The following is a 57,671-nucleotide window of genomic DNA, read 5'->3' as shown; positions in this document are numbered from 1 at the left end:
TAGTCTTTTATATGTTTCTTTCAACCTTGCAGGCATTTTGCCAAATGCCTGCACTATTGCAATGCGAACGGCTAAAAATAGTCGATAAACGCAAATTTAATTACCTTGATAGAAAATTTACTTAGCCTAAGTGTATTTCAACGGTAAGCTTGATAGCTTATTTATTCGCTTGGCTATACATTAAGTGTTTGGCGAACTGTTGGTTTACTCTACCTCTAGATATAAGGTCGTACCTTTATGCAAAAACAACTTATCTGGGATATTCCCACACGCTTATTCCACTGGCTTTTAGTTATTTGTATTTTGGCCCAATACGCGACCGCAGAATGGCTTGATAGTGCAACCCAATGGCATTTCTATATTGGCTATTTCACTTTGGGCCTGCTGTGTTTTCGTCTTATCTGGGGATTTATTGGGCCTACGTATGCGCGCTTTTCGCAGTTTGTAAAAGGGCCAAAGGCTGTTATTCAATACCTAGGCACCTTATTTAACCGCGATAGTACGCCGGTAGCTGGGCACAATCCACTCGGAGGCTGGTTTGTTATCGTTATGTTGGCACTGCTTATAATACAAGGTGTTAGCGGGTTATTTATGACCGATGATATCTTTTTGGATGGCCCTTACCGCAGTGCTGTTAGTAGCGATGTTTTAGACTTGATGAATACCCTGCACCATCTTGCGTTTGATATTTTGCTTTATGTAATTGCGCTGCATATCGGCGCCATTATTTTTTATAGCGTTTATAAAAAACAGAAGCTCGTGCCACCTATGTTTCACGGGGTTAAAGAAAGCGCCAGTGCAGGCATCACTCACTCACGCATACTACGCGCGATTGTGGTGGCGCTCATTTCAGCGGCGCTTATCTACCTGGCCGTTGAAGTATTGCCCCCCGTGCCCGATGTAAGCGACATGTACTATTAACAGGCGCTAACGGGATGAAAGGACTTACTTGTGCTCGTCGCTTGCGACGAGCCCTTTTTCACGCATCAGCGAGGATACCTCATCGACACTGCTAGGATCGTCAATTGTTGAAGGCACGGTCACAGGCTCATTGCCAGCAATTTGCCTAAGCACCTTTCGAAGAATTTTACCCGAACGGGTTTTTGGCAGTCTATTCACCACAATACTGCGTTTAAAGCACGCCACCGGCCCTATCGCTTCTCTTACCCGTTCAATCAATTCTTTTTCAAGTACGCTTTCCTCTATCAATACATCGTCTTTAAGTAATACTAGCCCCACAGGTAACTGCCCTTTTACGTCATTGTGCACGCCTATCACACTACATTCAGCCACTGCAGGATGGCCCGCTAACACTTCTTCCATTTCCCCGGTGGAAAGTCGGTGTCCGGCCACATTAATAACATCATCGGTACGCCCCATAATAAAAACATAACCATCTTCATCAATGTAGCCGTTGTCGCCGGTACTATAATAACCGTCGAACTCGTTTAAGTAGCCACTAATAAAGCGCGGATGATCTTGCCATATTGTAGATAGGCATCCCGGTGGAAGCGGCAGTTTAATGGCAATAGCGCCTTTTGCGCCTATAGCCTGCTCTTCGTGTGCATTGACTAATACTTTTACATTAAAGCCTGGGGTGGGCACGCTTGATGATCCCGGCTTAGTTTTCATTGGTGCAATACCCATAGGATTAGCGCAAATGGGCCATCCTGTTTCTGTTTGCCACCAATGATCGACAACGGGAACCGCAAGTTTTTCGCTGGCCCAATAATACGTAGGCGGGTCTAATCGTTCTCCTGCCATAAAAAGGGTGCGAAGCGTTGTTATATCGTATTTTTCGAGCTTTGTGGCTTCTGGATCTTCTTTGCGAATGGCGCGAAATGCGGTGGGAGCTGCAAACAGCACATTCACCTTGTGCTTTTCGATTACATGCCAAAACGCGCCTGCGTCAGGCGTGCCTACAGGCTTTCCCTCGTACAATACTGTGGTGGCCCCTTTTATTAGTGGGCCGTAAACGATATAAGAATGCCCCACTACCCAGCCCACATCAGAAGCTGCCCAGAAGGTATCCTGCGCCTTTATGCCATATACAGCGCCCATAGAATAATTAAGGGCCACGGCGTGGCCGCCGGTGTCTCTTACTACCCCTTTCGGCTTGCCTGTTGTGCCGGAGGTATACAGTATATAGAGCGGATGGTTAGCCTCTACAGGAGTCGGCGCAACGGGCTCACTAGAGGCCATTAATAAGGCCCAATCATGGTCAAAACCGGCCTTTAATTTAGCGTTTAACTGTTCACGCTGAAATAATATGCACCCTTGGGGCTTATATTTCGCGAGGGTTATTGCTTCATCTACCAAAGGTTTATAGGGCAGCAGCTTACTACCTTCTATGCCACAGGAGGCGGTTACGATAAATGTGGGTTTAGCGTCATCTATACGTACCGCTAGTTCATTGGCGGCAAACCCGCCAAACACCACAGAATGAATTGCCCCTATGCGCGCACAAGCTAACATAGCAATAGCAGCCTGTGGGATCATAGGCATGTACACAATAATCCTATCGCCCTTTGTTACGCCAAGGCGTGAAAGCGCACCGGCAAATAACGCCACTTGCTCTAGCAGTTCGCGGTAGGTGAAGATCTGTGTGGTTTGAGTGACCGGCGACTCGTAAATAAGTGCTGCTTTATCGCCTACACCAGCATCTACATGATAATCCAGGGCAAGATAACTGGTGTTAAGCATCCCGTCTTCAAACCAGTTATAGTATCCGTTATTGGAAGGTGTGCACCCCATTGTTGGCCTACGGTACCAATCAATTTCTTTGGCTTGTTGCAGCCAAAATTCATCAGGGGATTGCGTTGATTGCGCATACTCGTTTTTGTAATTCATAGCCTTGTCCTAGGTAGGGTTTTAAAAAACACTAGGCTAGTTCGCCCCGGTTTACGTATAAGACTTCGGCATTAGATGGGCTAATACGCTGAAAAAACAAACAAAATTTTTTAACTATTTATTCACGCGTTTGCTTTATATTTTATTTTAATAAGGCCGTTTAGTTTTTTAGCGTGTAGAAATCACTTCAATGCATACGGAAACCCGGGTCATTAAAGTAATTAGGAGCAGTAATTATGAGGGTAGTTATAAGGGAAACAGCAAATAAGCAAAATAGGTGAGGCTATAGGCTGGTTTAGCGTTATTTCGAAGGGCCAACAAAGCGGCCGCCAATGAAGCACTGGCCACCGCTTTTAAGGTTTGATAACTAAAAGGTTTATTTAGTCTTTTTTATAATCGTCATGGCACGACTTACAGCTAGCACCAATCTCACCGATTGCACCGCGATAAGCGCTGCTGTCGCCGGCTTTAACTGCTGCTTGTAAGCCCTGCGCTGCCTTTTTAAGCGCCATGGCTTTGCTTTCAACGTCTGAGAAATTTTCCCATAGACCGTCTTTAGCAGCAGTTTCTACATCAAACTCACGGGTATCTACAGATAAGTAGTCGCCCATCATGTCAGCAAGCTGCTCTAAGCGTACAGCGTTGGTTTCCATTACGCTTTCATCAAAAGGTAATGCCCCTTTAGCCATACCACCAAGTGGGCCCATGTTACTGCGCACGAGTTGGAATAAAGCTTGACGATATTGGGTAGCCGCTTTTGCGTGCTTCGCAGAAGATGCTTCGGTGACGTCTGCAGCCAACGCTGCGGTTGATGACATCGCCCCTAGCGATAGCGCAATAATTAACGCTTTTTTCATTGTTTTCATGCCTGTTCCTTTAACGTGTTTTAATACTAAAACTATCCTGACCAATAGCCCTTAATTTAGCAAGGTTTATTACGTCAAACCTATCTGAATATACGACTAAACCTACAAAAAAGCCCTCAATGTGAGGGCTTTAAATGGGTATAAATAACTAAAATTAGTTGGTTAAGTCGTCAAAAAACTTCTTCACACCGTCGAAGAAGCCTTGCGCTTTAGGACTATGCTTGCTTGACGCTTTACCCATAGACTCTTCAAGTTCTTGAAGGAGTTCCTTCTGACGTGAAGACAGTTTCACCGGGGTTTCTACGACAACCTTACACATAAGATCACCAGTTGCACCACTTCGAACTGACTTCACACCCTTACCACGTAGGCGGAACATACGGCCTGTTTGGGTTTCAGGGCTTATTTTCAGTTTCACTTTGCCATCTAGGGTGGGCACTTCTAGCTCGCCGCCAAGCGCTGCTGTGGTAAAGCTAAGCGGAACCTCGCAATAGAGGTTGCTACCATCACGGGTAAATATCTTATGCTCGCGTACATGTACTTGAACATACAAGTCGCCTGGAGGAGCACCATTCTCTCCTGCTTCACCTTCGCCACTTAAGCGAATTCTATCGCCTGTATCAACCCCTGCAGGAATTTTCACATTAAGGGTTTTGGTCTTCTCTTTACGCCCATGCCCATGACAGCTATTACAAGGGTCTTCAATAATTTTACCCTTGCCAGAACACGTTGGACACGTTTGCTGCACGGCGAAAAAGCCTTGGCGCATTTGCACTTGGCCATTACCATGGCAAGTAGGACAGGTTTTAGGTGTTGAGCCCGACTTAGCACCAGTACCATCGCACACTTCACACTCGGCCAGTGCAGGCACACGGATATCTACACTTTTACCGCGTACCGCTTCTTCAAGTGAAAGTTCTAAGTTGTAGCGCAGATCTGAACCTTGACGTGCGCGTGATTGACGGCCGCCACGACCACCGCCACCAAAAATATCACCAAATACATCACCGAAGATATCACCGAAATCAGCACCACCACCGAAGCCTTGGCCACCGCGATTAGGATCGACACCAGCATGGCCGTATTGATCATACGCCGCACGCTTTTGCGAATCAGACAGTATTTCGTAGGCTTCCTGGATTTCTTTGAATTTATCTTCCAGTGCTTTATCGCCTTGTGTGCGGTCGGGGTGAAATTTCATCGCAAGCTTTTTATACGCTTTTTTAATTTCGCGTTCGCCAGCGCTTTTATCTACCCCTAGCACTTCGTAGTAGTCACGTTTCGACATATCGTTTACTTACCCTACTTATTGTCGACAGTTCTAACGCCTGTCGAAGCTACATCTGTATGTTATGAAAACACCACGATTATTGCCATGGTGTTTACATAACAAAGGCGCAACAAGAATATCCTGCTGCGCCTGAACTGCTTAATCAGCCCGGCGCACCGGGCTTATCGCAACAGCTTACTTCTTCTCGTCGTCTTTCACTTCTTCAAACTCAGCGTCAACAACATCGTCATCTGCTTTGGCAGAGGCGTCAGCTTCGCCGCCTTCTGCACCGCCAGCTGCCGCGCCCGCTTGGGCTTGCGCTGCTTCCATAAGTTTGCTTGACGCTTGAATAAGCTCTTGCGTTTTCGCTTCAATTTCAGCTTTATCTTCGCCTTTAGTTGCTGTTTCAAGCGCAGTAAGTGCTTCTTCGATAGGCGCTTTGTCTTCTGCACTTAGTGCATCACCTACTTCTTCTAGCTGCTTACGCGTAGCGTGGATCATGCCATCAGCTTGGTTGCGCGCTTGAATAAGTTCTTCAAACTTCGCATCAGACTCTTTGTTCGCTTCTGCGTCTGCTACCATTTTTTCTACTTCTTCATCAGTTAAGCCTGAAGAAGCTTTGATGGTGATCTTCTGCTCTTTACCAGTATCTTTATCTTTTGCAGATACGTGTAGGATACCATCAGCATCAAGGTCGAAGGTTACTTCGATTTGCGGTACACCACGTGCTGCTGGACGGATACCTTCTAGGTTAAACTGGCCAAGCGACTTGTTAGCACTAGCTTGCTTACGCTCACCTTGAATTACGTGAACCGTTACCGCTGACTGATTATCTTCAGCCGTTGAGAAGGTTTGCGACTTCTTCGTTGGGATCGTCGTGTTCTTCTCGATAACCGCTGTCATTACGCCGCCCATGGTTTCGATACCTAGCGATAATGGCGTAACGTCAAGAAGTAGTACGTCTTTAACGTCACCAGAAAGTACGCCACCTTGAATCGCTGCACCTACGGCAACCGCTTCATCGGGGTTCACGTCTTTACGTGGGTCTTTACCAAAGAACTCAGACACATACTTCTGAACAAGCGGCATACGTGTTTGACCACCTACAAGGATGATGTCTTGAATGTCGCCTACAGAGAGATCTGAGTCCGCAAGTGCCTGCTTAAGCGGTGTAAGCGAGTTCTTCACTAGGTCTTCAACCAAAGACTCTAGTTTAGCGCGCGTTAGTTTAATCGCTAAGTGCTTAGGACCTGAACCGTCAGCTGTGATGTACGGCAGGTTAACTTCAGTTTGCTGTGAAGAAGAAAGCTCAATTTTCGCCTTCTCACCCGCTTCTTTAAGACGCTGCATAGCAAGCGGATCTTTACGAAGGTCGATGCCTTGATCTTTCTTAAACTCTTCAACAAGGTAGTTGATTACACGGTTATCGAAGTCTTCACCACCTAGGTGAGTATCACCATTAGTTGCTAGTACTTCAAACGTGTGCTCGCCGTCTACTTCATCAATTTCGATGATAGAGATATCGAATGTACCACCACCTAAATCGTATACAGCTACAACGTTATCGCCTTGTTTTTTGTCCATGCCATAAGCAAGCGCGGCCGCAGTTGGCTCGTTGATAATACGCTTAACTTCAAGACCCGCGATACGACCTGCATCTTTTGTTGCTTGACGCTGAGAATCGTTAAAGTAAGCAGGTACAGTGATAACTGCGCCAGTTACTTCTTCGCCAAGATAGTCTTCGGCGGTTTTTTTCATTTTCTTAAGTACTTCGGCAGAAACCTGTGGAGGCGCCATTTTTTCGCCTTTCGCTTCTACCCACGCATCGCCATTGTCTGCGCCAACAATTTTGAAAGGCATGATGTCGATGTCGCGTTGTACTTCTTTATCTTGAAAACGACGACCAATAAGACGTTTAATCGCAAACAACGTGTTTTCAGGGTTAGTTACCGCCTGACGCTTTGCTGACTGACCTACTAAGGTTTCGCCGTCGTTAGTATATGCAATGATTGATGGTGTTGTACGATCGCCTTCAGCGTTTTCGATTACGCGAGGCTTGTCGCCGTCTAGCACAGCAACACATGAGTTAGTTGTACCTAAATCGATACCTATGATTCTACCCATTTTTGTATCTCCGAAATATTTTTAAAGTCTGTACTTTTAATAGGGTTATTCCCTACTTTTTCAATACTTGTCGGTAAAAAAACCGACTTTTTTGTGTCTGTTACACCTAAACGCTTAATTACGCCTTAGTATCGACACCTTCACTTGGTGCACGCGATACCATTACCATAGCAGGGCGCAACAAGCGGCCGTTTATTTGATACCCTTTTTGCATCACTGCCATTACTGTATTAGGTGCATGGTCAGCGCTCTCTTGCATCGACATAGCTTGATGCAAGTCTGGGTTAAAGGCTTCGCCTTGCGGATCAATAAGGCTTAATCCGAATTTCTCAATGGTGCTTAGGAAAGTTTTATGTGTCATTTCCACACCTTCAAGCAACGGCTTAACCGCTTCATTTTCGCCATCGGTCATTTCAATGGCACGCTCAAGGTTGTCAATTACCGGAAGGAGTTCACCGGCAAAGCGTTCTAGCGCAAATTTACGCGCTTTTTCCACTTCCCCTTCTGCGCGGCGACGGGCATTTTCAGCATCAGCACGTGCACGAAGAACACCTTCTTGTTGCTCTTTTATGGTTGACTGCGCTTCAGAAAGCGCGGTTTCCAACTCATAAATACGTTGCGCGTTGTCATCTTCAGGCGCATCGTTCTTTTCTGTTTCAGCCGCGTCAGCTGGTTGAGCCTGAGCGCCTTCTTCTACCTGTACAGTTTCATCTACTGTGTTTTCTTGATCTGCCTGCACGTCGCGGTTGTCGCTCATGCCTACCTCCAAACGTTTATATCTATTCTCTGCCCTCTAGCTATTAAAAATAGTGAGGAGTAAGTCTGTTGCGCTTATTTATGGGGTTGCTTTAGCGGCCTTCAAGGGTAACCACAATATTTTTATGGAATAGAGTAAAAATAGTCAGATTTGACGGCTATTTTTACTGCTTTGTGCAGCATGGTTAATATTATGTTAACGTTTGCTTGTGGGTGAAAGGCGCCTATAAAACGGAAAAAAACATGTTAAGTATATGGACTGTCGGCACAGTAGTTGGCCTTTATTTATTATTACTTTTTGGGCTTGCCTTTTGGGGCGAGAAACGCCTCAAAGATAATCGGCAACACCCTATTTTATATAGTTTGGGCTTAGGCGTTCACTGTACGTCGTGGGCATTTTTTGGCACCACTTCGCAGGCCAGTGAATACGGCTGGGCGATTGTGCCTACGTATATGGGTATTATGCTTACCATGGCATTTGCCTTTCCGGTGGTATTGCACATAAGTCGGTTATGCCAACAACATAATATTAGTTCGCTAGCCGATTTAATTGGGCTGAAGTACCAGCACTCCCATCTTATTGCTGCGTTAATAACCTTGTTGTGTTTTGTGGGCGTAATTCCTTATATTGCCTTGCAGTTAGACGCCATTACCAAAAGTATCGCCCTTATCACATCTGATACCGAATCAAGTGGCCAGAACGTTAGCTTGTACATGGCTGCACTAATGGCGCTCTTCGCTATTATTTTTGGTACCCGTTCGTTAAATCTTACTGAAAAGCACCCTGGTTTATTACTGTCTATCGCTGTTGAGTCTTTAGTTAAACTGTTAGCGTTATGGGTAGTGGGTATATTTGTATGCTTTTATATGTTTGACGGTTTTTTCGACCTAGTGGTACAGTCTTCTTTAAGCCCCGCGGCCCGTGACGTTATGCAAGCCGACAGTGCGCCTTGGGTGTATGTCTCGCACATTATGCTAGGTGTGTGTTCTATGTTTGTGCTGCCTCGCCAGTTTCACATGAACTTTGTAGAATTAAATGGCGAAGGCGAACTTCGCACAGCACGCTGGCTATTTCCGCTTTACTTATTGGGGATGACCGTATTTCTTATCCCATTGGCATTAGCAGGAAAAACGCTGCTTCCGGCCACCGTAAATTCCGATGAGTATGTATTGGCGTTACCATTATTTGCACAAAACCCGTCTATCTCTATTATTGCTTTTATTGGGGGCTTGTCGGCCACCACCAGCATGGTCATTGTGGCTACGCTGTCTTTAGGCATTATGATGTCGAACAACTTGATAACCCCGCTGTGGTTGAAACTGCGCCTACGCGCTGAGCCCACCCGCAATATAAAAGCCAGTAAAGAACTTGCAATAGGCAAGGTATTGGCAATTCGCCGGCTTACCGTATTGGTGGTGTTGTCTGTGGCCTTGTGGTATCACCTAAATGTTAGCCAAGCCGCGCCTTTGGTAACAAGCGGCATCATTGCTATTGCATTATTAGCGCAGTCATTTCCGGTGCTTATGTTTGGTTTGTATTGGTCACGCAGTAATAAAAAGGCGGCGGTTGCGGGGCTATTTGCTGGTTTCTCATCTTGGCTTTATTTCCTCCTCTACCCCAGCATAATGTCGAGCTATTATTTTAACTCGCCCCCCTCAGATAACCAATTAGCATTGGGGTTTGGCTATTCGCTATTGGCAAATGTAGAGGCTTTCTTACTGGTAAGTTGGCTTAGCCGTCAAAATGATCACCCCCTCCACGCTCCCACCACCTTCGAACAGCCGCCACCAGCGCTCGCCATTAAAATAGGCGACTTAACTGCTTTAACCGCACGGGTGCTTGATGCAAAGAGCCATCATGCGCTAATGAATAAACTATCATTACCAAGAAATAAGCACCTGCACCCCGCCCTAAATCCCCCATCCGATAACCAATACATAGCAGAGTCGGTAGGTGAAGGTTATGCAAGTCATGCGCTTTTGACTCAGGTAGAGACCCTACTTTCTGCGCAAGTAGGTGCACCAAGTGCGCGAATATTACTCGGCGCTATAGCCCATTCTCATCGCGAACATGTACCCGAACTGGTGGATTGGGTAGAAGAAGCATCGCAATCTTTTCAGTTTAATCACGAAGTATTGCAATCGTCGGTTCAGCATATAGAGCAAGGCATCAGTGTGTTAGATGAGAAACTTAAGCTTCTGGCGTGGAACGATAAATATATAGAGATGTTTAATTACCCCGAAGGGGTATTAAAGGCAGGCATGTCGATTGAACAAATATTATCTTATAACGCCGAACGGGGGCTATTTGGCGACAATGAAAATGCGAAGAACGAAATTACCAAGCGTGTGGCCTTTATGCGCCAAGGTAGCCGCTATAAATATGTTAGGAAACAGCAAGACGGCAAAGTAATCGAACTAAATGGTTCCCCCCTGCCCGGCGGCGGGTATGTGACCACCTATAGCGACATTACAGAATATATTGCCATTCAGCACGCCTTGGAAAACGCTAAATCTGAGTTAGAAGTACGGGTGGCTCGCAGAACCGAGCAATTGCAGCAAGCAAAAATTGAAGCCGACAAGGCCAACGAGAGTAAAACCAAATTTCTCGCCGCTGCGGGGCACGATTTGATGCAACCGTTCAATGCCGCTACGTTGTTCGCCGCTATGCTAAAACAAAAAACCCAAGACACCGAATTAGCTTCCCTCTCAGAAGGCGTGGTTAACTCGTTACACAGTGCTGAAAACCTTTTATCTTCGCTTCTTGATATGACTAAGCTGGAAAGCGGTGTATTGGAGACTCAGCCTACCCCATTTAAATTAGACGAAGTGATTGGGCCATTGGTGCAGGAATTTCGTGTTATCGCACAGCAGAAAAACCTACGACTTGATTACGTGAGAACCCATGTGTGGGTATATTCAGATAAAAATTTACTTCGTCGTGTGGCACAAAATTTATTGTCAAATGCCATTAGGTACACCGAACAAGGCAGGGTTTTGGTAGGCGTTCGTCGTAAGTCGACAAGCGCGACGACATTACGCGCAAAGGGTCAAAATGAGACTACAGCAGCACAGGTTAAGCAAGCTATTATATCACAGAACCAATGTGTACAGCTTTGCATTGTTGATACCGGCCTTGGTATTGCTGAACACCAACAACAAGAAATATTTGCAGAGTTTCATCAATTGGACAGTCGCCATAGTACTCAAGGATTAGGGCTGGGACTTACCATTGTAGAGCGCATTTGTAAGATGCTCGAGCATGCTCTTTATGTGTCCTCTGAATTAGAGCGCGGCAGTGCGTTTAGTGTAGAATTGCCAAGAGTAATACCTAATGTATGTAACGAACAAAGCAGCGCACAGGCTTATTCTACTGCCCCATGGCAACGGCCGGCAAAAGTAGGTACGGTGTCGGAGCAAACCCAGTTTTTACAAGGGCAACGTATACTGTTGCTTGAAAACGATGAGCAAGTAACCGCGGCCATGACTGCCTTATTAGCGGGTTGGGGCGCAACGGTTGTAGCCGCGCGCACCGAGCAAGAAGCGCGGGAAAAACTGCCCACCCCGCCTGATACCATGCTTATTGATTATCACCTTGATAATAATGAAACCGGCACGCGAGTAGTTGCGGCTCTTACTCGGTTTTGGCAACAGCCTGTGCCGGGTATTTTAATTACTGCGAATAGGGCAGAAAATATTAGGGAAAAAGCAGACGCACTAAACCTGCAATACCTACCCAAACCGGTAAAACCACCTGCGCTAAAACGTATACTTAAACGCCACGTTCGCTAGGTTGGCCTTGTTTGTGCGAAGCCGTAGTTTAGTGCATTCCCATGGCGTGTTTAAATGCCACGCCCGCTTTGGTGCGATTAATAACGTTTAACTTTTTAAGCACCGCGGAAACGTGCTGTTTAACTGTTGACTCTGAAATATCAAGCTCGTGGGCAATTTGCTTATTTAATAAGCCATCTGCAACCATTTTTAATACTTTAAATTGATGCGGGGTAAGCTGGGCCAAACGCTCGGTTACATCATCTTGTGGCGGTAAGTTTGCAATCGTCTCTGCCATATTATCGGGCAGCCATTGTTCGCCATCAAGTACCTGTGTAACGGCTTGACTAATACATGTAATTGACGCCGATTTAGGAATAAAACCACTGGCTCCAAGTGTTATTGCTTTTTGAATTATCGCAGGCTCCTCTTGTGCCGATACGATCACTACCAATACATCAGGAAACAGTGACTGAATTTCAGTTAACCCCGCCAGTCCTTCATTGCCCGGCATATTTAAGTCTAAAAAGACGAGTTCAATATCACGTTGACTATGTAGCTGTTCCAGCGTTTCACTAAAACTTGAGGCTTCAAATAGACGATTGCCCACCACTTCGGTAAGCGCTTGGCACATGGCAGATCTGAATAAAGGATGATCATCAGCAATCAATACGGGGGTGTGTACCACGATGCCACCTCTCTAGATAACTCATTAATTTTAGACAATATATCATGTCCTTACCAAATAAGGGTAGCGTTTCACTAAGGGCTAGAGAACACCTAAATTTACTAAAGATAAAACGAAAAAAAGCTCGACCACGAATAGCGCGGTCGAGCTTCGTTATTTACAGGTTAACTAGAAACGGTAACCTACGGTTAAATGTACTGTTCTCGGGTCGCCATAGTAGCCAATAAGAGTTGTATCGCCGCCAAGTCCAGGGCCGAATTCTCCATTCTCACCTCTGGTAACAAAGTCATAGCCTCCAACGAGATACTCTTCGTCAGTTAAGTTTTTAACATGGATACCCGCATACCAATCGCCTTCCATGCTTTCCCAACGGGCACTTAAATTCACCATGCCGTAGGCATCTTGTTCAATAAGATCGCTGGTTTCAAACAACAAGTAGTCGCCACGATAGTAATAGTTTGCGTTAAAGCTAATATCACCGAAGCTGGTTTCTAACATGTAATTGGCATTAAGGTTAAAGGTATTTTCCGGCGTGCTGGCGAGGCCAATAAGCGGAGGAACGGCATTGTTTTTCTCAATTTCAAAATCGATATAACCATAAGCCGCGTCAAATTGCAGGTTGTCTGAAGCAACCCAGGTCATCTCTACTTCTGCACCTGTTGCCGATGTTTCTGCTGCATTGCGTAAGCGTTGATCAAGGGCAGTAGGATCGCTTAAGTCACCTTCAATGCCAATGTATTGTCTGTCTTTGTGCTCATAAGTAAACAAAGTAACATTCATACGTAGCGAATCGTTAATATCGCTTTTCATACCAAGTTCAAAGCTATCTACAATTTCAGGTTCAACACCCGGTTCGTTCGTGGTAGCCCGAGGGTTAAATGTTCCTGACTTAAAGCCTTGCGAATAGCTGGCAAAAAACATGGTATCGCGATTCATCTGATACTCTAGGCCAACTCGAGGTGTAAATCTGGACCAGCTTTCTACGGCAGGCGCATCAAGCACGCCGTCACCATCTGTGTCGCTACCTAGCACCTGTGGAACTAAATCGCCATCAGGTCTCACATAGCCATCTATCCAGCCGCTATAAGGATATAGGTTGTCAAAATAGAGATCATTGTTTACCAGTGCACTTTTTTCTTCATCTGTGTATCTTGCGCCTACAGAAACGGAAAACTTCTCGTTAATGTCATAATTTACTTGCGCGTAGGCCGCCCAGCTTTCTGAATTGTTACATCCAGAGACTTCACGGGTAAGCCCTGGAGCCCCTAACGACTCGCCTAATACTCCTAATATAGCATCGAAATTACCGCATGATTCGCCATCATAAAGGTACACGCCGGACACCAGTGAATACGCTTCACCACTATAATTAAGCTGCACTTCGTGGGTATCGTTGCTGTCGTCATACTCTGCCGGAACATCAAAAATAGGGAGTGCTGTGTTGTCAAAGTCGATGTTGGTAGGCGAATAGCTTTCTCTATGTGAGCCAATGTACTTAAGCTCTAAATTTTCCGAAACATTATAGCGTGCTAACCAGTTGTACCCTTCTAGCTCAACTTTATTCCAGGTTGGTAAGCTGGTGTACGAGTCGTATTTCGAATCGGGAACAGGGGCGTCAGTTAGTATACTAGGCAGCAAACGATAACCGCCTTTGGCATTTGAGGTATCTTCGGTTTTATCCCAGCCTATACGGAAGAATAAATCCTCTGTGGGATGAATTTCTAACGTTACACGGGCGGCCCAGAGGTCTTTATTGTAGTTTTCTTTGTCCTGACCGGGTAACGCGCTAATTAAATATTCACCAAAACCATCTCGATTGAGGTTGGCATAGCCCACACCAAGATAAACCGTGTCTTCCACTAACGGGACTTGCCCGGTTAACTTAATATCTCGTTGACTGTAACTACCCACCGTGGCTTCAATATTAACCTGCGTGTCGCCGCTCATTTCTTTGGTGACATATTTTACTGCGCCACCAATCGTGTTTTTACCATACAGGGTACCTTGCGGACCACGTAACACTTCAATACGCTCTACATCCAGTAGATCTAAGACAGCCCCCTGAGGGCGAGCAATGTACATATCGTCAACATAAATACCTACCCCTGGCTCATAGCCCCATAGCGGATCTTGTTGACCTAAACCACGAATAAAAGCGGTAAGCGTTGAGTTAGTACCACGGCTCGTTTGTAACGTTGTATTTGGAGAGAATTGCTGCACTTCTGTGAGCACGCTAATGCCCTTTTCGCCGAGCTCTGCTGCGCCCACCGAAGTAATGGCGACGGGCGTTTCTTGCAATGATTCCACCGTTTTACGCGCAGTAACCTCAATACGCTCTAATTTGCCTTTTTCCACTTCTGCTTCATCGTTTGGTTGTTGCGCAAACGCGGGTGATATACATAACCCTGCCGCCACAGCAGCTGCACATAACGTACGGCCGGTGGTAAACATTCCAGGATACTGTTTGGTGTGTTGAGTAAGTGACATAGTGAGTCCTTTGTTTTTTTAAATTCTATTCACTGCCGGATGCATTTCCTACGGTCGAGAATCACTTTAGTTAATTATTTGTTAACAGTATGTAGTACCATCGTACTATGGGATTTTCATAAAAGTAACGTCAAACTCTTATTTCGAAATGAAGTAGGTTATTCGTTTAGCGGGCAGATACCCGCCAGGCAGTAGCTTTACGGGTTTAATTGTCGACTTAACTGTTCCGGATTATCTGCGGTCACAGATTCTTTAAGGAAACGAATATGTTAAGTATGATTGGCTTAGTTGGCGGGTTATTACTGCTTATTGTGTTAACAATACGTGGGATGAACCTGTTTATTGCCGCTCCATTGTGTGCCCTAGTAGTAGCACTTACCAACAATATTGCGGTATTTACCGGAGACGTAAATTTTGTCGAAACCTATATGAATGGGTTTGCAGGATTTGTCGCTTCGTGGTTTTTTATGTTCCTACTTGGCGCCCTGTTCGGCAAATTTATGGAAGATACGGGCGCGGCCGATTCGGTCTCGCGTTGGATCATAAGTAAAATTGGCTATAAACAAGCCGTATTGGCGGTAGTGTTAGCCTGTGCCATATTAACTTATGGCGGGGTAAGCGTGTTTGTTGTGGCCTTCTCTGTATACCCAATGGCGGTAAGCTTATTTAAAGATGCAAACTTACCTAGGCGTTTTATTCCTGCGGCTATGGCTTTTGGTTCGGTGACATTTACTATGACATCGGCCGGTTCACCAGAAATACAAAATTGGATCCCGATAAAATATTTAGGAACCTCACCCTTTGCAGCCTGGGAAGTTAGCCTCATTGTTGCCGTCTTTATGGCCCTGTTCGGCTATTGGTGGTTGGCAAGAATGATGCGAAAAGCCATTAATAACGGAGAAGTGTTTGAAGCAAGGGAGAGCGATCCTGTGGTTCGAGATAGAGAGTTGCCCCACCCTCTTACCGGTATCGTGCCCCTGATTGTGGTGTTAGTCATTTCTTTTTTATTCCATGAATCGCTAGCGCAACTAGCACTTATCCTCGCGCTGGGAGGAGGAGTACTCTGCTTGCTGGTTATCAACTTTAAACACTTCCATAGTGTTTCGTTAGCCATTAACGCGGGCACCACAGGGGCCCTAATTGCAATTGGTAATACAAGCGCAGTAGTAGGGTTTGGGGCTATAGCTAAAAATACCGACGCGTTCCAAAACACCGTGAATTTAATGACGCAAATCCCCGGTAACGAGCTTATCGGTGCAGCCATTGCAGTGAGCGTTATTGCTGGCTTAACTGGAAGTGCCTCTGGCGGACAAGCGATAGCGCTCCCCCTCGTTGGCCCTCATTACCTCGACCAAGGTGTGGAAGCGGAACAGTTGCATCGTATTGTGTCAATTTCCTCCGGTGCGTTAGACTCATTGCCTCACAACGGTTACGTGGTAACAACTATTCGTGCTATTTGCCACGAAACCCACCAGGCTGCTTATTGGGCGGTGGGCGCGCTTACTGTGGTGGTGCCGCTAATTGGTTTAGCCATGGCTATTGGCTTGTTTAGCATAATGTAAAAAAGGACGTGAATATGCAGTACCATTACCTGAAATTTCGCCCCGGTACCTGGCTTGGCTGGTTATCTGTGGCGTGTATATTGGTAACACTTCTAGCACAGCAATTAAAGGCAGAAACCGCCCCCGTTGCGGCACAAAAAAACGCCCCCTTGTTGGTGGAAAAACAAGTCTTTTCGTTACCTACCTTTACTACCTTTGGCGGCAAAACCATTGAAAATGTGAACGTGGGTTGGGAGGCCTACGGTAGCTTAACCCCAGAAAAAGACAATGTTGTGCTCATTACCCATTACTTTTCGGGAACGTCACATGCGGCAGGGAAATATCATTCAGACGACGCCGCACCTGGCTATTGGGACAATATTATTGGCCCGGGCAAAGCCATTGATACTGACCGTTTTTATGTTGTAAGCGTGGATAGTTTAGTGAACTTAAATGCCTATGATGAACATGTAGTAACAACAGGGCCTGCATCCATAAATCCTAAAACTGGCCAGCCTTACGGCCTTGATTTTCCGGTGGTGACCATTCGTGACTTTGTGAATGTGCAAAAGGCCCTACTTGAAAGTTTGGGCATTAATAAACTGCACGCAGTGGTAGGCCCTTCCATGGGCTCTATGCAAGCCATCGAATGGGCTAGCGCATACCCAAGCTGGGTTCCGCGTATGGTTTCGGTAATTGGCGCTGGAGAAAGCGATGCGTGGACCACGGCAGCGTTAGAACATTGGGCCATCCCGATTCGTCTTGATAGTCACTGGAATAATGGCGACTACACCCAAGATAACCCGCCTACTCAAGGCTTAGCCGCGGCGCTAATGTTAATTACCCAAGACGCGCTCACGCCAACGTTTTTTAACCAACAAGGGGAGCAATTAGGCTTCAAAAACCTTGAGCAAGGGCCGCTTGAGAGCATCAATCATTCTCACTCGATTGTAGGCTGGTTGAAACAACGGGCACTTGAGCGTAGTAAAAAGATGGATGCAAACCATTTGCTGTATTTAGTTCGCGCCTGCCAACTCTTTGTAGCTGGACATAAACAAAACCTAGAACAGGGCCTTACTGACGTAAAAGCTAAAACCTTATTTATTCCCGCCCAATCCGATTTACTTTTAATGCCCTATTTAGCGCAAGATGCCCACAAACGCTTGACCGACAATGGGGTAACAAGTCATTACCTTACTTTGCCTGGCGCCCTGGGGCACTTAGAAGGTGTGGTAAACGCATCGGCACACGCAGACGCCATCCGCGAATTTTTAAAAAGCGAATAAAGGACGATTTATGAAACTAACAACACTTATTGCAAGCGCAGTGGCCAGTGCGCTATGCCTTTCGCCCTTAGCGCAGGGACAGGAAAATCAGAAAGTAGTGCCTAAGCTGTCTCTCGATTTAAACGAAGTTACCGTCTCTGGACTCTCGTCTGGAGGCTATATGGCAACTCAATTTCACCTTGCCCATAGCGATTGGGTACGCGGCGTGGGTGTGCTTGCAGGCGGCCCCTACTATTGCGCTCAGGGTGATATCACCACCGCCCTCGCCCAATGCGTGAATAAGGTAGACGGCGAAATTGATGTAAACGGCCTTTCAGCACAAGCGGCCACCTACGCTTCTGAGGGTAAATTGGCGGATATGAGTAACCTAAAAGACGCTAAAGTTTGGCTGTTTCATGGTACCCGCGACAACCGCGTTATCCGTGAAGTAAGCGATTTACTATTTGAACAATACAAGAGTTGGACAGACACCCAAAACATAAAATACGTGAACGACAAACCAATCGCACATGTATTTCCTACTCAACATAATGGTACCGAGTGTACTAGCTCTCAAAGCCCTTATATTGGTAACTGCGGCTATGACGCTGCCGGTGACATGCTAACTCATTTGGTTAGCGATTTAACGCCCCCAGACGATACACTGTCGGGCCAACTTTACGTGTTAAATCAAACCGCTATTGCTGGCAGCAATGCTAAAACACTGGCCAGTGAAGGCTTTGTATACGTACCTAAAAGTTGCGCTGAAGGTGAACGCTGCCGCGCTCACATTAGCTTTCATGGATGCAACCAATACGCCGATGCGGTGGGTGATGCTTACACTACGCAGACAGGGCTAAATGCGTGGGCCGATGACAACAATATGGTGGTGTTGTACCCACAAACTAAAAAGTCGTTATTTATGCCGCTTAACCCTCAAGGTTGTTGGGATTGGTGGGGTTATTCATCACCGGACTATGCCAATAGAGAGGGCGATCAAATTAAGGCTGTTGAAGCCCTTCTTTCGTCTCTTAATACCGCTTCTACACAGAATACTGAGGAGACGACAGGTGAATAAACGAACCGTTTTTATTACTGGAGGCGCAAGCGGTATAGGCTTTGGCATTGCGCAAGTTATGGTAAAACAGGGCCACCACGTAATAATTGCAGACATTAACGAAGAAGCGGCGCAGCAAGCTGCTGTTGAACTAGCCCGTGATAAGGGCAGTGCCAGCGCTATTGCAGTAGATGTTTGTAATGCCCAGCAGGTTGCCAAATTACCCGAATTATTAAGCCCTCTTCGCGTAGATGTGCTTATCAATAACGCAGGTATTCAACATGTTTCCGCTATCGAAAACTTTCCGCCCGAGAAATGGCAGCAGCTTATTAATATTATGCTAGTGGGCCCAGCGCTGCTCACCCAAGCATTTTTACCTACTATGCGTAAACAAAATTTTGGGCGTATTATCAATGTAGGCTCAATTCATTCTGTTGTGGCATCGCCGTATAAGTCGGCCTATGTGGCCGCAAAACATGGCTTATTAGGGTTTGCTAAAACAATAGCCCTTGAAACCGGCGACTGTGATGTGACCATCAACACCCTATGCCCTGCATATGTGAAAACACCGCTAGTAGAGAAGCAAATTTCAGCACAAGCGAAAGAGAACAACTTAACCGAAGAGGACGTGATAAATAAAATAATGCTTGAGCCCATGCCAAAGAAACAGTTTATTAGTGTTGAAGAGCTTGCCGATTCAGCCTCATTTTTAATGTCTGCCAGTGCACGCAACATTACCGGGCAAACCATAATTTTAGACGGAGGATGGACCGCACGGTAAAGCTTTTCTTTTGGGAAACACCTGTGCTAATGTCCTGCCATTGGAAAGGAAAACACATTAGCACTACATGCCTTATCAAACCATTGCCTTAATTGGAAAGCCTCAGCACAAGGCCACACACGATAGCCTTAACATTCTCGCCCAATACCTAATCGCCAAGGGTTGTAAATTATTGGTGGAAGAAAGTATTGCCGTTGAACTTGAAACCGATAACTTTAGAACCTGCAATTTGGTCACCATTGGTAAAGAAGCCGATCTGGCTGTGGTGGTTGGTGGTGACGGAAGCATGTTAGGCGCAGCTCGGGTGCTGGCGCGCTTCGATATTCATGTGGTAGGCGTAAACAGGGGAAATTTAGGGTTTCTAACTGATATCCACCCCGATGAGATAACCCAGCAACTCGACCTTATATTTAATGGAGAGTGTGTAGTAGAAGAGCGCTTTTTACTTGAGGTTGGCGTGTATCGCCACGAAAAGCTTAAAAGCAATAATGCAGCCGTTAATGAAGTGGTACTCCATCACGGCAAAGTGGCGCATATGATGGAATTTGAAATATACATAGACGGGCAATTCGTGTTCAGTCAACGCAGCGACGGACTGATCGTGGCTACCCCCACAGGTTCGACAGCCTATTCTCTTTCTGCAGGCGGCCCCATTATTATGCCAAAGCTAGATGCGTTAACCTTAGTACCTATGTTTCCTCATACGCTTAGTAGCCGTCCAATCGTAGTTGATGCGGATTCTCAGGTATCAATGAAGGTTTCAAAGGTAAACAGTGACTCGTTACAGGTAAGCTGTGACAGCCATATCGTGCTACCTGTATTGCCTGGTGACGAAATACGAATAAATAAAGGCGCGGATAAACTCCACTTGGTTCACCCTAAAGGGTATAGCTATTTTAACGTACTGCGCAAAAAGTTAGGTTGGGGCAGCAAACTTTATTAGTTTTAGTGGCCACTGTGATGGCGAGGCGATGCCTTGCCCTTCCCGTCTTACCCTTACACCTTATTGTTAACCTATCTAGTAAAGTGCTCCGTGTGAGCACCACTGCTTTCCTCTGCATATTTTACACACCTCTGCATCTTTTTCTCTTATCTATCGCACTGAAAAATAAAGAAAATTTAATTCCATAGAAATTTGTATTTAAAATCTGATAGTTACCTTACCCTTATGGTTCGGCACGCGGGTTGCAACTTCTTATATTAACTTGGCTAGCTCGTGATTGAGCGACGCGAAGCCCTAAAATGATTTCAATGATAAGAAGGAGACATCATGAGTAATAACGATTTCAAATTTACGGCTCCTGGAATGGACAATGAATCTGCGGTACGCACCGTGAAGGTATTGAGCCAGCGTTTAGTAGCACTGCTTGATTTGCAGCTTACGCTTAAGCATATTCACTGGAATGTTGTTGGTCCTAATTTTATCGGTGTGCACGAAATGCTAGACCCTCAGGTTGATGCTGTACGCGATATGACAGACACAATAGCAGAACGCATCGCTACCCTAGGGGGCGTACCTAATGGAACACCAAAAGCTATTGTTGAGGGGCGTTCATGGGAAGATTACTCGTTAGGTAAAGGCCTTGTCGTTGACCATCTAGTGGCGCTTGACAAAGTATACGATGGGGTAAATAGCGACCACCGTAAAGCCATCGGCCTACTTGGCGAAATTGACCCTGTATCAGAAGATATGATCACGGGCCAGCTTGCCGACCTTGAGCAATTTCAATGGTTCGTTCGCGCACACTTAGAGTCGAGTAGCGGCGAACTGAAGCAATAAGCGAAATATTAAACATAAGCCGGGACCTACCTTAGGGTAGCTCCCGGCTTTTTTATGTATTTGATACGTAGCATGCCTATACACAGCATTACACGTTCACGCTTATCCTTTTGATTTAAAATGCCATTTAAGAAATGGCAGAAAATAGTGACGTAAAAAGAAGCACACTTCACTTTACAACAGAAAAATACTGTATATATTTACACACTGTACATATATCATGCTTATCTTTGGCGAGGGGAACTATGTTAGCGCACCTTACTATTTCGAACTTTGCAGTTGTAAAACAGTTGTCTGTTCATCTTGAAAATGGCCTTACCGCAATTACAGGTGAAACTGGGGCGGGTAAATCAATAGCCATTGATGCACTTAGCCTGTGTCTTGGCGAGCGCGCCGACGCCAACGCAGTGCGCGTAGGCGCTACCAAGGCAGAAATTATTGCGCATTTTTCTCTTAACGAAAATCCTCTCGCGAAAGCCTATCTAGACGAACATGAATTGACCTCTGATGAAGACGACAATAGTTGCTTTATTCGCCGTATTATTTCAAAAGAAGGCCGGTCTAAGGCCTTTATTAACGGCGTTCCAGCCTCGCTTCAGCAACTTAAAGGGTTAGGCCAATTTTTGCTTGCTATACATGGGCAAAACACCCACCTACAGTTATTAAAAGAAGACTATCAGCGCCAGCTAATTGATAGCTTTGGCGCCCATAACGAAGCTCTCATAAGCGTTAAAAATACGTTCACACTGTGGCGAGAGAAACAACGTACATTGGCCGAAATTAAAGCACAGGCACAGCAGCGTGAAGACCGCCTTAACTTGCTTACCTACCAAGTAAAAGAGCTCAACGAGTTTGCGTTAGAAGAGGGAGAATTTACTGAATTAGAAGTAGAGCATAAGCGATTGAGTAACGGGCAAAGTTTACTAGAGCAAGCCCAAACGAGTTTCTATCAATTATTTGAAAATGATGAAGGCAATGCACTCTCGGTGATTCAAAGCAGCGTAGATAGGTTGGGCGAACTAGAAGCGCACGATGCGAGCTTAACACCCATATTAACCATGCTAAACGATGCAGCCATTCAAGTTGAAGAAGCCGCCGGTGAATTACGCCAATATTGTGACGCACTTGAAATAGATCCCCTTAGGCTGCAGCAAGTAGAAGCCCGCTATAGCAAAGCCATGGATCTTGCCCGTAAACACAATGTTATGCCCGAGGCGCTGTATAGCCACCATCAAGCATTACTTGAAGAATTTGATTTACTTAGCGATCAAGAAACGCAACTTTGTTCGCTAGAAGAAGAAACGAATAAACTTAAAAAAGACTACCTCACAGCGACGCAGGTTTTATCTGATGCACGTGTCTTAGCTGGCAAAAAATTGTCCGCTGATATTGAAACGCAGATACGCCAGATGAACATGCCTCATGCGAAGGTGCAAATAAATGTGTCGTTTGACGAACTGCGTAAACCGAGTGCTTTTGGCCAAGACAGTGTGGAATTTCATGTTTCAACGAACCCAGGCCAACCCGCAGACAGACTGGATAAAGTCGTATCAGGTGGAGAGCTTTCTCGGATAGGGTTAGCCATTCAAGTGATTGCCAGTGATAGTCACGCTACACCCACTATGATCTTCGATGAAGTAGACACAGGTATTAGCGGACCTACAGCCTCTATCGTAGGTGGTCTGCTTCGCAGATTAGGCCAGCGAGCACAAGTAATGTGCGTTACCCATTTACCTCAAGTTGCTGCGCAAGCACACAATCAGTTATTTGTAACAAAACAAACCAATGGTGAGACAACCGAAACTCAGATGCTTCCTTTAACTAAGCAAGATAGAATAGATGAACTTGCACGGTTACTGGCTGGCGACAAAGTAACCAAATCGGCGTTAGCGAATGCAAAAGAGCTATTGAAAAGTGCATCATCGAACTAAAATGAAGTTGATTGGTCATAGTTGTCAAGGTAGCATGCCAACGCGCTTGCACGAAAACACCCCAGCCATCTATTTGTTGTTGGGGAATAAATAAAAAGCAATACTGGACTGATTTACGCATGAAGTTGCAACACTTATTAGTAATACTTGGCATAACACTAACCTCAACCGCTTGTTCAAACTGGATATATCGTATTGATGTTCCGCAAGGAAACTTTCTTGATCAACGGGACGTTAAGAAACTGCGGGTTGGGATGACCAAAGAACAGGTTATTTATGTTTTAGGTAACCCAGTGGTGCAGGACTCTTTTGACGATTCGACCTGGTACTATGTGTACGATATGAAACGTGGAATGAGAAAACGCGGCGAAGATTTTCAAAAGCAGTTAGTAATTAACTTTGTGGACGGTAAAGTTGCCACCGTAGAAGGTGACTTTGAATTATCTGAAGAATTCGATACTCCGTTAGACAGCTAACGTTCATTAAATACATTCATCGCGTTTTTAATATGTGGCTGTAGTTGCGTTTTATTTTATACAGCCTGCGTAGCCTATTCGTTGAACTGCCTAAACAGTGAGAATACATATGGAACATAGCTTTTGGCATAGTAAGTGGGAAAGCAACCAAATTGGCTTTCATGAACCACAGGGCAACGCGTTATTACTTGCACATGCAAGTACGCTATTGCAACCGGCTAACCCGCGAGTTTTCGTTCCCCTTTGTGGCAAAAGTAAAGACGTGGGCTGGTTGGCATCAAAAGGCTGTGAAGTAATAGGTGCCGAGCTTAGTGCGCTAGCTATCACGCAATTGTTCGACGAATTAAACATTACACCCAAAGTAACAGAGCTTAAGCATACCACCTTATATCAAGGGTTAAATATCACCGTGTTTCAGGGTGATATATTCTCACTTAGTGCTAATGATATCGGCAATATTACGGGAGTCTACGACCGCGCAGCCTTGGTGGCGTTACCGCAATCGCTACGCGAGCGTTACAGCGCACACATTCGCGCTATAACCGATAATGCGCCGCAACTGCTTATTACATTTGAGTATGACCAAACTCAACTGCCAGGCCCGCCTTTTTGCGTAAGTGAATCTATGGTTTCGTCTCTGTACAATGATTATTACGAAATCGCGTTATTATCAGCGACTACGCTAGAGGGCGGCTTAAAAGGCAAAGTTGATGCCACCAACCTTGCCTTTCATCTCATTCCTAGACTCTAGAAATAGTGGGCTAAGGTACCGAAAAGGCTACCCAGCACTAGCGAATATTGCCTGTTCAATTACAAATAGAATGGCGCCTATTAACCCGCCCACAATTGTGCCATTTATTCTTACCTTTTGTAGATCTCGCCCAATATTGAGTTCTATTTGGCTGGCCATTTCTGACTCATCCCAACTGTTTATTGTGTCGCGAATATGGCGCGTTAAAAACTCAGCTAATTCTGGCGCCATATATTTGCCCGCCTCACCGATGTGAGCGTCAAAAGTGCTCGCTAAGCTGTCATCATGTAGTAAGGTGTCACCTAGCCCTTTCAACCACCCCGCCACCTTCGTTTCAACCTTGCCTTCTTTATTTTTTAGCGAAGTCAGCATAGTGCGTTGAAGTGAATTCCAGGTGTGACTCAAATAACGTTTCAATGCAGGATCGTGAATTAGCTTTTGCTTAAATTGGGAAATTTTTTGTTCCATATCATCGCTGCTATTGACGGCTTCAATAAAACTGTCCACCTGTTCATCAAACGCGTATCGAAGGGGATGCTGTGCATCAGCATATACATCATCTAGCATATGCGATACTGCTCGCACAGCAATCAAAGCCCCTTGTTCGCTTAACCAGCTAGACGGCAATAACTTTTCAATACGCGAGTGTTCAGTTTTCAGCCACACCACTAAAGTTTCAGCAATATATTCTTGGGTATCAGGTTCAGCGAGCAATTGCGCAAGTTTACCCAACAATTTGTCTAATATTACTTGATGCTGCCTGTCGCGGGTTACACTTGCCAAAACAGTAGCAATAAGTTGCCTTAAATCGACCTCTTCAATACCACGTTGCGCCGTTTTCGCGATAAAGCGTTTAACCGGCGCATCGTCTAAAACAGTTAACATTCCAGCGAGTGCGTCACATAAAAAGCGACTTAACCTGGCAGCGTGTTGTTCGTTTGACAGCCACCTCCCGGCACCTTTAGCCGGATGACTGGACGCAATAAGTTGCTCAATGGCTGTAACGTGAAAGAATTTTTCTTTAACAAACAATGCTAAATTATCAGCAATAGCATGTTTATTGTTAGCGACAATATTGGTGTGAGGAATTGGATACTTTCGAGGTATCGGTTTAAACAACGCTGTGACAGCAAACCAATCTGCCAACCCACCGATAAGGGCCGCTTCGCTCGCCATTTTAACTAACCCTAACCATTTTGACTGCGCCAGTTGTGGGAAATAGACTTGGGTACAAGTGGCCGCAACAAACACCACTGCAGCAAAAATCAGACAAGCAAGAGCCATACGTTTAGCTTGGTTGAGTTGGGCAGATTTATCTAGCATAAGTAACTTTCCAAAAACATCATTCTATTTTCCCTTAATCCATTAACTGGTTACTTTCACACAACCTAATTAATATACTTACTATAAGCTGCGTTAGTGAAATCAACCGCAAACATTTGAAAACAACTGCTAATAAGTGCAAACAAGTGCAAACAACGCGCCGTCTTTCAAGGCACGGTAAAAACTCACCTATGGTATACGCAAATTACGCGCACCTTGCGCAAATTAGCCCGCGAACTATGACTGTCCAATTTAACCCGTATGCGAATATGTGTGACTGTCCTACTTAGCGTACCTTGCACAAATTAGCCCGCAAACTATGACTGTCCAATTTAACCCTTATGCGAATATTCATGACTGTCCTACTTCGTGCATTATGCGAATATGTATGACTGTCCTACTTCGTGCACCTTGCACAAAATAGACCGCAAACTATGACTGTCCAATTTAATCCCTATGCGAATGTGTGACTGTCCTACTTAGCGTACCTTGCACTAAATAGCCCGCAAACTATGACTGTCCAATTTAACCCTTATGCGAATATTTATGACTGTCCTACTTAGCGTTCCTTGCACTAAATAGCCCGCAAACTATGACTGTCCAATTTAATCACTATGCGAATGTGTGACTGTCCTATTTGCGACTGTCCTATTTGCGGAGAGCGAACGTTGAATGCCTAGGGCTGGGTGAGTGTGAAAATGACTAATGGTTAGCGAATATTGTCGTTATTTAGTGCCATCGTTTATTTAATTTATGTCAACCTTTTCACAACAACCTTAGCTTACTGATTTTAAACGAAAATTTATAATGGCATATACGTTGCTTTTCAGTAAGTTAATACCACACATGTGCTCTATATCCATAAAAATAAGCTACAAGGACTTACCATGACAAAGACTCCCCTCACTGCTGCCTTACTGATCTGCTCAACCACGTTTTTATCTGGCTGTTTAATTCATATAGACAGCGGTCAAGGTTTTGAAGGCGACGGAATTAGCAGTGTTTTAGGTAATATAGACGTAGACGAGCATGATTATGCGGGTAACATTTCATCCGTTAACGGTAATGTGGAACTGGATAGCCATGCCCGCGCCGATGATATTAGTATCGTAAATGGTAGTTTAGATATAGAAGACCATGTACAGGTTAATTCCATCGATATCGTTAATGGTGATATAGATGCTGGTACTCATTTTCGTGTTGCACAAAGTATAGAAACGGTAAATGGTGATATTTTTATTGATAATAAAGGCCAGATCACTAACTCCATAGAAACGATAAACGGCGATATCGTGCTTTCTACTACCCATATTGGCAAAAACATTGAAAGTCTCAACGGGGATATATCCGTTGAAGGCGAAAGTGTCATAGTGGGTGATATTATTTATCACAAGCCTGAGAGCCGTTGGTTCGATACAGATAGCATGCCAACCTTATCAATAGCTTCTACCGTGCTTCTTGAAGGTAACATCATTCTTGAACGTCCTGTCGAACTCAATTTAGAAAACGCCGATCATCAACAAAAAGTTATTGTCAGGTATTCATCTAAACAGTAAGGTGCTGGCTTTTACTTAACGTTGAAGCTATGACAGAACAACAAAAAATGCTTGCTGGCGAGTTGTACTACCCTTCCGATAAGACGCTCACTCAATTACGCAAAGTATGTCGCCAGCAACTAGATATCCTCAATAGCACGTGCCAAACTGAGCATAAAGCCCGTACACGCTTGCTCAAATCACTGTTCGCTAAAACAGGAAAGCGCCTTTATATTGAGTCTATGTTCAAGTGCGACTATGGGGAAAATATTTCCGTAGGCGAGAATTTTTATGCAAATTTTAATTGTGTCATTCTAGACGCAGCCAAAGTCACTATTGGTGACAATTGCATGATTGCCCCACAAGTTGGAATTTACACCGCAACCCACCCTATAGATCCTGTCGCTCGGGCTAGCGGTATCGAGTATGCTAAGCCTATCACATTGGGCAATAACTGCTGGATTGGCGGTATGGCGGTGATAAATCCCGGGGTAACCTTAGGCGATAATGTAGTGGTGGCCTCTGGCGCGGTAGTAACGAAAAGTTTTGGCGATAACGTGGTTATCGGCGGAAACCCTGCCAAAATTATTAGGAAAGTTTATCCAGAAGAGGGCGCGTAAAAGCACGCCCTACGGTTTACTCACCGGAATACTTTTCGTATCAATCCCATTTAGGGGCAAAATCAGGGTCGACAATACGCTCCCCGTTGTCTAAGTCATCGATGGTGGCTAACTCTTCGTTTGTTAACGTTATATCGGTATAAGCTATGTTTTGCGCAAGATGCTTTTTATTTGTTGAGGACGGGATGGCGTGAATGTTTCGCTTGTCCATCCATGCTAATACTACCTGAGCGGGCGTCGTGTCATGTGCATCTGCAATCGCTTTTAACCCATCATTTTTCATTATTTTCCCCACTGCGAATGGCATATAACCGGTAACGCGAATATCTTTTTGCCGACAAACTTCTACCACCTGTCGGTTTTGCATGAACGGGTGCAATTCTATTTGGTTGGTATAAATTTCGCCTTTGCCCAAAATAGCTTCAGCTTGCTCTAGTAATTCGATCGTAAAGTTTGAAACACCGATATGGCGTGCTAAACCTTGTTCTTTGGCCTCTTTCAAGTTTTTTAGGTAGCTTTCTAAAGAAATATCATCGCCAGGGTAAGGCCAATGGATAAGCAGTAAATCAACATACTCTAGCTTAAGTTTTGCCAAGCTCTCATGCACACTTGGCATAAATTTATCTTTACCTAGCGACTCATGCCACACTTTTGTAGTAACAAAAAGATCGGAACGAGCGATGCCGCTCGTCTTAATCGCATCACCTACATTTTCTTCATTGCCATAAAACTGCGCGGTATCAACGTGCCTAAACCCTACATTTAATGCATCAGTTACCGCTTGCGTAGCTTCTGTTCCCTCTAGACGAAATGTTCCCATTCCTATCTGTGGCATATGCTTCATGATTAACTCCTTACAATGTGCAACATTTGATTCGTATGCTTTGCTACGCAGTCGCATGGCAAGGAGATCGCCTTTACTCTACATTCGTAAAGATAGCTGAACTTTGCTTAACTAAGGTTGAATGGTAAAAAAGGTAGCCTTACCTTAATTGAATAAGTATCCTTCCGGTCCATACTAATAATAATAAAAAATAACATGCGAAAATCGATATTATTTCTGCTCTTTAGCCTGTATCTAGTACCTATGGGCGTGCATGCGAACGAAAAAAATGTGCTGCGGGTTGGCGTAGAGAACATGAATTATTACCCTGTCATGGACTTTACTACCAATTCACATCGTGGATTATTTAGCGACATATTTGTGCGTTTTGCGCAGAAAAATCAAATAGAGTTAGACTTTATCCCCCTTCCCCTTCAACGGTTTAACTACTGGTTTAAAGATCATGCTATTGATTTGCGCTTACCCGATAATCCGCGCTGGACACACAGCACTTCCGAAACGCTTATGTACAGCGAGCCACTTATAACAGTATGTGATACCACCGTGGTACTGGCTAAAAACCGGTATATTGATAAAAAGGAAATTTCAACTGTGGGCCTACTTAGCGGCTTTACAGTTGCAGAAAAATGGCAAGCTAGAATAGAAGAAGGTTCGATGGAAGTAGCGTATGAAAGCTCCATTCGTGTGCTTACTCGAATGTTGCTAACAGGGATGGTGGATGCAATAGATTTAAATATTGCTACTATAGAGGAACAGTTAAAGCAATTAGGCCACGAACCGAGTTTAGTGGCCACCGCAGAAAATGTTTCTGCTGCGGGGGTTAAGTACGCGGTATCGACACAATCTCACCCCAGCGTGATTAATGCCTTAAACCAGTTTATAAAAGAAAACCGCCACACCATAGACATGCTGGCTCAGCATTATGGCGTGGCGGTGAATCAAGCGTGCAGTTAGCGTTTGGCGTGCTTGCCAATACGTTTCTTACCCGTTTGCTCTTTACGAATTTTGTGCTTTTTCACTGAGCGGCGCATGCGGCTTAAGCGAACATGATCGAGCTTGTTTTGACGAACGTCTACCATCGACTGCGTTTCTTCAGGCAACTGAACGATATCGCGCAATGCGTTTACATCTTCAAGGCCCAGTTCTACCCACGCCCCTTGCGGCAAACGCTTTTGTAATTCTAACGGCCCGTATTTTACTCGGATTAGGCGGCTAACCTGTACGCCTTGCGATTCCCATAACCTTCTAACTTCACGGTTACGTCCCTCTTTAAGGGTAACGTTGAACCAGCGGTTCATGCTTTCTTCTTCAGCATCGATGGGCGTTGGCTTACCAGCTATGCTTAAAAACTTCGCTTCACCATCATCCAGCATTACCCCCTTTTGCAGGGTACTCAATGTTTTATTGGTCACTTCACCAAATACACGCACAGCGTACTCACGCTCTACTTCACATTTAGGGTGCATCAAGCGGTTCGCCAGTTCACCATCGTTAGTGAATAACAGTAATCCACTGGTATTCATATCGAGCCGGCCCACCGTTATCCAGCGGCCAAGACGAATGGCTGGCAAGCGATCAAATACTGTGTCTCTACCATCAGGATCGTGACGGCTACATAGCTCACCTTCCGGCTTGTTATACATAAGCACACGACAAACCGGTTGTTCTGTTTGGCGGGACAATAGGTGGCCATCTACGCGAATTTGCGCGCTTGCGTCAACGCGGTCGCCTAAAGTGGCCACCGAGCCATTTACCGATACACGCCCTTGTTCTATCCAACGTTCCATTTCTCGTCGCGAACCTAGCCCTTGGTTGGCCAGTACTTTTTGCAACTTTTCAGTCATGGTTTATATCACTCTTTATTTTGCTTGTTTACGGTCGCACGGTCTTATTGATTAGACGGTGCCTCATTTAACACCTTAAGCGACGAGGATGATTGTTCATTTTCCGTCATTGTTTCAAATGCGTCGGCACTAGGAAGATCTGATAGTGAAGACAACGAAAAATAGTCCAAAAAAGTTTTTGTTGTGGCGTATAAAGCAGGCCTTCCTGGCACTTCTTTATGGCCCACCAAACTAACCCAACCTCGTTCTGTGAGTGTTTTCATAATATTGCTACTTACCGCCACCCCTCTCACTTGCTCAATCTCTCCGCGAGTAATTGGTTGGCGATAGGCGATCAGCGCTAAGGTTTCCAACATGGCGCGGGAATATTTTGGCGCATTTTCTTGCCACAGCTTACTAAGCCACGGGCTTAATGCATCCAGCGATTGAAAACGATAGCCACTTGCCACCTCCACTAGCTGAATGCCACGGGGCTGATAATCCCGTTGAAGCTCGTTTACTATCTTGCTTAGCGTTCTATCCGCCACCTCAAATTCACCTAACACCGAGTCTTTAAGCTCTTGTTTTGATATCGGCTTCTCGGCCACAAAAATAGCGGCTTCAACCAATTGTTTAAGCTGGGCGGTGTTAATCTTCTTCATGGCTACCCAATTTTACATGAATTCGCGCATAAGGACCTGCCTGAATGCAAAATATTAATTGTTCTTTTACCAACTCTAAGAGTGCAAGAAAGCTTACCACCACACCAGATTTCCCTTCCTCAAGGGTAAACAACGCCTCCAAGGGAGTAAATTGGTCTTTCGTTACTATGCTTAATATGTAGGACATTCGCTCTCTGGTACTTAACGCTTCGCGCTCGATAGTATGATGTTCAAACGCCGCTGCGCGCTTCATCGCACCACTAAAGGCTAAGACAATTTCCGCTAAGCTCACGCTGGGGTCTACCCGCACTGGCGCGATACTCTCACTAAGTGCAACATTGGGTATAAATAAATCGCGCTCCAAACGTGGTTGGGCGTCTAAATCTTCCGCTGCGTTCTTAACAAGCTCATATTCCCTAAGACGACGTATAAGTTCAGCCCTAGGATCGCCCTCATCATCGCTTTCATCGCTACGTTTTGGTAGCAACAATCGCGATTTAATTTCAGCTAGAATGGCGGCCATTAGCAAATATTCCGCCGCCAACTCAAGCTTCAAGGCCATCATGGCATCAACATATTCCATATACTGCTTAGTAACTACGGCGATGGGCAATGTGGTAATGTCAAACTTTTGCTTTCTAATAAGATAGAGCAATAAGTCTAACGGCCCTTCAAAGGTGTCTAGTATCACCTCAAGGGCGTCAGGCGGAATAAATAGGTCTTCCGGTTTTTCAATCAGCGCTTCACCATTAACAAACGCTAACGGAAGCGGCTGTTGAATGGGTGCTGGCGTAGAGGCCTCATTACTCAACACAAGTTCCTTAACATGTGCGTCTACTCAAAGGGCGCGGGGTCGCCGGTTCCGCGACGAAGAATAACTGGCGTATCATCTGACAAATCTACTACAGTGGTTGGTTGCTCACCAATATAACCACCATGAATGATAAGCCCTACCTGCTTTTCCAAATTTTCGCGGATGACGTCAGGATCTGACTCAGCCATCGTATTGCCAGGCAAAATGAGCGAGGTTGACATAATGGGCTCACCCAAGGTTTCTAACAGCGCCAACGCAATAGCATTGTCAGGTACCCGTAAGCCAATCGTTTTTCGCTTGGGGTTTTGCAGACGTTTTGGCACTTCCCGGGTGGCCTTCAATACAAAGGTGTACGACCCCGGGGTATTATTTTTTATCTGTCGAAATGCGGTATTATCCACTTTGGCGTATATCGATAACTCCGACATGTCTCGGCACATCAAGGTAAAGTTGTGATTTTTGTCAATTTGACGAATACGACACAACTGCTCTAGCGCTTTTTTATCTTCCATCTGACATCCGATGGCATAGCCAGAATCGGTGGGGTAAACCACTACAGCGCCGTCGCGAATAAGCTCACACGCTTGATTTAACAAGCGTTGTTGCGGGTTTTCTGGGTGAATATAAAAAAACTGACTCATACTGTTTCTCTTCTTTATGACACAGGCGTGCTTTGATTAACCGCCCCAGATACCTCTGGCCAATTATGCCAAATGGGCGTGAGCGCACTACTTATGCCAAGATTTTTACCTAACTCTGTCCAGCGCGACGGGAAATGAAAATCAGACCCCGCGGAGGCCAGTAACGAATGAGTTTGTGCCAATTCATTAATAAGTTCTTGTTTGTTTTTATTGATCCCCGGAAAGGCAGTTTCAATAGCATCGCCGCCGGCAATCGCAAACACATTAACCAATCTACGCAGCCATTTAGCGGTCATATCGTAGTGAGCGGGGTGAGCGAGTACCGCTTGGCCGCCCGCTTCATGAATCCACGCCACAGCCGACTCGATGGAAGGCCAGTGCGCTTTTACTGCCGCTCGCTTGCCTTTGCCTAAATATTTTTTAAAGGCGGCGTCCATGGTAGGAACACCATAGTTGTTCACCAGAACACGGGCAAAGTGAGCGCGAGTAACTTGCCCTACCCCTGCTAACGCCTCAGCGCGGGCTAACACTCCATCAAAACCACAGCGAGCTAATTTTTCCCCAATGCGCTCAGCGCGGTCTTGGCGGGTTTCGGCTTGCTGATGTAAATGGGCGAGGAATTCAGGTTGGGTTCGGTCAACATTTAACCCCACAACATGAATATCGAAACCATGCCAATCGGTTGAAATTTCAACACCATCGATAATGCGAAGATGCCGTTTCTGTGCAGCTTGCGCCTGATGCGCCTCATCTAATCCCGCCACGGTATCATGGTCGGTAATGGCTAACACATCCACCTGCATGGTATGCGCGCGCAGCACTAATTCGGTAGGCGTTAGATGCCCATCGGAGAATTTTGTATGACTATGTAGATCTATTTTCAATGTCTTATGCAAATAATGGGTTGACACAAAGGCCAAATTGTTTTCTTCTATACACCTAGAGTATACGGATTAACAACTTCGATGCCTATCGAAGTTTGACACTAACACGAGTTTATTCATGCACAAAATGACAAACACAATAGCAATGACAGTTGCAACTTGGTGGTGGCACTCCCTCGATTGACGGGCGGTGTGCGCATTTGTGCGTGATAACAAACACAAAAGGCCCGTTTTTACGGGCCTTTTTTTTATCTTTTTGCAGTTGGAGAGTGGCGAAAAATGAGTTTAGCGGAACTGGGAACCTCCCCAGGAAAAGTGGAAACAATAGAGCAAGTTGGGCATTACATTGACGACCCTCTTGCCGCCTTTGCGCACTTGTGTGCACAACGCTCTAATGCGTTATTGCTAGAATCGGCAGAAATTGAATCAAAAGATAACCTGCAAAGTATATTGCTAGTAGATGCGGCATTACGCATGGCATGTAACGGCAATAAAGTAACGGTTACTGCGCTAACCGATAACGGAACATCGATTCTACCGCTTTTCGACCAACATCTACCGAAAGGGTTGCGGTGTGTATCTAAAAGCGAAAACGCCGTCACATTAGTGTGTGACCATCCTGACGCTTCGCTTGATGAAGACAGCCGGCTAAAAGCGGCAAGCGTAATGGATGCCCTGCGCGTAGTTATTAACAGTATTGCGCCTATCCGTCAGCATCCACACGCATTATTTTTAGGGGGTGTATTTGCTTATGACATGTTGGCCGGCTTTGAACAGCTACCAGAGGTAGAGGAAGGTGAAAACGACTGTCCTGATTTTGTGTTTTACCTTGCTGAAACACTTATTACGGTAGATCACCAAACCCGCGAAACACACCTAATTGGTAGCGTATTTAGTGGCGATGATGTAGCCCGGCAATATTTCAAAGTGTCACAACGCCTAGAAGCTATTCATGAATTACTTCATACCATGCCAAGTAAACCCGCTCTCACTAACGCCAATGCACCTCTGCCACAAAGCGCTGACGTCAAGGTAGATAAAAGTGATAATGCGTTTTGTGACGACGTTCTGGCATTAAAACAACATATTCTCGCCGGCGATATTTTTCAGGTTGTACCTTCTCGCACATTTTCTCTGCCTTGCCCTTCTCCCTTGCTCGCATACGCCCAGCTGAAGGTTCAAAACCCAAGCCCGTATATGTTTTTTATGCAAGACGAAGCGTTTTCTATTTTTGGCGCTTCGCCTGAGTCTGCATTGAAATACGACAGCGAAAGTAACCAAGTAGAAATTTACCCCATTGCAGGGACGCGGCCCAGAGGCAAGCGAGAAGACGGTTCTATTAACCATGATTTGGACAGCCGAATAGAACTTAATTTACGCGAAGATGACAAAGAAAAAGCAGAACACATTATGCTGGTTGATTTAGCGCGTAATGATGTGGCGAAAGTTAGCCGCCCCGGTAGCCGCTATGTAAAAGACTTGCTGAAGGTCGACCGCTACTCACACGTTATGCATTTAGTATCACGGGTGGTGGGTCAATTACGTGACGACCTTGATGCGCTTCACGCTTACCAGGCATGCATGAACATGGGCACGCTTGTAGGCGCGCCAAAAGTAAGTGCGGCACGCTTAATTCGTGAAACAGAAAACAAACGCAGAGGTAGCTATGGGGGCGCTGTGGGCTATTTGAATGGGCGTGGTGATATGGATACATGTATTGTTATTCGTTCCGCTTTTGTGAAAAACAATACCGCCTACATACAAGCCGGAGCTGGCGTAGTTTACGACTCGGTTGCTCAGGCTGAAGCCGATGAAACACGCGCAAAAGCGCAAGCAGTAATTAGTGCAGTGCAAAGTGCGCTGGCCATGGAGTCGCAATAATGAAGCACAATACCACCCTATTTTTATTGGATAACGTCGACTCTTTTACCTATAACCTTGTAGATGAACTTCGCACGTTAGATTTAGCCATAAACGTGTATCGAAACACAGTATCGGCCGACATGATCTTTAGCAAAATGCAGGAACAAGCCACTAAAGGCCCAGTATTATTGCTACTTTCTCCTGGCCCTGGCGCCCCTAGTGACGCCGGTTGTATGCCAGCTCTACTTGCGAAAGTAGCAGGGATATTTCCTGTCCTTGGCATTTGTTTAGGGCACCAAGCAATTGTTGAATACTATGGTGGCAAGGTGGGCAGGGCTAAACAAGTCATGCATGGTAAATCATCAGCAATTACGCACAGTAAAACTGATATGTTTGCGCGCTTACCTTATCCCCTTCATGTGGCGAGGTATCATTCATTAGTTGCCCATACGTTACCGGACAACTTAGACGCCTGTGCGTCGTGCGTTGATGACAATGGTGAAGAAACAATAATGGCGGTGTTAGAGCAACAAGACCGTATGTTAGGTTTCCAATTTCACCCGGAATCTATATTAACTGCCCAAGGCAGCGATTTATTAAAACAAAGCATTGAATATTTAACGGTGCAGGAATAATCCTATGTTAAACATAACAGAAGTACTCGACACCCTTATTTCTCAGTCTTCGCTCTCGCAAAGCCAGGCATATACGCTGTTTAACAGTATCATGCACGGAGAGCAAAGCGATGCCGTTATTGCAGCGGTACTTACCGCGTTAAAAATTAAAGGTGAGTCGCCCAGTGAAATTGCTGGGGCAGCCCGAGCGATGGTGGATAACGCCTTGCCCTTTCCATCCCCAGACTATGCCTTTGCAGACATAGTCGGCACAGGCGGCGACGGCCATAACACAATTAACATTTCTAGTGCTGCTGGGGTTGTAGCTGCGGCATGTGGCGCGAAAATAGCGAAACATGGTAATCGTAGCGTTTCAAGCAAGTCTGGGTCGGCAGATCTGTTCCGCGAATGCGGATTAGCCCTTGATATAAGCCCAGAAACATCACGCAAATGCTTAGATGAAGCAAACTTCACATTTCTTTTTGCACCGGTTTATCATGCAGGAATGCGCCATGCAGCCCCCGTCAGAGCTGCACTTAAGACCCGTACCCTGTTTAATATATTGGGCCCACTAGCTAACCCGGCCCGTCCTACACATGGCGTATTTGGGGTATACTCTCCCGAACTGCTTGAACCTTACGCAAAAACCCTTATGCTGCTAGGCCAACATCGCGCCATGGTGGTGCACGGCGATGGCCTTGATGAATTGGCGCTACACGGTGAATCAATAATCTTCGATTTAGAGCATGGCGATATCAGAAAACGCAACGTTACCGCAGATGACTTCGGCCTGCCCTCATACCCACTATCGGCGATAAAGGGTGGTGAGCCAGAAGAAAACAAGAAGTATATACAAGCCGCCTTAGCTGGCGAGGGCGAACAAGCCCACCAAGCCGCTATAGCGATGAATTGCGGCGCACTGTTAAAAGTGACAGGTCATGCAGATACGTTTAAAGACGGTAGTGACATGGCCATGGCCGCCATGCAAAAAGGCACGCCACTTAAGGTATTAGAAAAAGTGGCAAAAATTAGTCAGGAGGTAAGCACTGATGTCTAATGTGCTTGAAAAAATTGTTGCCGATAAACGGCATGAAGTTAAAGAGCGGATGGCGGCATTACCGTTAGCTTCGTTTAAAGCGGCGCTTACACCCTCAACAAAAAGTTTATTTGCTGCATTAAAAAAACCCAATGCAGGGTACATTTTTGAGTGTAAGAAAGCATCACCCTCCAAGGGGCTTATTCGTGAGCATTTCGATCTTGATGAAATTTTAGCCGCCTATATGCCCTACGCGGCGGGCATATCTGTACTTACCGATGAAAAATACTTTCAGGGTAAATTTGAGTACCTAAGTTATGTTACCGCACGTGTTTCGCAACCTGTTCTAAATAAAGATTTTTTTGTTGATACTTATCAGGTCTACTTAGCGCGCCACCATAACGCCGATGCGGTATTGCTTATGCTTAGCGTGTTAAGTGATGAGGAATACCGTGCGCTAGCTGAGGTCGCAGACAGCTTATCCCTCGATATTCTTACTGAAGTAAGTAATGAAACAGAGATGACCCGGGCCATCGCTCTTAAGGCAAAAATTATTGGCATAAATAACCGCAACTTAAGAGACCTGTCTACCGACCTTGCCACCACTGAACGTTTGGTGCCAATGTTAGCGAAAGCCGACCATGACTTTGTGGTGATTTCCGAGTCAGGTATTTATACCCATCAAGATGTATTGCGCCTTGCGCCCCTTTGTCATGGTTTCTTAGTTGGAAGTGCACTAATGGCTGAGACTGACCTTAAGCGAGCCGTGAAAACATTAATCATGGGCGGGGTTAAAGTTTGTGGGCTGACGACTCAGCAACAGGCACAACAAGCATTTGAACAAGGCGCTAGCTATGGCGGCCTCATTTTTGCCGAAAAGTCGCCGCGTTATGTAGAAAAAACACACGCGTTGGCAATTACCGAGGCTGTAGCAGGTAATTATGTAGGCGTATTTGTCGACCATGAAGTGGATGAAGTCGCCTCTATCGCACGTCTATTGAAGCTAACTGCTGTGCAATTGCACGGGAGTGAAGATAAAGATTACCGCTCTCGTTTGCGCGCCTCGTTACCTAAAAACTGTGAAATATGGCAAGCGGTAGGCGTAAAAGACACATTACCCGAACATCTACCTTCGCTGTTAGAAGAGCCAAATATACAACGGATACTGTTGGATTGTCAGGTAGGTGACGCTAAAGGCGGTACGGGGCAGGCCTTCAATTGGCAAATGCTAGAAGGAATAGAGAGAAAAGACAAACTCGTTCTAGCGGGGGGTATTAACCCCGATAACGTAACGCACGCCATACAAACAGGCTGTGCAATCATAGATGTAAACTCAGGGGTGGAAACGGCTCCGGGCGAAAAATGTGCTGAGAAATTATCTGCGCTCTTTTCAATTTGTCGCCAATACTAATTCAGTACTACAGGATTTCTTATGAATCAACTTGAAACAAAATTCGGTGAATTCGGTGGCATGTATGTGCCCGAATTACTTATTCCTGCACTCGACCAACTAGAGAAAGCCTTTCTTGATGCTAAAGATGACCCTAGCTTCAATGAAGAGTTTCTTTCGCTACTTAAGGATTACGCCGGCCGACCTACGGCAATGACGTTAACTCGTAATCTTGTAAGCAACCCAAAAGTAAAACTTTATCTTAAGCGTGAAGATTTGCTTCACGGTGGTGCACATAAGACGAACCAAGTGTTGGGTCAGGCCTTACTGACTAAGCGAATGGGCAAAAAAGAAGTTATCGCCGAAACTGGCGCTGGTCAGCATGGTGTTGCAACCGCATTGGCGTGTGCACTGCTTGGCTTAAAGGCCCGTATTTATATGGGTGCGAAAGACGTAGAGCGTCAGGCACCCAATGTTTTTAGAATGCGATTAATGGGTGCTGAGGTTATTCCGGTAAATGCCGGTTCTGGTACGCTAAAAGACGCCGTAAATGAAGCTATGCGCGATTGGTCGGCAAACTACGATACTGCTCATTACCTGCTGGGAACGGCCGCGGGCCCCCACCCCTTCCCTACTATTGTTCGTGAATATCATCGCATGATAGGCGAAGAGACGCGTGCCCAGATAATGGAAAAAGAAGGCCGGTTACCTGATGCAGTAGTTGCCTGCGTAGGGGGCGGTTCGAATGCAATTGGCATGTTTGCCGACTTTATTGATGAACCATCGGTACGTTTAGTTGGCGTAGAGCCTGCTGGTAAAGGTGTACACACGAAAGAGCACGGGGCCACTATCGTCGCCGGCACGAAAGGCATACTGCACGGTGCTTATACCTATATTATGCAAGATCAAGAAGGCCAAATAGAAGAAAGTTACTCAGTATCTGCAGGGTTAGATTACCCAGCAGTGGGGCCTCAGCATGCTTATTTGGCTGATATAGGCCGAGCAGAATACGTTGCCGCTACCGATGAAGAAGCGCTAAATGCCTTTAAACTATTGGCCCGAAAAGAAGGGATCATACCCGCCTTAGAATCGTCCCATGCCTTAGCGCACGCGCTGAATATGGCCGATGAAGCTGAAGACGACACTATTATTGTAGTGAATTTATCCGGTCGCGGCGATAAAGACCTAGCCCACGTTATCAATATTTTAGGGGATGATATTTAATGGATAGATATGCAGATATGTTCGCGCGTTTGGATGAAAAAAACCAAGGCGCTTTTGTTCCTTTCGTTATGATTGGCGACCCTAATCTAGAGCAGTCAGAAGCCATCATCTGTCAGCTAATTGAAAGCGGTGCCGATGCGCTAGAATTAGGGATCCCCTATTCAGATCCTATTGCCGATGGCCCTACTATTCAGGCTGCAAGCATACGAGCGCTCAGTCACAAGACCACCGTGGCAGATTGCATGTCATTGATAACGCGCGTACGTACCAAATACCCACACGTACCCATCGGCTTATTGCTGTACAGTAACCTTGTAATGGCGAAGGGCATAGAGAATTTTTATGCCACGGCGAGCGATGCCGGCGTAGATTCTATCTTAATTGCCGATGTGCCTCTGCGTGAAGCAACACCGTTTCAAAAAGCGGCACAAGCAAAAGGCATTTCTCAAATTTTAATCGCACCGCCCAATGCAACCGATGAAACCATGGAAAAAATTGGTGAATTCTCTACAGGCTACACGTATTTGCTGGGTCGCGCTGGGGTAACTGGGGCAGAAACAGCTGCAAACGTGCCAGCCTCAGAGCTAATTGCTAGATTGCATCAACATAAAGCGGCACCTTCACTCCTCGGTTTTGGTATTTCTACTCCAGAGCAGGTGAAAGCAGCGATTGACGCTGGAGCTGCGGGCGCTATTTCTGGTTCAGCTACCGTAAACATAATTGCCGCTAATCTTGATGATAACGACAGCATGCTAAAACAGCTGGGTGATTTTGTTAGCGCAATGAAAGCAGCAACCAATAAGGGGTAAGTAAAATGTTGTATATGATATGCGCCACAGACACCCCAAACAGTTTAGAAAAACGGCTTGAAGCAAGGCCTGCACACCTTGCCCGCCTAAATGCATTAAAAGATGAAGGCCGATTAATTATAGCCGGGCCATTCCCCGCGATTGATAGCCCAGACCCAGGTCCATCGGGCTTTACAGGTTCGCTAGTGGTGGCGGAGTTTAATTCACTTGAAGATGCGAAAACCTGGGCCGACGCCGACCCTTATATCGACGCTGGCGTCTATGAAAGTGTGGTTGTAAAGCCTTACAAAAAGGTTTTACCCTAATTCGCCAATAATAAATACCATCGATGAGTGGTAAACGAAACATGTCGAAAGCGCACCCAACCATAAGTGCGCTTTTTTATTCCCTCCCCCATTTGAGCAATATAGGACAGTCGGAACAATATAGGACAGTCGCATGTTGCACGATATGGGACAGTCATATTCAATCTGACTTAAACCTGAACTATGTTGGACAGTCATGTTTTGGCTGTCATGTTTTGGCTGAGTTACGCTGAGCATAACCAGACACGCACAGTTACTCGGTAGAAATTCAATCGTTAGTAAGTTGCATTAGTAAGTTGGACAGACACATTTACCGCCAATGCATGTATACCGTACCGAAATCGGACAGTCGCACTTAGGCATTTATTGCCGAAATCGGACAGTCGAACTTATCACTTTAGTTTGACGGTGCCTCGCTAAAAATGCGCGGGTAACTGTATCTTTGTACCTTTGTCGATAGTTGTAGATGTACAGTATGCAGTCGCCAAGGTAAACTTATAATCATTAATTCAGTGTCTGTTCAGTTGTACGCATTACACTGTGCTATGAACAATAATACTAGTGGCGAATTCTAAGCGAGGTGGTGTAGTGAAAATGCTCCGAGTTATGGCTTTATTGCTAGTGGTTTCTACCTCTTTTTCAGGTTTGGCATTCGCCCAATCAAATGGTGAAGGAAGCATTAGTAAAAGCCAAGCGGTTAAGCGCGTTAAAAAGGTCGAAAACGGACGTGTATTAAAAGTCGACCAGACCGGGCAGATTTACCGTGTAAAAGTATTGAAAAAGTCAGGACGTGTAGTCTCTGTGGATGTTGATAAGCGGTCGGGAAAGGTAAACCCATCTCAAAAAAAAGGAAGTAATGAACGCTAATGAGAATTCTTATAGCCGAAGATGACAGCCGTCTTCTTACCCAACTCGATACACTTTTGCAACAAAATGGCTATAGCGTAGATCTTGCTGATAACGGTGAGCATGCGCTTTATCAACTTAATGAGTTCCCTTACGATTTAGCGATTATTGATATAGGACTTCCCAAACTTGACGGCTTTGATGTTATTCGAAAAGCAAGACAGTCCGATATCAACTGCCCTGTATTGATCCTTACTGCCCGAGATAGGTGGCAGGAAAAGGTAGAAGGATTGGATGCTGGCGCCGATGATTACTTAACCAAACCTTTTCACAATGAAGAGCTATTAGCCCGAGCAAAGGCGCTTATTCGACGTGCATCAGGCCAGGCAAATCCGGTAATTACGTTTGGGCCGATTACGTTAGATACCGTGGCGGAAGAAATAAAAGTACAGGGTATCGCGCTTGAGTTGACCGCGTACGAATACAAGGTAATGGAATACCTAATGTTAAACCCTCAAAAAGTTATCTCGAAAACTGAACTTACTGAGCATATTTACGATCAAGATTTCGATTTAGACAGTAATGTTATAGAAGTTTTTATCGGCAGATTACGTAAAAAAATTGACCCTACAGGGGAATTGAAACCCATAGATACCTTAAGAGGCAGAGGGTATCGGATAAGCCGAAGCTTATGAGAAAGCTATCAATAAAACTTCGTACGGTTTTATTTGCGTTAACTATTTTGGCGGTATTTGCACCTCTTACAGTAGTAGTGCTCGATGATGCTTACACCGATAGCCTAACTCAGGCAAAAATGAATGAACTTCGTCTAATGAATTTAGGTTTATTGTCAGCCTTTGAATTAGATGGTGACACACCATACATGCCTGAATTTCTCTATGAAGAGCAACTTAACCTGCCTGATTCGGGTTATATTGGTCTTATAGTATTTAGAAACGAGGTTATCTGGCAGTCGCCCTCTGCGATTGAATACACACTTACCCCCCCTAACTTGCGGGTGCCAGTAGGCAGTGAAGCCTTCGATGAAGATTTTTCTGCGCCATTTGATGATTCACCTTATTTCTCTTATGCGTTTACCGCAGAGTTCGCATCTGATAGCACATTTGAACCTGTACATTTTTATATTTTCAATAATAAACAGCGATTTACAGAAGAACGCCTGGCTTTCATATCTACTACCTGGCAGTGGATGTTGGCACTATCTGGCGCACTTTTACTCTTTATTGTGATTGGAATGAGTTTAATTTTAGCTCCTGTGCGCGCACTGATTGGCGAAATATCGTTAACCTCTCGAGGAAAGCAAAAACAGTTAAATGCCAGTTACCCAAAAGAGTTCGACTCGCTCAAGCAATCGATAAACGCGCTATTACAGGCCGAAGCAGCACAGCGGGCACGATACAAAAATAGCTTAGGTGACCTTGCTCACAGTTTAAAAACGCCTTTAGCCGTAGCATTAGGCACGCCAGGTATTCCAACCTCGGCCGCCGAGCCTTTACATCAAATCGACAGTATTATTCGGCGGCAATTAAAGCGTGTGAGCGCTGGACGCGATGGCTGGCAAACCCCAATTAGAGTGTTTCCAATCATATCCAACGTTGCTGACGCGATGGATAAGGTCTATCGAGACAAGCGTTTAACTATCGATATAGAAGGAGATCAAAACGCGTATTTTAAGGGGGATGAAACAGACCTTTTAGAGTTGTGTGGGAATATTTTAGACAATGCCTGCAAGGCTGCCGAGAAAAGCATCACTGTTCATATTACAGAGCAAGATAACTGGCTATCCATAAGCGTAGAAGATGACGGCCCAGGTATACCTGAACATCAAAAGCAACGACTGTTGGAAAGAGGTAAACGACTCGATACCTATACCGAGGGGCAAGGTATAGGTATGGCCTTGGTCAGCGATTTGATTGCCGCCTATGAAGGGCAGTTACTTATTGAAGACGCCCCACGGGGCGGTGCACAAATCACCCTACGATTTCCTGTTTAATTTAAGCGAGAGGGGTAGTTTTGTCTCCTTCGCTTGAGAGCAATACAGCAAGCCATTTGCTTTCTTCGCGTGATTCTAGGGCAATTTTGACTACCATTGTTAGCGGCACCGAAAGCAACATACCTACTGTACCTAATAACCACCCCCAAAAGATTAACGATAAAAATACAACCAGGGTAGACAAGCCCATACCACGCCCCATGAGTCTGGGTTCTACTAAATTGCCCATAATGGTATTTACTAACACGAAACCCAGTGCGGCAAAGCCAGCAGACGCTGCCCCATATTGAACAAAGGCAATAAGTACAGCGGGCAATGCGGCAATAATTGAGCCGATGTTTGGAATATAATTCAGCATAAATGCTAAAACTGCCCACAACATAAAATGGTCAATTTCCATTACATAAAGCCAGGTACCGATAATAAGCCCCGTCGCTAAACTGACCACAGTTTTAATAGCTAGATAACTGTTTACTGAGCGTATAAAGCGGTCGATATGTTTAAGCTTCATATCCGGGTCGGCCAGCGCGATATGCAAACGCCTCGGTATACTGTCCGCTTCAAATAACATAAAAATAACCGTTAGAAGGATTAGGAAAAGATTCGACAACACCCCCCCCATGCCACTAATGAAATTAGTCGCCATAGACATGGCAGTGGAAGGATCTAGGTGCGAGGCAATCAATTCTCGATTGATATGAATGTTATATTCTGCCAACCTACCGACAATCCAAGCAAATTCAGTGTCTAATTTGGTTCGATACTCGGGTAAGTTTTCTTTAAATTCCGCCATCGATTGGCCGACTAGACCGGCTAAAAGGAATCCGAAAACGACGATGAGCAGTATAACTAATGTTATTGATAGCCATTTAGGCACCCCAAACCTTGATGTCCAATGAATAATGGGGCTGCACGCAATAGCAATAAAAACGGATAAAAAGAAAGGTACCATGATGGTACTGGCGGCTTTGATGCCGGCCATCAAAATGACCAAACAGGCTAAAACAAGTAGAGCTTTCGCAATGGGCGATCTCAGTTCCATGGACATTCTATGCTACATTCCTAATGAAAAACCTGAACACTCTACAACGACTTAGAAGTAACTACAATCAGAGAAAAAGATGACCTTTAATCTAGCCACTATAAAAATTAAAAACCTTAGGTTACGCACATACATTGGTATAAACGAAGACGAAATAATAAATAAACAAGACGTCATTGTGAACGTGAAAATTGACTATGATGCTGAAAAAGCGACGAGTAGCGACAATATGAATGATGCTCTAAATTACAAAACAATCACCAAAGCCATTATTAAGTTAGTTGAAGACAACCGTTTCGCTTTGCTCGAAAAGTTAACCGCAGACGTACTAAGCATTGCATCAGAACATTCTTCGGTGCGATATGCCGAAGTAGAGGTAGATAAACCGCATGCGTTAAGATTTTCAGATTCAGTTTCGCTAACCTTATCGTGCAATAAAACCGAGTAACCTCCTATACTTTAGCAGGGCCTATGATGAATATTCTTATTACCGGCGGGACTGGGTTAATTGGGCGTGCCCTAGTTGCTAAGCTGCAAGACGTGCACGATATCACTGTATTAACCCGACAAACTGCCAATGCACAAAGAACGTTAGGGCCGAAAGTAGCCTTTATTAACAAACTCGATGCAATAAGTGATATTGGCGAATTCCAGGCTATCATCAATTTAGCCGGTGAACCTATTGCGGATAAGCGCTGGACCTCGCACCAAAAACAAAAAATTTGTGATAGCAGATGGGATATAACATCATCGTTGGTTGCAAAAGTGAATAGCAGCGAAAGACCACCAGCAGTCTTTCTTTCAGGTTCGGCCATAGGTTTTTACGGTCAAAAAGGGGCTGAAGAGGTAACAGAGGATACACCTCCTCACGACGAATTTACCCATCAACTGTGCAAAAAGTGGGAAGCAATAGCCTTTACCGCTCAATCAAATGTAACGCGAGTGTGCACCTTACGTACCGGGGTAGTTTTAACGGCAAAAGGTGGCGCGTTAGAAAAAATGGCGCTGCCCTTTAAATTAGGCTTAGGTGGTAAGCTTGGCAGTGGTGAGCAGTATTTATCGTGGATCCATATTAACGACATGGTAAATGCCATTGTTTTTGCTCTTGAAAACCCTTCATGCAAAGGGGCTATTAACATGACGGCTCCAGAGCCAGTAACCAATAAGGTATTTTCACATGCATTGGCAAAGGCGTTATCCCGACCTTGTCTGTTTACCGTACCCGCCTTCGTCATGAAGGTGCTAATGGGTGAGAGTGCAAATATGATACTCGATGGACAAAAGGTTATACCTGCTAAACTCACCACCGCAGGCTTCCAATTTTCGTTTCCAACTCTAGAGGCCGCCCTTGACGACATTTACCGCTAACCTTAACGACAAACACGCTCGACTTTAACTCGATTATGTCGTTTTTGGACAGTCGGATTTTTTGAAATTTTTTGAAATTTTTGGACAGTCGGAAACAGGCTGGTAAATTTGCCGTTATTAGACTGTCCAATAATTTCTACATTTGTTCCGTTACCCTAGCCTTTTGAGCCTACCCCTTGTCATAATTTATATATTTTGGATAGTCGAAAAAACTGTAAAAGTTGGACAGTCGCATTTTGCCCCTCTTTTACTTTTTCGACTGTCTAAAACACGCTAATTTGCATTTATCGTATTATTTGACTGTTCAAATTAATCTTATAGCTCGTTGCTATACCATTTTGCGAAGCAAAGTTGCTGTATTTAAGGTTAATAAACGCCAGCACCCTAACGCACCTAAGGTCCCTACAATCACCGCGCCCGCGACCGGAGCTATAATCCAATATTCTAAATGAAGACTGGCGGTCATTTGAAACACGGAGGTCTGAAGCATATACAAACTCAACTCGTTGGCCAGTGCAGCCATGAAGCCGGCAACAATGCCGATGATGATAAATTCAAATATAACGCTCTGGCGTATTAAGCTTCCCTTTGCCCCTAATGTGCGCAAAATAGCAAGCTCTTGCCTTCGTTCATCCATGCTGGCTTGTACCTGCGCTATTAACACCAAACTTCCTGCAATTAACACCAGAACTAAGATAAATTCAACCGCGACTGAAACCTGCTCAACGATTTCTCTAAGTTGATTTATACGTGCGTCCACATCAAACATAGTAATTGAAGCGAAAGGTTGAAGTAGGTTTGTGAGTTTATCCTTTTCTTCAGTAGGTAAATAAAAGCTTGTTATATAGGTAGCGCTAAACTCTTCCATGGCAGCAGGATGAATAACAAAGAAAAAGTTAGGTTGCATGGTTTGCCAGTCTACTTCTCGTAAGCTAGTTACCTGTGTTTCAACCACTTCACTTCCCACATTGAACGTGACTTTGTCACCCAAATTAATGTTTAGCCGTTCTGCAACATCTGCTTCTACAGAAACCGGGAAAGGCGCAGTAAGAGTATCAACCGCGCTATCCCCGTGCCAAGTTCCTCTTACAACCTCATTACCTTTTTGCAACGTATTGCTCCACGTTAGGTTAGCCTCTCTACCTAAGCCACGCCGGCGCTCGTCATTAGGCTCGTCTTCTTTCGTCACTTCTGTATTGACACGTTCATTATTAACGGCAACAAAACGACCTCGAACGACGGGGTAAAACTCTTCTATTTCTATTCCGTTGGCTGAAAAATGACTGTCCAATATATCTTTTTTATCTTCCGTTATATTAACGAGGAAATAATTGGGTGTCCCTTCAGGGAGTTGTGCGCGCCACTGTGCGATCATGTCATTTCGCATCACCAATACGACAAGCAACAACATTATCGTTATGGAAAAGCTAATTAACTGAACGCTATTGTCCATAGCTCGACGCTTTATACGGGCCCAAGCCAATTGCCACGCGCCAATTTTTCCTGCGCCTAACTTTCGCCCTACTGCAATAAGAATAAATGTTGCTACCAGCAAACCCGCTACCAATACCACGCCGGAGCTAAAGAGTATGGCGCTTATTTTTACATCCTGACTGTACATCAGCATAAGTAAAAACACTGCCCCTCCAGCGGCAAGAAATTGAATTGTTCGCGAACGTAGATTAGAACCTAAATCACGTCTTAATACGCGTAAAGGGGGGATAGAAAACAGCTGCATGAGCGGGTACAACGAAAATAACAAAGCGCAGGTAGCGCCAGTTAAAATTGAAATAATTACCGGTCGCCAATGCCATACAGATAATGAAACATCAATTCTATCGGCAAGCCCCCATACGACCACCTGCTGACCAACAAAACCTACCAATAGCCCAATAACAATTCCAAGTAAGGTAATAAACAATACTTGGAATAAATAGATAGCACGTATAGTTTTCTTTGTGGCGCCTAGTGTTTTCATAATAGCTACAGGATCGAAGTGGCGCTGGCTATAGCGTTGCGCTGCAACTGCAATAGAAACTGCCGCAAGTACGATGGCGAGTAAACTAGCGAGCAAAAAATAGCGCTCTGCCCTTGCAACGGACTGCCCTATAGCAGATTCGTCATCTTCAACCGTTTGCCAGCGATGAATATCAGAATCTAGCTGTGGCTCTAACCAGTCATGAAAGCTATTAATTTCGCTAAACGTCCCCGTAAAATAGCTTACGTAGTTCGCGCGACTACCGGGGCCAGTTACAGAGGTGGCGGCCAAATCGGACAGTCGTATTAACACAATAGGTTCGGTATTAAATACACTGAATCCGGCATCAGGAATGTCGACGAGAACCTTTGCTACTGTAAACACACCATCGCCGATTTCTATTTCATCGCCTAGCTTAACCCCTAGCGATTGGAATAGCCTTGATTGTATCCAGGCTTCGCCTTTTCTAGGAAGCGAAGAAGCGGGGGTTTTAGCTCCAAAAGGGGCATTTGCTACATTGACACTACCTTTTAGCGGGTAATTACCGTTAACAGCCCGAAGATCGGTGAGTGCCATTTCGTCACCAAAAAAAACCATCGAGCGAGTAGACACTCGCTGTGCGGTATTTAAACCTAAATCGCGGGCTTTCATTAACCAGTTTTCGTCTAAAGGCTTGCCCGACCTTAGCTGCGCATCGGCGGCGATAAACGCGGCTGAACGAGATTTTAAAGCGCCTTGGAGACGCTCGCTAAATAAAGATAAAGAAAGCACTGCACTAACGGATAAAATAATTGCGAGCAATATGATAGTTAACTCGCCCCGCTTCGCTTCATGGCGAAATAATCGCCATGCCAAATTCACTGTGGTGTTCATTTTTAATGCGCCTCGTGAACAGGAGATGGTGTAACAGTACTATCCTCCGTTAACTCTCCAGCACTCATAATAAGTTGACGGTCGCAATGATGCGCCAAAGTATTATCGTGCGTCACTAAAACCAACGTAGTTCCCTTTTCACGGTTTAATTTGAAAAGCAGGGCTTCTACTTTTTCACTATTTTTTGCATCTAAATTTCCCGTTGGTTCATCAGCAAAGAGGATTTTTGGTGTGGTAATAAATGCTCGAGCAATAGCGACGCGTTGCTGTTCCCCCCCTGATAGTTGATTAGGGAAGTGATGAGCGCGATGTGCTAAACCTACATCTTCAAGGATACGCATAGCCATTGCCTTGGCATTAGGTAAATTCGCTATTTCTGCTGGAAGCATTACATTTTCAAGGGCGGTAAGGCTTTGCACTAGCATGAAGCTTTGAAAAATAAACCCGACGTTTTTGCCCCTAAAAACGGCACGTTCTTCTTCACCCATAGTATGAAGAGGCGCATCATCTAAAAGTATTTCACCCTCTGACACTTCATCCAACCCAGCCAATAAACCAAGCAGCGTCGATTTTCCCGAGCCGGACGCGCCTATAATAGCAATAGACTCACCGGCCTTGACTTCAAATGAAATTGGGCGAAGGATCTGAAGTGTACCTTCACTCGTAGTTACAAACTTAGTTACGTTGGACGTTTTTATCATAGAGGTCATCAATTCGTGTTTTATTATTTTCGCAACATTGCGTTTATTACTTTACTTAGTCTATTAATACCTTCATTTGCTTACTCAGATCAACGTGATACAAGTAATGAGGTAGAAAAAGCAACGCTATTAATTTTAGGTGACAGCCTATCTGCCGCCTATGGCTTAACGCAGCAAGAAGGATGGGTGAGTTTGTTACAAAACAAATGGTATGACGAGAACATTCCGATTGACGTAGTAAATGCTGCGGTAAGCGGGGAGACGACAGATGGTGGCCTAGCACGTTTACCCAGATTACTCGATCAGCATGGGCCTTCGCACGTACTTATAGAACTTGGTGGTAACGATGGGCTACAAGGCCATAACATTAAAAAAATACGTGAAAACTTGCGTTCTTTGGTAGAAGTTGCCAAACGTGCTGGCGCGGAAGTATTCATCCAAGAAATGCAGATTCCAACGAATTACGGCCGTCGTTATACACACTTATTTACTGAAAGTTTTAGCGAGATCGCTGAACAACAAGATATCAAAAAAATTCCATTTTTCTTAGAAGAAATTGCGCTGAAGCCATCACTAATGCAAGCTGACGGCATTCATCCGAACGCCACAGCACAGCCTATAATAGCGGATTTTATGTTTGTCAAACTTACACCATTAATTAAGCCTGGCAGCGAAAACATGCCGGGCTCTAAATAGTTACCTACGCGAATAAATGAGGCTTTATGGACATCTCACCAATCAACGCTACGCCGGTATCTACCATAGTTCAAAATACACCTTCAAATACTGGGCAACATGGAGGTGTACAGCCACAGCAAGTTGTTGAGCCGGTACAAAAAGTACAACCAACAGAAGCTAACTATAATTCACCCGTGGGTAGTTCAATAGATATTTACGTGTAAAAACCGTACTCAAGCACAGTATCAATAGCGCGGTAAGAGCGCATAATCGTATCGGGTCAACAACCGAGATACGGACATGCCTTTACCGCGATATAAACAAATTAACCTTGATGTAACCCCTTTTTACCACTGCACTTCACGCTGTGTTAGGCAGTCTTTTCTGTGCGGTAAAGATAGTGTGAGTGGGAAAAACTTTGAGCATCGAAGACAATGGGTGGAAGACAGACTCCATCAACTTACCCGCGTATTTGCAATTGAGCTATGTGCGTATGCGGTAATGCACAATCATACCCATCTTGTCGTTCATGTTGCTAAAGCCAAAGCCTACAATTGGAGCATGGACGAGGTGTTGCTAAGGTGGCGTAGCTTTTACAAGTGCCCTTCTGTGGTACAGCGTTACTTACAAGATGAAGCGTCTTTATCTGAGACTGAATACACGCTGGTTATGGAATATGCTGCACAATACCGAGAGCGATTATGCAGTGTTAGTTGGTTCATGCGCTTGTTGAATGAATATATTGCGCGGCGCGCAAATAAAGAAGATAACTGCACAGGTTATTTTTGGGAACGCCGCTTTCGCTCACAGGCTCTTCTAAATGAAAAAGCAGTGATAGCTGCTATGGCCTATACAGATCTTAATCCCGTAAGAGCTAGACTCGCAAAATCACCAGAAGATTCTCATTTCACCAGTATTCGCTACAGAATTAACGCCGATAGAGCTGGGAAAACGCCCCGTTATTTAAAGCCATTTTTCGATGGTTGCAGTTCTGAGAATGACAACCCCCTGCCTATTTCTTTGGTAGACTACTTAACGTTAGTGGATGAAACTGGCCGTGCCGTACGGGAAGATAAAAGGGGTTATATATGTCAGAAACTTGCCCCTATTTTAGACCGACTAAAAATGAAATCATCAGCCTGGTTGACGGTATCAACGCAACTGGAAGCGAAGTTCAGTGGCCCTGTAGGAAGCCCCTTATGTATTGGAAATTTTACCCGCCAGTGCAACTATGGACGACGCCCTCATATAACAAATGCTAAACGCTACTTTATGTAGCGTTTACCTTTACGCTCCGTTTGGTAAGCTAACTTTTCTCGATAGGGAGAGGCGCACGTATGCGTCATACGTTAAGTTTCGCCCCTAAAAGATAAAAATGTCTACCTTGCCCTCAGCTTTTCGTAAGTTTGCTAGTTAAGATTGAAAGAAAGCTTCTACCTACATTCTCTTTAGACAGTCGAAACTAGTTTTCGATTGCAAAAATTCAAAAATTGGACAGTCTAATAAAATTTAGACTGTCCGGTTTTCTCTTCGGTTTCCTCTTCATTCTTTTCTGATATAAAATGACGGGTTGGTGCTACCGCCTCGCTGTAATTTCAGATATCTATCGCGTAATTTAGTTTGCCTTGATTCCATATCTATAAATTCACCATTAATGATCACCACCTCAGCTGACTCGGTGACTTCCAAAGGATCACCACTCCACACAACTATGTCAGCTTTTGCGCCTTCAACCAGTTGGCCTAGAGACGCTTGCATACCAAATATTTGCGCTGGCACTCTGGTCAAGCTAGCAAGCCCTGCCTCGTAAGATAATCCATTGGCTACTGCATTACCCGCATGCTGCGCCGCTAAACGAATATTATGAGTGTCCATGCCAATAGCCACATCTACCCCAGCGGCTTCAAGTCGGGCGGCATTGGACAGTGTTGCGCCCATTTGATCAAACCCACCAGGTAGATTGTATTCGGGGTCAATTATCACAGGTATATTAGCCTTTGCGAGTGCCTCAGCTTCACGCCATGCCTCTACCCCATGCACCAGTACAACGTTAATATTCGGGTGACGCTCTTTAAATGCCACCACTTGTCTAATATCCGCAGCCCTATCAGCCTTCATAAGTAGGGGTGTTTCCCCCGTTATCACACTCTTTAAGGCGCTTACATCTTCACGAGCGTTAACCCCAAACCATGCTTTAGCTGGAGTTAGCGGGGTTTCTAGTTTTTCTACTTCTTTAATCGCGCTTTCTAACATCACCCACAACGATGCACGCGAGCCGCCACTAATCTCTGCACCCCCACTGCCCACATCTACAGTGATAAAAGCACTTGATTTCAAGATAGGCGTTTTTCCAGCTAGGGATATAACTGCACCTTGGCCGCTGAACAAATAGTCTGAGCTCATCATACCTGTAGCCGCCGATGTCATTCCCTCAAGCCGCGTAATATTAAATAGCGAAGAGTCTGGGTTAATGCTGTAACTGACATCAAGGGCGGCGCCTGTTTTGGTAATTGGCGACTGTCCAATACTTGCATCTACCACACCTGAAGATGAAGATACCTCCACTAAGCCTAAAGATGTGTACGCACCGATAAACCCAGGGGTTACTACTTTCCCTGTGGCATCAATAACGGTGTAATCATCGGGCGCAACAAACCCTTTTGATATCTTCTCTACCTTTCCATTTTTGATAAGAACCGAGCCGTTTTCGAGTACGCCCTGTTCTCCCATGGTATGAATTTTACCCCCGACGATTGCGATGTTTTCAGCTTGCAGGGAGGCTGCGAAAAAGAAGCTCGAAATCAAAATAGTAAAGCGTTTCATTTGCTATCTCCTTCGCCTACTTGGCCAATTTCAAAGTCACTGACTGGCCATGTTGTGGGTTCATCCATTGAATACGCCAGACCTCCGTCAATATATACGTGTTCAGCTTTTGTATACGTTGAAAAGGGATTACCACTCCACAATACAATATCAGCTTGTTTACCGGCTTCTAACGAACCTGTTTTATCAAATATTCCTAGCGATTTTGCAGGATTTGAGGCTAGCCAAACCCACGCTTCAGCAATTGAAATATCGAGCCCCGCTCTTTTTCCATCCGACCAGGCCTTCGCAGCTTCTTGATTCAAGCGTTGAATACCTAGGTCGCTATCTGAGTGCACAATAGCGCATGCTCCCGCCGCATGGACGGCAGGGATATTTTCACGAATACCATCGTAGGCTTCCATTTTAAAGCCCCACCAGTCGGCCCACATGGCTGAACATACGTTATTTTCTTTTAATTTATCTGCAATTTTATAAGCTTCTACAGCATGATGAAAGGTGCCTATTTTGTAATCGAATTCTTTCATTACATCCATCATTACCGTCATTTCATCGGCACGGTAACAGTGCATATGTACAAGTATATCTCCACTTAATACGCCTGCTAATGTTTCTAATTTTAAGTTACGTTTTGGGGGTGTAGGATCTTTCCCCGCGTCGAAGTCTTCTTCGTAGCGTTCCCATTGTCGCATATAATCTTGTGCATCGGCCCATGCTTGCCGGTAGCCTGCAACATTGCCCATTCTTGTCATTGGCCCGCCTTTACTACCGTAAACGCGTTTAGGGTTCTCGCCACACGCCATTTTCATTCCATACGGCGCGCCTGGAAATTTCATAGATTGCATAGTGCGATTAGGCAGGTTCTTGAGCACCACCGAGCGGCCACCAACTAAGTTAGCGGAACCAGGCAGTATTTGTAATGTGGTAACGCCTCCTGCGAGTGCACGGGTAAAACCGGGGTCCTGTGGCCATACAGAATGTTCTGCCCATACCTGAGCGGTAACTGGGCTCGTCATTTCGTTGCCATCAGAATGCGAATGCGTGGAGGGAGACGGATAAACACCTAGATGACTGTGGTTATCTATAATACCTGGCGTTAGCCATTTCCCACTTCCATCTATGGTTTGTGTTCCTTTTGGAATGTCGAGTGACTCGCCGCCTTCTGTATCGGCTATGGCGACTATTTTCCCATCGGAAAAGTAAATAGCCCCTTTTTCAATTTTATTGCCTATACCATCCAAAATGGTGACATTGGTAATAACCGTCGGCTCACCGGGAATTGGCGTGTAGGTACTCGGGTAAGGGTCTGGATTAATGGCAACTTTAGCTTCTTGATTTTGCTTCTGCGTATCATCATTACTGCAACCTGTAACGACTAACGAGCAAAAACAAGCCATAGCCAGCATTAGCTTGCTTGGTTTGATGTTCATGTGTGCCCCGCACTTATTTAGTTATTCTTGGAATTTCTGTCGCTAATTATCAGCGTTTCCCAAGATTAGCTAAATGTAAGTGTGGTAACAAGTACGTAACTACGTAGCGTATGACTCTAGTTCAGTTTGACGGCGTAGTACATCAACGATTTCTTGCGCATTGGTAAGGCGACGAATGTCATTGAATAACACTTCCGCTTCCAAATACTGTCTTTTAAGGTAACCACACCACTGTTTAATGCGGTTAGGATAATATCGTCCTTTATCGCCATAAATCTCAAAGCCAGAATATTGAATAAGTAACGCCGCGACTTCTGGCCATGGCATCGGCGTCTCACCATCGCGGATACACTTTGCTAAATTGGGCAACGCAAGTGCACCACGCCCTACCATTAAGTTGTCGCAACCCGATTCTTGTTTACATTGAAGTGCATTCTGCTCACTCCAGATCTCGCCATTTGCCACAAGCGGAATAGATGTATGGGATTTAATTTTCGCTATCCACTCCCAATAGGCAGGTGGCTTATAGCCTTCCACCTTGGTACGCGCGTGAACGACTAGCTCTGATGCCCCAGCCTCGGCTATAGCGCACGCATTTTCGATTGCTAATGACTTATCTTCAAACCCTAGTCTAATCTTGGCAGAAACGGGTTGAGAATCGTCCACAGCGCTTCGTACAGCTTTCACTATGTCATAAAGTGTTTGCGTATCTTTTAGTAAGACTGCGCCCCCTTTACTCTTGTTTACTGTTTTTGCTGGACACCCGAAGTTTAAGTCTACACCAGGAGAGCCCAATTCAATTGCAGTTAGTGCATTTTCAGCAAGCCACTGAGGGTGCTGCCCTAATAATTGAACGCGTACTGGAACGCCGGAAGGTGTTTTTCCTCCGTTCGCCAATTCTGGGCAAATCCGATAGAAGGTTTTTTTCGGTAGTTTTTGCTCTACCACGCGAACAAACTCTGTCACACATTGGTCAAACCCGCCTACGCGAGTAAGCATATCTCTCATCAGGTGATCAACGACTCCCTCCATCGGGGCCAACATTATTTTCATGACAGTGTTATTCGCTCAGTAAAGGTCAAAAATTGGGCGCGAGAGTGTAGCAAAATCCCATATAGCTGGCCATGAAATTCGTAAACCGATAAAGACAAGTAGTCGCGCGATGTATAGCGCATATGACAAAAGTAAACATACGATAACTATTAGCTAAATGAATCCTATTGCGACTGTCCAACTTTAGGATTTCAACTTTAGGATTTAATTGTGACTGTCCAACTTTACGAAAGTTGGGTTAATTGCGACTGTCCTACTTTACGATTTATGACTGTCCGATTTTAGTTGCGATTTGAGTGGGCTTCGGCTTTATGAGGCGTTGGTTGATGCGGTGTTTTTGCTGACTAGTTAACGTTGACCAGGTAGCTATTTCGGCTAACGTACGATGGCAGCCGATGCATGTATCATGCTCGTTTACTTTGCAGCAGCCTCTGCAAGGTGAAGTAGTATCTAAATAATCAGACATGGTTATTGGGGTTTATTTCGTTAGGGCTCTTCACGTTTGTTATACGTTCTATTTGGCTGGCCACTTGTGTTGAGGGATTCTGACACTGCCAAAGGCACACGTGAACGCCAAAGGTATCGTTTAAGTGGCGATTGAATGCGTCTTTTGAACTAAATTCCCCCGCAACTAATTGTTGGCGGAGCCCATCATAAATTAATGCTGAAAACGAATACATAACTTGCCCCTTCATATTGAAGAAACAAATATACATCTAGACGTCTAAAATTACAACTTTAGACGTCCAAACATCTAAACGTCTTTCTATCTACAGTCGCTACACAATAGCTGAAATAGCGGCTTTAACTGCTGCTATCTGGGCTAAATTACATACCTGCGGTGTCGCATTATCGCTGTCTGGGTAAACTTCTGTCGTGGTAACAAACTTGGCATCAGTCATACCCCCACACAAAAATAGAGCTTTTTTGTCGTAACAAATAACCCCTTCTGATACCACATCCGCACCGATAATTTTTCCATGTTCATCCGAAGGCGCGATATGGGTAACAGTTTTTACCGCATCAATAATAGCGCGCTGGAATTCCAACTGGGGATTAGCCGTAGGCGCAACGGTATAAAAACCATCTGGGATCGACCAATCCTCATAAGTTGTGCCTTCTTTAGCAGCGAGGGCGGGTCTAAATTCGGAATTATCGGTATCCGTCGTCTCGTGAAGATCTATATGAACATCGAAAGAGGTGGGCAAGGATCCTACAAACGTCATTATCTGCGCTGCCTCGGGGGCTGGCGAGTCTGAGTAAAAAGAACGATTCGGATCGATAGCTAAGGGGTTCCATCTATTGATGGTTTCATAACCCCAAGGGCTGATACAAGGTGCCACCACCACGTTGGCCTTCGATGCGTAGCGCTCTAAATATTCGTTTATAAATTGCAATGCCCCTTGAACACCGCTGGTCTCATATCCGTGCACACCTCCGGTAATCAATACAGAAGGTTTACTCTCATCAAAAGATTCAGGCACCACGGCGTATAGTGGGTAGCGAGATTCATCATAAGGTAACGCACCATACTGTACGCGCTTAAACCCTTTAGGCAGAACAGATAGTTTAACTACCACTTCGTCAGCATAGCTTCTTTTAATCGACTGCGCGTTTCGCCACGCTTCTTTTTCTTCTGCGCCCCAAGGCTTACCTGGCGTGCCTATAAAATAGTGTTCCATAAAAATCCTCTTTGCATTTTCGTTTATGGTATCAAGATGATGAGCGCTTGTAAGGGGAAAGAATAATACGCAGATAGCAGGCAGTAAAATAATCGTGACAAAAAAAAAGACCAGCAAGCGCTGGTCTTTTTATATGGCGTCCCCTAGGGGATTCGAACCCCTGTTACCGCCGTGAAAGGGCGGTGTCCTAGGCCTCTAGACGAAGGGGACTGAAAATGATTCATTGAAAGCATAACTTTCAATATTATTAGTAAACAATGTTGACCAGTGTACCGAATAACTTGCATATTTTACTAACTTTTCAGTCAGAAGTTGGATTAACAACTCCAGCCTATTTCACAGTATTAACCGACTGTGACGCGATATAAATGGCGTCCCCTAGGGGATTCGAACCCCTGTTAC

Annotated in this window: 52 protein-coding genes and 1 tRNA gene; 29 read left to right on the top strand and 24 right to left on the bottom strand. The window is 45.1% G+C overall.

Annotated features, from left to right (window positions below; translation table 11 throughout):
• The first annotated feature begins 237 nt into the window (after positions 1-237).
• Positions 238-921 carry a cytochrome b/b6 domain-containing protein gene (locus GTH32_RS07330; RefSeq protein WP_163084593.1) on the top strand — a complete coding sequence of 228 codons (684 nt, stop codon included), beginning with the start codon at positions 238-240 and terminating at the stop codon, positions 919-921.
• A gap of 24 nt (positions 922-945) precedes the next feature.
• On the opposite strand, the gene GTH32_RS07325 is transcribed toward GTH32_RS07330, so the two are convergent.
• The 5 genes from GTH32_RS07325 to grpE all read right to left on the bottom strand — a co-directional run bounded on the left by GTH32_RS07325 (position 946) and on the right by grpE (position 7,867).
• On the bottom strand, positions 946-2,850 hold the full coding sequence (locus tag GTH32_RS07325; protein WP_163084592.1) for a propionyl-CoA synthetase: 1,905 nt from the start codon (positions 2,848-2,850) through the stop codon (positions 946-948).
• Between the two features lie 380 nt (positions 2,851-3,230).
• The gene (locus tag GTH32_RS07320; RefSeq protein ID WP_163084591.1) at positions 3,231-3,716 is read right to left on the bottom strand and encodes a c-type cytochrome; all 486 of its coding nucleotides are present in this window, start codon (positions 3,714-3,716) and stop codon (positions 3,231-3,233) included.
• Between the two features lie 154 nt (positions 3,717-3,870).
• On the bottom strand, positions 3,871-5,004 hold the full coding sequence (dnaJ, locus tag GTH32_RS07315) for a molecular chaperone DnaJ (protein ID WP_163084590.1): 1,134 nt from the start codon (positions 5,002-5,004) through the stop codon (positions 3,871-3,873).
• A gap of 177 nt (positions 5,005-5,181) precedes the next feature.
• Positions 5,182-7,110: a molecular chaperone DnaK gene (gene dnaK, locus GTH32_RS07310; protein ID WP_163084589.1), complete on the bottom strand. Its 1,929-nt coding sequence runs from the start codon at positions 7,108-7,110 to the stop codon at positions 5,182-5,184.
• A gap of 118 nt (positions 7,111-7,228) precedes the next feature.
• Positions 7,229-7,867 (bottom strand): nucleotide exchange factor GrpE, encoded by a 639-nt coding sequence (gene grpE / locus GTH32_RS07305; RefSeq protein ID WP_163084588.1) that lies wholly within the window; start codon positions 7,865-7,867, stop codon positions 7,229-7,231.
• A gap of 242 nt (positions 7,868-8,109) precedes the next feature.
• Here grpE and GTH32_RS07300 point away from each other — a divergent pair, with 242 nt between their 5' ends.
• Positions 8,110-11,658, top strand: coding sequence for a PAS domain-containing hybrid sensor histidine kinase/response regulator (locus GTH32_RS07300; protein WP_163084587.1), 3,549 nt, complete (start codon positions 8,110-8,112; stop codon positions 11,656-11,658).
• Positions 11,659-11,686: 28 nt separating this feature from the next.
• Here the strand turns inward: GTH32_RS07300 and GTH32_RS07295 are convergent, their stop codons facing one another.
• The gene (locus GTH32_RS07295) at positions 11,687-12,325 is read right to left on the bottom strand and encodes a response regulator (RefSeq protein ID WP_343033396.1); all 639 of its coding nucleotides are present in this window, start codon (positions 12,323-12,325) and stop codon (positions 11,687-11,689) included.
• 168 nt (positions 12,326-12,493) lie between these two features.
• The gene (locus GTH32_RS07290; RefSeq protein ID WP_163084586.1) at positions 12,494-14,812 is read right to left on the bottom strand and encodes a TonB-dependent receptor; all 2,319 of its coding nucleotides are present in this window, start codon (positions 14,810-14,812) and stop codon (positions 12,494-12,496) included.
• 266 nt (positions 14,813-15,078) lie between these two features.
• Here GTH32_RS07290 and GTH32_RS07285 point away from each other — a divergent pair, with 266 nt between their 5' ends.
• The 9 genes from GTH32_RS07285 to tmpT all read left to right on the top strand — a co-directional run bounded on the left by GTH32_RS07285 (position 15,079) and on the right by tmpT (position 24,394).
• Entirely contained in the window at positions 15,079-16,374 is a 1,296-nt protein-coding gene (locus GTH32_RS07285) for a GntP family permease (RefSeq protein WP_163084585.1), read from the top strand.
• A 14-nt stretch (positions 16,375-16,388) separates the two neighbouring features.
• Positions 16,389-17,639 carry an E22 family MetX-like putative esterase gene (locus GTH32_RS07280; RefSeq protein ID WP_163084584.1) on the top strand — a complete coding sequence of 417 codons (1,251 nt, stop codon included), beginning with the start codon at positions 16,389-16,391 and terminating at the stop codon, positions 17,637-17,639.
• Between the two features lie 10 nt (positions 17,640-17,649).
• Positions 17,650-18,696 (top strand): extracellular catalytic domain type 2 short-chain-length polyhydroxyalkanoate depolymerase, encoded by a 1,047-nt coding sequence (locus GTH32_RS07275; RefSeq protein ID WP_163084583.1) that lies wholly within the window; start codon positions 17,650-17,652, stop codon positions 18,694-18,696.
• Entirely contained in the window at positions 18,689-19,456 is a 768-nt protein-coding gene (locus GTH32_RS07270) for a 3-hydroxybutyrate dehydrogenase (RefSeq protein WP_163084582.1), read from the top strand. The genes GTH32_RS07275 and GTH32_RS07270 overlap by 8 nt, the downstream gene beginning before the upstream one ends.
• Before the next feature lie 67 nt (positions 19,457-19,523).
• Positions 19,524-20,399 carry an NAD(+) kinase gene (gene nadK / locus GTH32_RS07265; protein ID WP_163084581.1) on the top strand — a complete coding sequence of 292 codons (876 nt, stop codon included), beginning with the start codon at positions 19,524-19,526 and terminating at the stop codon, positions 20,397-20,399.
• Positions 20,400-20,726: 327 nt separating this feature from the next.
• Complete coding sequence (gene dps / locus GTH32_RS07260) at positions 20,727-21,236, top strand: DNA starvation/stationary phase protection protein Dps (protein ID WP_163084580.1); 510 nt, start codon at positions 20,727-20,729, stop codon at positions 21,234-21,236.
• A 245-nt stretch (positions 21,237-21,481) separates the two neighbouring features.
• Positions 21,482-23,167 (top strand): DNA repair protein RecN, encoded by a 1,686-nt coding sequence (gene recN, locus GTH32_RS07255; protein ID WP_163084579.1) that lies wholly within the window; start codon positions 21,482-21,484, stop codon positions 23,165-23,167.
• A 119-nt stretch (positions 23,168-23,286) separates the two neighbouring features.
• Positions 23,287-23,643, top strand: a complete 357-nt coding sequence (locus tag GTH32_RS07250) for an outer membrane protein assembly factor BamE (RefSeq protein ID WP_163084578.1) — start codon at positions 23,287-23,289, stop codon at positions 23,641-23,643.
• A 109-nt stretch (positions 23,644-23,752) separates the two neighbouring features.
• The gene (tmpT, locus tag GTH32_RS07245; protein WP_163084577.1) at positions 23,753-24,394 is read left to right on the top strand and encodes a thiopurine S-methyltransferase; all 642 of its coding nucleotides are present in this window, start codon (positions 23,753-23,755) and stop codon (positions 24,392-24,394) included.
• A gap of 27 nt (positions 24,395-24,421) precedes the next feature.
• On the opposite strand, the gene GTH32_RS07240 is transcribed toward tmpT, so the two are convergent.
• Positions 24,422-25,717 (bottom strand): DUF445 domain-containing protein, encoded by a 1,296-nt coding sequence (locus GTH32_RS07240; protein ID WP_163084576.1) that lies wholly within the window; start codon positions 25,715-25,717, stop codon positions 24,422-24,424.
• Between the two features lie 887 nt (positions 25,718-26,604).
• On the opposite strand from GTH32_RS07240, the gene GTH32_RS07235 reads away from it, so the two are divergent.
• Both GTH32_RS07235 and GTH32_RS07230 read left to right on the top strand, forming a co-directional pair.
• Complete coding sequence (locus GTH32_RS07235) at positions 26,605-27,273, top strand: DUF4097 family beta strand repeat-containing protein (protein ID WP_163084575.1); 669 nt, start codon at positions 26,605-26,607, stop codon at positions 27,271-27,273.
• Between the two features lie 29 nt (positions 27,274-27,302).
• A complete protein-coding gene (locus GTH32_RS07230; RefSeq protein WP_163084574.1) occupies positions 27,303-27,872 on the top strand; it encodes a sugar O-acetyltransferase in 570 nt (189 codons plus the stop codon).
• Positions 27,873-27,912: 40 nt separating this feature from the next.
• Here GTH32_RS07230 and dkgB read toward each other — a convergent pair whose 3' ends face one another.
• Positions 27,913-28,716, bottom strand: a complete 804-nt coding sequence (dkgB, locus tag GTH32_RS07225; protein ID WP_163084573.1) for a 2,5-didehydrogluconate reductase DkgB — start codon at positions 28,714-28,716, stop codon at positions 27,913-27,915.
• A gap of 195 nt (positions 28,717-28,911) precedes the next feature.
• Between dkgB and GTH32_RS07220 the strand changes: the two genes are divergently transcribed.
• Complete coding sequence (locus tag GTH32_RS07220) at positions 28,912-29,670, top strand: type 2 periplasmic-binding domain-containing protein (RefSeq protein ID WP_163084572.1); 759 nt, start codon at positions 28,912-28,914, stop codon at positions 29,668-29,670.
• Here the strand turns inward: GTH32_RS07220 and rluB are convergent.
• Genes rluB through GTH32_RS07195 form a run of 5 tightly spaced genes read right to left on the bottom strand, consistent with a single transcriptional unit; the run spans position 29,667 to position 33,540 of the window.
• Entirely contained in the window at positions 29,667-30,560 is an 894-nt protein-coding gene (gene rluB / locus GTH32_RS07215) for a 23S rRNA pseudouridine(2605) synthase RluB (protein ID WP_163084571.1), read from the bottom strand. The two genes, GTH32_RS07220 and rluB, sit on opposite strands and share 4 nt — an antisense overlap.
• A gap of 44 nt (positions 30,561-30,604) precedes the next feature.
• Positions 30,605-31,201: an SMC-Scp complex subunit ScpB gene (scpB, locus tag GTH32_RS07210; protein ID WP_163084570.1), complete on the bottom strand. Its 597-nt coding sequence runs from the start codon at positions 31,199-31,201 to the stop codon at positions 30,605-30,607.
• Positions 31,188-32,015: a segregation/condensation protein A gene (locus GTH32_RS07205; RefSeq protein ID WP_163084569.1), complete on the bottom strand. Its 828-nt coding sequence runs from the start codon at positions 32,013-32,015 to the stop codon at positions 31,188-31,190. Before GTH32_RS07205 ends, scpB begins: the two co-directional genes overlap by 14 nt.
• A 20-nt stretch (positions 32,016-32,035) precedes the next feature.
• Positions 32,036-32,656: an L-threonylcarbamoyladenylate synthase gene (locus tag GTH32_RS07200; RefSeq protein ID WP_163084568.1), complete on the bottom strand. Its 621-nt coding sequence runs from the start codon at positions 32,654-32,656 to the stop codon at positions 32,036-32,038.
• Positions 32,657-32,670: 14 nt separating this feature from the next.
• The gene (locus GTH32_RS07195) at positions 32,671-33,540 is read right to left on the bottom strand and encodes a PHP domain-containing protein (RefSeq protein WP_163084567.1); all 870 of its coding nucleotides are present in this window, start codon (positions 33,538-33,540) and stop codon (positions 32,671-32,673) included.
• A gap of 279 nt (positions 33,541-33,819) precedes the next feature.
• Between GTH32_RS07195 and GTH32_RS07190 the strand changes: the two genes are divergently transcribed.
• From GTH32_RS07190 to GTH32_RS07145, 10 genes are all read left to right on the top strand, one after another.
• On the top strand, positions 33,820-35,421 hold the full coding sequence (locus GTH32_RS07190; RefSeq protein ID WP_163084566.1) for an anthranilate synthase component 1: 1,602 nt from the start codon (positions 33,820-33,822) through the stop codon (positions 35,419-35,421).
• Entirely contained in the window at positions 35,421-36,038 is a 618-nt protein-coding gene (locus tag GTH32_RS07185) for an aminodeoxychorismate/anthranilate synthase component II (protein WP_163084565.1), read from the top strand. The genes GTH32_RS07190 and GTH32_RS07185 overlap by 1 nt, the downstream gene beginning before the upstream one ends.
• A 4-nt stretch (positions 36,039-36,042) precedes the next feature.
• Complete coding sequence (trpD, locus tag GTH32_RS07180) at positions 36,043-37,074, top strand: anthranilate phosphoribosyltransferase (protein ID WP_163084564.1); 1,032 nt, start codon at positions 36,043-36,045, stop codon at positions 37,072-37,074.
• Complete coding sequence (gene trpCF, locus GTH32_RS07175; protein ID WP_163084563.1) at positions 37,067-38,464, top strand: bifunctional indole-3-glycerol-phosphate synthase TrpC/phosphoribosylanthranilate isomerase TrpF; 1,398 nt, start codon at positions 37,067-37,069, stop codon at positions 38,462-38,464. Before trpD ends, trpCF begins: the two co-directional genes overlap by 8 nt.
• A gap of 21 nt (positions 38,465-38,485) precedes the next feature.
• Positions 38,486-39,667 carry a tryptophan synthase subunit beta gene (gene trpB / locus GTH32_RS07170; protein WP_163084562.1) on the top strand — a complete coding sequence of 394 codons (1,182 nt, stop codon included), beginning with the start codon at positions 38,486-38,488 and terminating at the stop codon, positions 39,665-39,667.
• Complete coding sequence (trpA, locus tag GTH32_RS07165; protein ID WP_163084561.1) at positions 39,667-40,476, top strand: tryptophan synthase subunit alpha; 810 nt, start codon at positions 39,667-39,669, stop codon at positions 40,474-40,476. Before trpB ends, trpA begins: the two co-directional genes overlap by 1 nt.
• Positions 40,477-40,481: 5 nt before the next feature.
• Positions 40,482-40,781 (top strand): YciI family protein, encoded by a 300-nt coding sequence (locus GTH32_RS07160; protein WP_163084560.1) that lies wholly within the window; start codon positions 40,482-40,484, stop codon positions 40,779-40,781.
• Between the two features lie 594 nt (positions 40,782-41,375).
• Complete coding sequence (locus GTH32_RS07155) at positions 41,376-41,648, top strand: PepSY domain-containing protein (RefSeq protein ID WP_163084643.1); 273 nt, start codon at positions 41,376-41,378, stop codon at positions 41,646-41,648.
• Complete coding sequence (locus tag GTH32_RS07150; protein WP_163084559.1) at positions 41,648-42,322, top strand: response regulator transcription factor; 675 nt, start codon at positions 41,648-41,650, stop codon at positions 42,320-42,322. The genes GTH32_RS07155 and GTH32_RS07150 overlap by 1 nt, the downstream gene beginning before the upstream one ends.
• Complete coding sequence (locus GTH32_RS07145) at positions 42,319-43,641, top strand: ATP-binding protein (RefSeq protein ID WP_163084558.1); 1,323 nt, start codon at positions 42,319-42,321, stop codon at positions 43,639-43,641. The genes GTH32_RS07150 and GTH32_RS07145 overlap by 4 nt, the downstream gene beginning before the upstream one ends.
• A 1-nt stretch (position 43,642) precedes the next feature.
• Here GTH32_RS07145 and GTH32_RS07140 read toward each other — a convergent pair whose 3' ends face one another.
• Complete coding sequence (locus GTH32_RS07140) at positions 43,643-44,689, bottom strand: AI-2E family transporter (protein WP_163084557.1); 1,047 nt, start codon at positions 44,687-44,689, stop codon at positions 43,643-43,645.
• 73 nt (positions 44,690-44,762) lie between these two features.
• Here GTH32_RS07140 and folX point away from each other — a divergent pair, with 73 nt between their 5' ends.
• Entirely contained in the window at positions 44,763-45,131 is a 369-nt protein-coding gene (folX, locus tag GTH32_RS07135; RefSeq protein ID WP_163084556.1) for a dihydroneopterin triphosphate 2'-epimerase, read from the top strand.
• A gap of 26 nt (positions 45,132-45,157) precedes the next feature.
• Positions 45,158-46,051 (top strand): TIGR01777 family oxidoreductase, encoded by an 894-nt coding sequence (locus GTH32_RS07130; RefSeq protein ID WP_163084642.1) that lies wholly within the window; start codon positions 45,158-45,160, stop codon positions 46,049-46,051.
• Positions 46,052-46,379: 328 nt separating this feature from the next.
• On the opposite strand, the gene GTH32_RS07125 is transcribed toward GTH32_RS07130, so the two are convergent.
• Positions 46,380-48,902 (bottom strand): ABC transporter permease, encoded by a 2,523-nt coding sequence (locus GTH32_RS07125; RefSeq protein ID WP_163084555.1) that lies wholly within the window; start codon positions 48,900-48,902, stop codon positions 46,380-46,382.
• Between the two features lie 2 nt (positions 48,903-48,904).
• On the bottom strand, positions 48,905-49,603 hold the full coding sequence (locus GTH32_RS07120; RefSeq protein ID WP_163084554.1) for an ABC transporter ATP-binding protein: 699 nt from the start codon (positions 49,601-49,603) through the stop codon (positions 48,905-48,907).
• Positions 49,604-49,618: 15 nt separating this feature from the next.
• Here GTH32_RS07120 and GTH32_RS07115 point away from each other — a divergent pair, with 15 nt between their 5' ends.
• The 3 genes from GTH32_RS07115 (at position 49,619) to GTH32_RS07105 (ending at position 51,559) form a co-directional block, all read left to right on the top strand.
• Entirely contained in the window at positions 49,619-50,299 is a 681-nt protein-coding gene (locus GTH32_RS07115) for a GDSL-type esterase/lipase family protein (protein ID WP_163084553.1), read from the top strand.
• Positions 50,300-50,325: 26 nt separating this feature from the next.
• Complete coding sequence (locus GTH32_RS07110) at positions 50,326-50,505, top strand: hypothetical protein (RefSeq protein ID WP_163084552.1); 180 nt, start codon at positions 50,326-50,328, stop codon at positions 50,503-50,505.
• Positions 50,506-50,683: 178 nt separating this feature from the next.
• Entirely contained in the window at positions 50,684-51,559 is an 876-nt protein-coding gene (locus GTH32_RS07105) for a hypothetical protein (protein ID WP_343033395.1), read from the top strand.
• Between the two features lie 264 nt (positions 51,560-51,823).
• Here the strand turns inward: GTH32_RS07105 and GTH32_RS07100 are convergent, their stop codons facing one another.
• From GTH32_RS07100 to GTH32_RS07070, 7 genes are all read right to left on the bottom strand, one after another.
• Positions 51,824-53,104 carry an amidohydrolase family protein gene (locus tag GTH32_RS07100; protein WP_163084550.1) on the bottom strand — a complete coding sequence of 427 codons (1,281 nt, stop codon included), beginning with the start codon at positions 53,102-53,104 and terminating at the stop codon, positions 51,824-51,826.
• The gene (locus GTH32_RS07095; RefSeq protein WP_163084549.1) at positions 53,101-54,534 is read right to left on the bottom strand and encodes an amidohydrolase; all 1,434 of its coding nucleotides are present in this window, start codon (positions 54,532-54,534) and stop codon (positions 53,101-53,103) included. Before GTH32_RS07095 ends, GTH32_RS07100 begins: the two co-directional genes overlap by 4 nt.
• 99 nt (positions 54,535-54,633) lie before the next feature.
• Positions 54,634-55,587, bottom strand: coding sequence for a tRNA dihydrouridine(16) synthase DusC (gene dusC / locus GTH32_RS07090; RefSeq protein WP_163084548.1), 954 nt, complete (start codon positions 55,585-55,587; stop codon positions 54,634-54,636).
• 265 nt (positions 55,588-55,852) lie between these two features.
• Positions 55,853-56,053 (bottom strand): DUF1289 domain-containing protein, encoded by a 201-nt coding sequence (locus tag GTH32_RS07085; RefSeq protein WP_163084547.1) that lies wholly within the window; start codon positions 56,051-56,053, stop codon positions 55,853-55,855.
• Positions 56,046-56,267, bottom strand: coding sequence for a hypothetical protein (locus GTH32_RS07080; RefSeq protein ID WP_163084546.1), 222 nt, complete (start codon positions 56,265-56,267; stop codon positions 56,046-56,048). The genes GTH32_RS07085 and GTH32_RS07080 overlap by 8 nt, the downstream gene beginning before the upstream one ends.
• Before the next feature lie 99 nt (positions 56,268-56,366).
• Positions 56,367-57,269, bottom strand: a complete 903-nt coding sequence (locus tag GTH32_RS07075; protein WP_163084545.1) for a M14 family metallopeptidase — start codon at positions 57,267-57,269, stop codon at positions 56,367-56,369.
• 134 nt (positions 57,270-57,403) lie between these two features.
• Positions 57,404-57,479: transfer RNA gene (locus GTH32_RS07070), tRNA-Glu, on the bottom strand.
• Between the last annotated feature and the right edge of the window lie 192 nt (positions 57,480-57,671).

The sequence above is a fragment of the Alteromonas profundi genome (assembly GCF_010500865.1).
GTDB lineage: Bacteria > Pseudomonadota > Gammaproteobacteria > Enterobacterales > Alteromonadaceae > Alteromonas > Alteromonas profundi.
The sequence above is the reverse complement of the archived record's forward strand: the minus strand, read 5'-3'. Positions and strand labels throughout refer to the sequence as shown.

What these genes read in the sequence shown, in the direction of transcription:
- GTH32_RS07155 (WP_163084643.1), top strand. Translation starts at nt 41,376, where the DNA reads ATGCTCCGAGTTATGGCTTTATTGCTAGTGGTTTCTACCTCTTTTTCA.
- GTH32_RS07250 (WP_163084578.1), top strand. Translation starts at nt 23,287, where the DNA reads ATGAAGTTGCAACACTTATTAGTAATACTTGGCATAACACTAACCTCA.
- GTH32_RS07330 (WP_163084593.1), top strand. Translation starts at nt 238, where the DNA reads ATGCAAAAACAACTTATCTGGGATATTCCCACACGCTTATTCCACTGG.
- dnaK (WP_163084589.1), bottom strand. Translation starts at nt 7,110, where the DNA reads ATGGGTAGAATCATAGGTATCGATTTAGGTACAACTAACTCATGTGTT.
- GTH32_RS07190 (WP_163084566.1), top strand. Translation starts at nt 33,820, where the DNA reads ATGAGTTTAGCGGAACTGGGAACCTCCCCAGGAAAAGTGGAAACAATA.
- GTH32_RS07140 (WP_163084557.1), bottom strand. Translation starts at nt 44,689, where the DNA reads ATGTCCATGGAACTGAGATCGCCCATTGCGAAAGCTCTACTTGTTTTA.
- GTH32_RS07100 (WP_163084550.1), bottom strand. Translation starts at nt 53,104, where the DNA reads ATGAAACGCTTTACTATTTTGATTTCGAGCTTCTTTTTCGCAGCCTCC.
- folX (WP_163084556.1), top strand. Translation starts at nt 44,763, where the DNA reads ATGACCTTTAATCTAGCCACTATAAAAATTAAAAACCTTAGGTTACGC.
- GTH32_RS07150 (WP_163084559.1), top strand. Translation starts at nt 41,648, where the DNA reads ATGAGAATTCTTATAGCCGAAGATGACAGCCGTCTTCTTACCCAACTC.
- scpB (WP_163084570.1), bottom strand. Translation starts at nt 31,201, where the DNA reads ATGAAGAAGATTAACACCGCCCAGCTTAAACAATTGGTTGAAGCCGCT.
- GTH32_RS07300 (WP_163084587.1), top strand. Translation starts at nt 8,110, where the DNA reads ATGTTAAGTATATGGACTGTCGGCACAGTAGTTGGCCTTTATTTATTA.
- GTH32_RS07110 (WP_163084552.1), top strand. Translation starts at nt 50,326, where the DNA reads ATGGACATCTCACCAATCAACGCTACGCCGGTATCTACCATAGTTCAA.
- rluB (WP_163084571.1), bottom strand. Translation starts at nt 30,560, where the DNA reads ATGACTGAAAAGTTGCAAAAAGTACTGGCCAACCAAGGGCTAGGTTCG.
- dnaJ (WP_163084590.1), bottom strand. Translation starts at nt 5,004, where the DNA reads ATGTCGAAACGTGACTACTACGAAGTGCTAGGGGTAGATAAAAGCGCT.
- GTH32_RS07075 (WP_163084545.1), bottom strand. Translation starts at nt 57,269, where the DNA reads ATGGAACACTATTTTATAGGCACGCCAGGTAAGCCTTGGGGCGCAGAA.
- trpB (WP_163084562.1), top strand. Translation starts at nt 38,486, where the DNA reads ATGAATCAACTTGAAACAAAATTCGGTGAATTCGGTGGCATGTATGTG.
- dusC (WP_163084548.1), bottom strand. Translation starts at nt 55,587, where the DNA reads ATGAAAATAATGTTGGCCCCGATGGAGGGAGTCGTTGATCACCTGATG.
- GTH32_RS07095 (WP_163084549.1), bottom strand. Translation starts at nt 54,534, where the DNA reads ATGAACATCAAACCAAGCAAGCTAATGCTGGCTATGGCTTGTTTTTGC.
- GTH32_RS07230 (WP_163084574.1), top strand. Translation starts at nt 27,303, where the DNA reads ATGACAGAACAACAAAAAATGCTTGCTGGCGAGTTGTACTACCCTTCC.
- GTH32_RS07120 (WP_163084554.1), bottom strand. Translation starts at nt 49,603, where the DNA reads ATGATAAAAACGTCCAACGTAACTAAGTTTGTAACTACGAGTGAAGGT.
- nadK (WP_163084581.1), top strand. Translation starts at nt 19,524, where the DNA reads ATGCCTTATCAAACCATTGCCTTAATTGGAAAGCCTCAGCACAAGGCC.
- GTH32_RS07200 (WP_163084568.1), bottom strand. Translation starts at nt 32,656, where the DNA reads ATGAGTCAGTTTTTTTATATTCACCCAGAAAACCCGCAACAACGCTTG.
- GTH32_RS07080 (WP_163084546.1), bottom strand. Translation starts at nt 56,267, where the DNA reads ATGTATTCGTTTTCAGCATTAATTTATGATGGGCTCCGCCAACAATTA.
- trpA (WP_163084561.1), top strand. Translation starts at nt 39,667, where the DNA reads ATGGATAGATATGCAGATATGTTCGCGCGTTTGGATGAAAAAAACCAA.
- grpE (WP_163084588.1), bottom strand. Translation starts at nt 7,867, where the DNA reads ATGAGCGACAACCGCGACGTGCAGGCAGATCAAGAAAACACAGTAGAT.
- GTH32_RS07290 (WP_163084586.1), bottom strand. Translation starts at nt 14,812, where the DNA reads ATGTCACTTACTCAACACACCAAACAGTATCCTGGAATGTTTACCACC.
- GTH32_RS07185 (WP_163084565.1), top strand. Translation starts at nt 35,421, where the DNA reads ATGAAGCACAATACCACCCTATTTTTATTGGATAACGTCGACTCTTTT.
- trpCF (WP_163084563.1), top strand. Translation starts at nt 37,067, where the DNA reads ATGTCTAATGTGCTTGAAAAAATTGTTGCCGATAAACGGCATGAAGTT.
- GTH32_RS07130 (WP_163084642.1), top strand. Translation starts at nt 45,158, where the DNA reads ATGAATATTCTTATTACCGGCGGGACTGGGTTAATTGGGCGTGCCCTA.
- dps (WP_163084580.1), top strand. Translation starts at nt 20,727, where the DNA reads ATGAGTAATAACGATTTCAAATTTACGGCTCCTGGAATGGACAATGAA.
- GTH32_RS07160 (WP_163084560.1), top strand. Translation starts at nt 40,482, where the DNA reads ATGTTGTATATGATATGCGCCACAGACACCCCAAACAGTTTAGAAAAA.
- GTH32_RS07145 (WP_163084558.1), top strand. Translation starts at nt 42,319, where the DNA reads ATGAGAAAGCTATCAATAAAACTTCGTACGGTTTTATTTGCGTTAACT.
- GTH32_RS07320 (WP_163084591.1), bottom strand. Translation starts at nt 3,716, where the DNA reads ATGAAAACAATGAAAAAAGCGTTAATTATTGCGCTATCGCTAGGGGCG.
- GTH32_RS07085 (WP_163084547.1), bottom strand. Translation starts at nt 56,053, where the DNA reads ATGTCTGATTATTTAGATACTACTTCACCTTGCAGAGGCTGCTGCAAA.
- trpD (WP_163084564.1), top strand. Translation starts at nt 36,043, where the DNA reads ATGTTAAACATAACAGAAGTACTCGACACCCTTATTTCTCAGTCTTCG.
- GTH32_RS07280 (WP_163084584.1), top strand. Translation starts at nt 16,389, where the DNA reads ATGCAGTACCATTACCTGAAATTTCGCCCCGGTACCTGGCTTGGCTGG.
- GTH32_RS07220 (WP_163084572.1), top strand. Translation starts at nt 28,912, where the DNA reads ATGCGAAAATCGATATTATTTCTGCTCTTTAGCCTGTATCTAGTACCT.
- dkgB (WP_163084573.1), bottom strand. Translation starts at nt 28,716, where the DNA reads ATGAAGCATATGCCACAGATAGGAATGGGAACATTTCGTCTAGAGGGA.
- GTH32_RS07235 (WP_163084575.1), top strand. Translation starts at nt 26,605, where the DNA reads ATGACAAAGACTCCCCTCACTGCTGCCTTACTGATCTGCTCAACCACG.
- GTH32_RS07285 (WP_163084585.1), top strand. Translation starts at nt 15,079, where the DNA reads ATGTTAAGTATGATTGGCTTAGTTGGCGGGTTATTACTGCTTATTGTG.
- GTH32_RS07275 (WP_163084583.1), top strand. Translation starts at nt 17,650, where the DNA reads ATGAAACTAACAACACTTATTGCAAGCGCAGTGGCCAGTGCGCTATGC.
- tmpT (WP_163084577.1), top strand. Translation starts at nt 23,753, where the DNA reads ATGGAACATAGCTTTTGGCATAGTAAGTGGGAAAGCAACCAAATTGGC.
- GTH32_RS07240 (WP_163084576.1), bottom strand. Translation starts at nt 25,717, where the DNA reads ATGCTAGATAAATCTGCCCAACTCAACCAAGCTAAACGTATGGCTCTT.
- recN (WP_163084579.1), top strand. Translation starts at nt 21,482, where the DNA reads ATGTTAGCGCACCTTACTATTTCGAACTTTGCAGTTGTAAAACAGTTG.
- GTH32_RS07125 (WP_163084555.1), bottom strand. Translation starts at nt 48,902, where the DNA reads ATGAACACCACAGTGAATTTGGCATGGCGATTATTTCGCCATGAAGCG.
- GTH32_RS07325 (WP_163084592.1), bottom strand. Translation starts at nt 2,850, where the DNA reads ATGAATTACAAAAACGAGTATGCGCAATCAACGCAATCCCCTGATGAA.